The 56,834-nt window shown below is 43.2% G+C and carries 65 protein-coding genes (2 of these 65 only partly in view); 30 read left to right on the plus strand and 35 right to left on the minus strand.

The annotated features are described in order from the left end of the window. The 5 genes in view from EFE42_RS05570 to EFE42_RS05590 are tightly spaced (at most 14 nt apart) and all read left to right on the plus strand, a layout consistent with a single transcriptional unit that may run on beyond the window. Positions 1–298: the end of an Era-like GTP-binding protein gene (locus EFE42_RS05570; protein WP_072361427.1), read on the plus strand. The gene continues 338 nt to the left of window position 1, outside the view; the window shows 298 of its 636 coding nt (coding positions 339–636); the start codon falls outside the window, past its left edge; it ends in the stop codon at positions 296–298. Positions 299–303: 5 nt separating this feature from the next. Further along, positions 304–663, plus strand: coding sequence for a DUF2073 domain-containing protein (locus tag EFE42_RS05575; protein ID WP_123136395.1), 360 nt, complete (start codon positions 304–306; stop codon positions 661–663). A 14-nt stretch (positions 664–677) separates the two neighbouring features. Continuing rightward, a complete protein-coding gene (locus EFE42_RS05580) occupies positions 678–1,187 on the plus strand; it encodes a hypothetical protein (protein WP_123136311.1) in 510 nt (169 codons plus the stop codon). 5 nt (positions 1,188–1,192) lie between these two features. Further along, positions 1,193–1,795, plus strand: a complete 603-nt coding sequence (hxlB, locus tag EFE42_RS05585; protein ID WP_123136312.1) for a 6-phospho-3-hexuloisomerase — start codon at positions 1,193–1,195, stop codon at positions 1,793–1,795. Positions 1,796–1,798: 3 nt separating this feature from the next. After that, complete coding sequence (locus EFE42_RS05590; protein WP_123136313.1) at positions 1,799–2,905, plus strand: pyridoxal phosphate-dependent aminotransferase; 1,107 nt, start codon at positions 1,799–1,801, stop codon at positions 2,903–2,905. Position 2,906: 1 nt separating this feature from the next. Here EFE42_RS05590 and EFE42_RS05595 read toward each other — a convergent pair whose 3' ends face one another. Then, positions 2,907–3,857 carry an NOG1 family protein gene (locus tag EFE42_RS05595; RefSeq protein WP_199724091.1) on the minus strand — a complete coding sequence of 317 codons (951 nt, stop codon included), beginning with the start codon at positions 3,855–3,857 and terminating at the stop codon, positions 2,907–2,909. 117 nt (positions 3,858–3,974) lie between these two features. On the opposite strand from EFE42_RS05595, the gene EFE42_RS05600 reads away from it, so the two are divergent. Beyond that, entirely contained in the window at positions 3,975–4,850 is an 876-nt protein-coding gene (locus tag EFE42_RS05600) for a CBS domain-containing protein (RefSeq protein WP_123136314.1), read from the plus strand. A 4-nt stretch (positions 4,851–4,854) separates the two neighbouring features. Here EFE42_RS05600 and EFE42_RS05605 read toward each other — a convergent pair whose 3' ends face one another. Further along, entirely contained in the window at positions 4,855–5,148 is a 294-nt protein-coding gene (locus EFE42_RS05605) for a phosphoribosyl-ATP diphosphatase (protein WP_013038310.1), read from the minus strand. Positions 5,149–5,303: 155 nt separating this feature from the next. Here EFE42_RS05605 and EFE42_RS05610 point away from each other — a divergent pair, with 155 nt between their 5' ends. Next, the gene (locus EFE42_RS05610; protein ID WP_123136397.1) at positions 5,304–5,708 is read left to right on the plus strand and encodes a CBS domain-containing protein; all 405 of its coding nucleotides are present in this window, start codon (positions 5,304–5,306) and stop codon (positions 5,706–5,708) included. Between the two features lie 121 nt (positions 5,709–5,829). On the opposite strand, the gene EFE42_RS05615 is transcribed toward EFE42_RS05610, so the two are convergent. The 3 genes from EFE42_RS05615 to EFE42_RS05625 are packed head-to-tail and all read right to left on the minus strand — an operon-like array spanning position 5,830 to position 9,220. Then, complete coding sequence (locus tag EFE42_RS05615) at positions 5,830–7,116, minus strand: 3-isopropylmalate dehydratase large subunit (RefSeq protein ID WP_233564735.1); 1,287 nt, start codon at positions 7,114–7,116, stop codon at positions 5,830–5,832. 51 nt (positions 7,117–7,167) lie between these two features. Further along, complete coding sequence (locus tag EFE42_RS05620; protein WP_123136315.1) at positions 7,168–7,803, minus strand: YkgJ family cysteine cluster protein; 636 nt, start codon at positions 7,801–7,803, stop codon at positions 7,168–7,170. A gap of 7 nt (positions 7,804–7,810) precedes the next feature. Then, on the minus strand, positions 7,811–9,220 hold the full coding sequence (locus tag EFE42_RS05625; protein WP_123136316.1) for a DHH family phosphoesterase: 1,410 nt from the start codon (positions 9,218–9,220) through the stop codon (positions 7,811–7,813). A gap of 188 nt (positions 9,221–9,408) precedes the next feature. On the opposite strand from EFE42_RS05625, the gene EFE42_RS05630 reads away from it, so the two are divergent. The 7 genes from EFE42_RS05630 to EFE42_RS05660 all read left to right on the plus strand — a co-directional run bounded on the left by EFE42_RS05630 (position 9,409) and on the right by EFE42_RS05660 (position 14,293). Further along, positions 9,409–10,875, plus strand: a complete 1,467-nt coding sequence (locus EFE42_RS05630) for an NAD(P)H-hydrate dehydratase (RefSeq protein ID WP_123136317.1) — start codon at positions 9,409–9,411, stop codon at positions 10,873–10,875. An 11-nt stretch (positions 10,876–10,886) separates the two neighbouring features. After that, on the plus strand, positions 10,887–11,072 hold the full coding sequence (locus tag EFE42_RS05635) for a hypothetical protein (RefSeq protein WP_123136318.1): 186 nt from the start codon (positions 10,887–10,889) through the stop codon (positions 11,070–11,072). A gap of 13 nt (positions 11,073–11,085) precedes the next feature. Continuing rightward, a complete protein-coding gene (moaC, locus tag EFE42_RS05640) occupies positions 11,086–11,553 on the plus strand; it encodes a cyclic pyranopterin monophosphate synthase MoaC (RefSeq protein ID WP_123136319.1) in 468 nt (155 codons plus the stop codon). Between the two features lie 62 nt (positions 11,554–11,615). Next, the gene (locus EFE42_RS05645) at positions 11,616–12,464 is read left to right on the plus strand and encodes a ribose-phosphate diphosphokinase (protein WP_123136320.1); all 849 of its coding nucleotides are present in this window, start codon (positions 11,616–11,618) and stop codon (positions 12,462–12,464) included. A gap of 27 nt (positions 12,465–12,491) precedes the next feature. Continuing rightward, positions 12,492–12,872 (plus strand): hypothetical protein, encoded by a 381-nt coding sequence (locus EFE42_RS05650; RefSeq protein WP_123136321.1) that lies wholly within the window; start codon positions 12,492–12,494, stop codon positions 12,870–12,872. Then, the gene (locus EFE42_RS05655) at positions 12,844–13,524 is read left to right on the plus strand and encodes an endonuclease III domain-containing protein (RefSeq protein ID WP_233564736.1); all 681 of its coding nucleotides are present in this window, start codon (positions 12,844–12,846) and stop codon (positions 13,522–13,524) included. The genes EFE42_RS05650 and EFE42_RS05655 overlap by 29 nt, the downstream gene beginning before the upstream one ends. After that, positions 13,502–14,293, plus strand: coding sequence for a C15orf41 family protein (locus EFE42_RS05660; protein ID WP_123136322.1), 792 nt, complete (start codon positions 13,502–13,504; stop codon positions 14,291–14,293). Before EFE42_RS05655 ends, EFE42_RS05660 begins: the two co-directional genes overlap by 23 nt. Here EFE42_RS05660 and EFE42_RS05665 read toward each other — a convergent pair. The 3 genes from EFE42_RS05665 to EFE42_RS05675 are packed head-to-tail and all read right to left on the minus strand — an operon-like array spanning position 14,277 to position 17,211. Further along, a complete protein-coding gene (locus tag EFE42_RS05665; protein ID WP_123136323.1) occupies positions 14,277–14,513 on the minus strand; it encodes a hypothetical protein in 237 nt (78 codons plus the stop codon). The two genes, EFE42_RS05660 and EFE42_RS05665, sit on opposite strands and share 17 nt — an antisense overlap. Positions 14,514–14,564: 51 nt before the next feature. Beyond that, the gene (feoB, locus tag EFE42_RS05670) at positions 14,565–16,538 is read right to left on the minus strand and encodes a ferrous iron transport protein B (RefSeq protein WP_370448665.1); all 1,974 of its coding nucleotides are present in this window, start codon (positions 16,536–16,538) and stop codon (positions 14,565–14,567) included. Then, positions 16,522–17,211 (minus strand): metal-dependent transcriptional regulator, encoded by a 690-nt coding sequence (locus tag EFE42_RS05675; protein WP_123136324.1) that lies wholly within the window; start codon positions 17,209–17,211, stop codon positions 16,522–16,524. Before EFE42_RS05675 ends, feoB begins: the two co-directional genes overlap by 17 nt. Positions 17,212–17,376: 165 nt before the next feature. Between EFE42_RS05675 and EFE42_RS05680 the strand changes: the two genes are divergently transcribed. Then, positions 17,377–18,327, plus strand: a complete 951-nt coding sequence (locus EFE42_RS05680) for a deoxyhypusine synthase family protein (protein ID WP_123136325.1) — start codon at positions 17,377–17,379, stop codon at positions 18,325–18,327. A 13-nt stretch (positions 18,328–18,340) separates the two neighbouring features. Then, entirely contained in the window at positions 18,341–19,384 is a 1,044-nt protein-coding gene (locus EFE42_RS05685) for a decarboxylase (protein WP_123136326.1), read from the plus strand. A gap of 1 nt (position 19,385) precedes the next feature. On the opposite strand, the gene EFE42_RS05690 is transcribed toward EFE42_RS05685, so the two are convergent. Next, positions 19,386–19,928, minus strand: coding sequence for a pyruvoyl-dependent arginine decarboxylase (locus EFE42_RS05690; RefSeq protein ID WP_123136327.1), 543 nt, complete (start codon positions 19,926–19,928; stop codon positions 19,386–19,388). Between the two features lie 126 nt (positions 19,929–20,054). On the opposite strand from EFE42_RS05690, the gene lysS reads away from it, so the two are divergent. Both lysS and EFE42_RS05700 read left to right on the plus strand, forming a co-directional pair. Beyond that, complete coding sequence (gene lysS / locus EFE42_RS05695; protein WP_123136328.1) at positions 20,055–21,638, plus strand: lysine--tRNA ligase; 1,584 nt, start codon at positions 20,055–20,057, stop codon at positions 21,636–21,638. A gap of 1 nt (position 21,639) precedes the next feature. Continuing rightward, positions 21,640–22,290, plus strand: a complete 651-nt coding sequence (locus EFE42_RS05700; RefSeq protein ID WP_123136329.1) for a class I SAM-dependent methyltransferase — start codon at positions 21,640–21,642, stop codon at positions 22,288–22,290. Here the strand turns inward: EFE42_RS05700 and EFE42_RS05705 are convergent. The 5 genes from EFE42_RS05705 to EFE42_RS05725 all read right to left on the minus strand — a co-directional run bounded on the left by EFE42_RS05705 (position 22,249) and on the right by EFE42_RS05725 (position 26,643). After that, positions 22,249–22,497, minus strand: a complete 249-nt coding sequence (locus EFE42_RS05705) for a pro-sigmaK processing inhibitor BofA family protein (RefSeq protein ID WP_072361505.1) — start codon at positions 22,495–22,497, stop codon at positions 22,249–22,251. The two genes, EFE42_RS05700 and EFE42_RS05705, sit on opposite strands and share 42 nt — an antisense overlap. Positions 22,498–22,573: 76 nt before the next feature. Continuing rightward, entirely contained in the window at positions 22,574–23,011 is a 438-nt protein-coding gene (locus EFE42_RS05710) for a nucleoside 2-deoxyribosyltransferase (protein ID WP_123136330.1), read from the minus strand. Continuing rightward, complete coding sequence (locus EFE42_RS05715; protein WP_148039255.1) at positions 23,008–25,404, minus strand: DUF3656 domain-containing protein; 2,397 nt, start codon at positions 25,402–25,404, stop codon at positions 23,008–23,010. The genes EFE42_RS05710 and EFE42_RS05715 overlap by 4 nt, the downstream gene beginning before the upstream one ends. A 68-nt stretch (positions 25,405–25,472) precedes the next feature. After that, positions 25,473–25,715 (minus strand): hypothetical protein, encoded by a 243-nt coding sequence (locus tag EFE42_RS05720; protein ID WP_123136332.1) that lies wholly within the window; start codon positions 25,713–25,715, stop codon positions 25,473–25,475. After that, the gene (locus EFE42_RS05725) at positions 25,708–26,643 is read right to left on the minus strand and encodes a hypothetical protein (protein WP_158599196.1); all 936 of its coding nucleotides are present in this window, start codon (positions 26,641–26,643) and stop codon (positions 25,708–25,710) included. Before EFE42_RS05725 ends, EFE42_RS05720 begins: the two co-directional genes overlap by 8 nt. 724 nt (positions 26,644–27,367) lie before the next feature. On the opposite strand from EFE42_RS05725, the gene EFE42_RS05730 reads away from it, so the two are divergent. After that, complete coding sequence (locus EFE42_RS05730; RefSeq protein WP_123136334.1) at positions 27,368–28,426, plus strand: hypothetical protein; 1,059 nt, start codon at positions 27,368–27,370, stop codon at positions 28,424–28,426. A gap of 64 nt (positions 28,427–28,490) precedes the next feature. Beyond that, positions 28,491–28,904 carry a hypothetical protein gene (locus EFE42_RS05735; protein ID WP_123136335.1) on the plus strand — a complete coding sequence of 138 codons (414 nt, stop codon included), beginning with the start codon at positions 28,491–28,493 and terminating at the stop codon, positions 28,902–28,904. A 108-nt stretch (positions 28,905–29,012) separates the two neighbouring features. On the opposite strand, the gene EFE42_RS10985 is transcribed toward EFE42_RS05735, so the two are convergent. Next, positions 29,013–29,201, minus strand: a complete 189-nt coding sequence (locus tag EFE42_RS10985) for a U32 family peptidase (RefSeq protein WP_199724092.1) — start codon at positions 29,199–29,201, stop codon at positions 29,013–29,015. Between the two features lie 318 nt (positions 29,202–29,519). On the opposite strand from EFE42_RS10985, the gene EFE42_RS05745 reads away from it, so the two are divergent. The 3 genes from EFE42_RS05745 to EFE42_RS05760 all read left to right on the plus strand — a co-directional run bounded on the left by EFE42_RS05745 (position 29,520) and on the right by EFE42_RS05760 (position 32,580). Further along, the gene (locus tag EFE42_RS05745; RefSeq protein ID WP_148039257.1) at positions 29,520–30,173 is read left to right on the plus strand and encodes a hypothetical protein; all 654 of its coding nucleotides are present in this window, start codon (positions 29,520–29,522) and stop codon (positions 30,171–30,173) included. Between the two features lie 635 nt (positions 30,174–30,808). Then, positions 30,809–32,077, plus strand: a complete 1,269-nt coding sequence (locus EFE42_RS05755) for a M12 family metallo-peptidase (RefSeq protein ID WP_123136338.1) — start codon at positions 30,809–30,811, stop codon at positions 32,075–32,077. An 86-nt stretch (positions 32,078–32,163) separates the two neighbouring features. Next, the gene (locus EFE42_RS05760; RefSeq protein ID WP_123136339.1) at positions 32,164–32,580 is read left to right on the plus strand and encodes a hypothetical protein; all 417 of its coding nucleotides are present in this window, start codon (positions 32,164–32,166) and stop codon (positions 32,578–32,580) included. Between the two features lie 122 nt (positions 32,581–32,702). On the opposite strand, the gene EFE42_RS05765 is transcribed toward EFE42_RS05760, so the two are convergent. Together EFE42_RS05765 and hisF are read right to left on the minus strand one after the other, a co-directional pair. After that, positions 32,703–32,990: a MazG nucleotide pyrophosphohydrolase domain-containing protein gene (locus EFE42_RS05765; RefSeq protein WP_123136340.1), complete on the minus strand. Its 288-nt coding sequence runs from the start codon at positions 32,988–32,990 to the stop codon at positions 32,703–32,705. 10 nt (positions 32,991–33,000) lie between these two features. Continuing rightward, on the minus strand, positions 33,001–33,822 hold the full coding sequence (gene hisF, locus EFE42_RS05770) for an imidazole glycerol phosphate synthase subunit HisF (RefSeq protein WP_123136341.1): 822 nt from the start codon (positions 33,820–33,822) through the stop codon (positions 33,001–33,003). 159 nt (positions 33,823–33,981) lie between these two features. Between hisF and EFE42_RS05775 the strand changes: the two genes are divergently transcribed. Both EFE42_RS05775 and cbiQ read left to right on the plus strand, forming a co-directional pair. Continuing rightward, complete coding sequence (locus EFE42_RS05775; protein ID WP_123136342.1) at positions 33,982–34,824, plus strand: energy-coupling factor ABC transporter ATP-binding protein; 843 nt, start codon at positions 33,982–33,984, stop codon at positions 34,822–34,824. A 12-nt stretch (positions 34,825–34,836) separates the two neighbouring features. Continuing rightward, a complete protein-coding gene (gene cbiQ / locus EFE42_RS05780; RefSeq protein WP_123136343.1) occupies positions 34,837–35,643 on the plus strand; it encodes a cobalt ECF transporter T component CbiQ in 807 nt (268 codons plus the stop codon). 34 nt (positions 35,644–35,677) lie between these two features. Here the strand turns inward: cbiQ and EFE42_RS05785 are convergent, their stop codons facing one another. Further along, complete coding sequence (locus EFE42_RS05785) at positions 35,678–35,971, minus strand: PDGLE domain-containing protein (protein ID WP_233564737.1); 294 nt, start codon at positions 35,969–35,971, stop codon at positions 35,678–35,680. After that, on the minus strand, positions 35,968–36,618 hold the full coding sequence (gene cbiM, locus EFE42_RS05790; RefSeq protein WP_123136344.1) for a cobalt transporter CbiM: 651 nt from the start codon (positions 36,616–36,618) through the stop codon (positions 35,968–35,970). Before cbiM ends, EFE42_RS05785 begins: the two co-directional genes overlap by 4 nt. 226 nt (positions 36,619–36,844) lie before the next feature. Between cbiM and EFE42_RS05795 the strand changes: the two genes are divergently transcribed. Beyond that, positions 36,845–38,566: a hypothetical protein gene (locus EFE42_RS05795; protein WP_123136345.1), complete on the plus strand. Its 1,722-nt coding sequence runs from the start codon at positions 36,845–36,847 to the stop codon at positions 38,564–38,566. Between the two features lie 17 nt (positions 38,567–38,583). Here EFE42_RS05795 and EFE42_RS10400 read toward each other — a convergent pair whose 3' ends face one another. The 5 genes from EFE42_RS10400 to EFE42_RS05820 all read right to left on the minus strand — a co-directional run bounded on the left by EFE42_RS10400 (position 38,584) and on the right by EFE42_RS05820 (position 42,518). Continuing rightward, positions 38,584–38,769, minus strand: coding sequence for a hypothetical protein (locus EFE42_RS10400; protein WP_148039258.1), 186 nt, complete (start codon positions 38,767–38,769; stop codon positions 38,584–38,586). Positions 38,770–38,893: 124 nt separating this feature from the next. Then, a complete protein-coding gene (locus EFE42_RS05805; RefSeq protein WP_123136347.1) occupies positions 38,894–40,660 on the minus strand; it encodes a ribosome biogenesis/translation initiation ATPase RLI in 1,767 nt (588 codons plus the stop codon). Positions 40,661–40,690: 30 nt separating this feature from the next. Next, positions 40,691–41,077 carry a hypothetical protein gene (locus tag EFE42_RS05810; RefSeq protein WP_123136348.1) on the minus strand — a complete coding sequence of 129 codons (387 nt, stop codon included), beginning with the start codon at positions 41,075–41,077 and terminating at the stop codon, positions 40,691–40,693. Between the two features lie 84 nt (positions 41,078–41,161). Next, the gene (locus EFE42_RS05815) at positions 41,162–42,145 is read right to left on the minus strand and encodes an MBL fold metallo-hydrolase (protein ID WP_123136402.1); all 984 of its coding nucleotides are present in this window, start codon (positions 42,143–42,145) and stop codon (positions 41,162–41,164) included. 103 nt (positions 42,146–42,248) lie between these two features. Beyond that, on the minus strand, positions 42,249–42,518 hold the full coding sequence (locus EFE42_RS05820; RefSeq protein WP_123136349.1) for a co-chaperone YbbN: 270 nt from the start codon (positions 42,516–42,518) through the stop codon (positions 42,249–42,251). A 205-nt stretch (positions 42,519–42,723) separates the two neighbouring features. On the opposite strand from EFE42_RS05820, the gene EFE42_RS05825 reads away from it, so the two are divergent. Then, the gene (locus EFE42_RS05825; protein ID WP_123136350.1) at positions 42,724–43,206 is read left to right on the plus strand and encodes an acyltransferase; all 483 of its coding nucleotides are present in this window, start codon (positions 42,724–42,726) and stop codon (positions 43,204–43,206) included. Beyond that, on the plus strand, positions 43,199–43,828 hold the full coding sequence (locus EFE42_RS10990) for an acyltransferase family protein (protein ID WP_370448669.1): 630 nt from the start codon (positions 43,199–43,201) through the stop codon (positions 43,826–43,828). The genes EFE42_RS05825 and EFE42_RS10990 overlap by 8 nt, the downstream gene beginning before the upstream one ends. A gap of 150 nt (positions 43,829–43,978) precedes the next feature. On the opposite strand, the gene cofE is transcribed toward EFE42_RS10990, so the two are convergent. The 9 genes from cofE to EFE42_RS10755 all read right to left on the minus strand — a co-directional run bounded on the left by cofE (position 43,979) and on the right by EFE42_RS10755 (position 53,995). Then, entirely contained in the window at positions 43,979–44,776 is a 798-nt protein-coding gene (gene cofE, locus EFE42_RS05835) for a coenzyme F420-0:L-glutamate ligase (RefSeq protein WP_123136352.1), read from the minus strand. Next, on the minus strand, positions 44,760–46,004 hold the full coding sequence (thiC, locus tag EFE42_RS05840; protein WP_123136353.1) for a phosphomethylpyrimidine synthase ThiC: 1,245 nt from the start codon (positions 46,002–46,004) through the stop codon (positions 44,760–44,762). The genes cofE and thiC overlap by 17 nt, the downstream gene beginning before the upstream one ends. A gap of 21 nt (positions 46,005–46,025) precedes the next feature. After that, on the minus strand, positions 46,026–46,943 hold the full coding sequence (locus EFE42_RS05845; protein ID WP_233564738.1) for a methylenetetrahydrofolate reductase: 918 nt from the start codon (positions 46,941–46,943) through the stop codon (positions 46,026–46,028). 27 nt (positions 46,944–46,970) lie between these two features. After that, the gene (locus EFE42_RS05850; protein WP_123136354.1) at positions 46,971–47,582 is read right to left on the minus strand and encodes a methylenetetrahydrofolate reductase C-terminal domain-containing protein; all 612 of its coding nucleotides are present in this window, start codon (positions 47,580–47,582) and stop codon (positions 46,971–46,973) included. Between the two features lie 229 nt (positions 47,583–47,811). Beyond that, positions 47,812–49,737, minus strand: coding sequence for a hydantoinase/oxoprolinase N-terminal domain-containing protein (locus EFE42_RS05855; protein ID WP_123136355.1), 1,926 nt, complete (start codon positions 49,735–49,737; stop codon positions 47,812–47,814). Positions 49,738–50,292: 555 nt separating this feature from the next. Further along, a complete protein-coding gene (locus EFE42_RS05860; RefSeq protein WP_123136356.1) occupies positions 50,293–50,715 on the minus strand; it encodes a hypothetical protein in 423 nt (140 codons plus the stop codon). Between the two features lie 79 nt (positions 50,716–50,794). Further along, a complete protein-coding gene (locus EFE42_RS05865; RefSeq protein WP_123136357.1) occupies positions 50,795–51,793 on the minus strand; it encodes a C39 family peptidase in 999 nt (332 codons plus the stop codon). A 442-nt stretch (positions 51,794–52,235) separates the two neighbouring features. After that, on the minus strand, positions 52,236–52,823 hold the full coding sequence (locus tag EFE42_RS05870) for a hypothetical protein (RefSeq protein WP_123136358.1): 588 nt from the start codon (positions 52,821–52,823) through the stop codon (positions 52,236–52,238). Positions 52,824–52,840: 17 nt separating this feature from the next. Beyond that, positions 52,841–53,995: a hypothetical protein gene (locus tag EFE42_RS10755; protein WP_233564739.1), complete on the minus strand. Its 1,155-nt coding sequence runs from the start codon at positions 53,993–53,995 to the stop codon at positions 52,841–52,843. Between the two features lie 290 nt (positions 53,996–54,285). Here EFE42_RS10755 and EFE42_RS05880 point away from each other — a divergent pair, with 290 nt between their 5' ends. Continuing rightward, entirely contained in the window at positions 54,286–54,669 is a 384-nt protein-coding gene (locus tag EFE42_RS05880; protein WP_123136359.1) for a peptidase domain-containing protein, read from the plus strand. Then, on the plus strand, positions 54,575–55,015 hold the full coding sequence (locus EFE42_RS10880; protein WP_123136360.1) for a winged helix-turn-helix transcriptional regulator: 441 nt from the start codon (positions 54,575–54,577) through the stop codon (positions 55,013–55,015). The genes EFE42_RS05880 and EFE42_RS10880 overlap by 95 nt, the downstream gene beginning before the upstream one ends. Before the next feature lie 244 nt (positions 55,016–55,259). Here EFE42_RS10880 and folP read toward each other — a convergent pair whose 3' ends face one another. Both folP and EFE42_RS05895 read right to left on the minus strand, forming a co-directional pair. Then, on the minus strand, positions 55,260–56,492 hold the full coding sequence (gene folP, locus EFE42_RS05890; protein WP_123136361.1) for a dihydropteroate synthase: 1,233 nt from the start codon (positions 56,490–56,492) through the stop codon (positions 55,260–55,262). A 36-nt stretch (positions 56,493–56,528) separates the two neighbouring features. Beyond that, positions 56,529–56,834: the 3' end of a tetrahydrofolate dehydrogenase/cyclohydrolase catalytic domain-containing protein gene (locus EFE42_RS05895; RefSeq protein ID WP_123136362.1), read on the minus strand. Its footprint extends 555 nt past the window's final position; the window shows 306 of its 861 coding nt (coding positions 556–861); its start codon lies beyond the right edge, outside the window; the stop codon is at positions 56,529–56,531.

Raw genomic sequence — 56,834 nt, forward strand, 5'->3', positions numbered from 1 at the left:
AAAGGAAGCCACTGAAGGGGTTATTGAAGCGGTCAAATGGCTGGAAAACCTTGACGGTATAATCCTTGTAATGGATGCAACCGAAGACCCGTTTACCCAGGTAAATGTCACGGTCATCGGAAATATGGAAGCTCGTGGTCTTCCGCTCTTAATCGCTGCCAACAAGATTGATCGTGAAGATTCATCGCCTTCAACAATTAGGGAAGCGTTCCCCCAGCATCCACTCGTTGCCATATCTGCCCTTGAAGGAAAGAACATTGATACTCTTTATGAGGAAATTGCAAAAAGATTCGGGTGATTGAAATGCAGGGAATTCAAATGGATTTACTTTCAGAGGATCGGCTTGCAAGGATGAAACCTGTGGAAAAGGTTCGTTTCATTATTGATGAAGTGAAAAATGGCAAAATCCTTGTACTCGAAAGGGGACTCAGTCCTGAAGAGGAAGCCAACCTTATCGAGATGACAATGACACATATTGCACCTGATGAATTCTCAGGTATCGAAATGGAGACGTATCCAGCCCATGAAACAAAGTCATTTTTGGGAAAACTTTTCAACAAGGGCCCAAAAGGCAGACTGACCCTTATTGGTCCGGCCGATCAGCTCAAGACCCTCAAGAAAGACAGGGATATGATTACAGCATTGGTATCCTCAAACAGATAAGTGTTGTTTAACCTATGGAATCCATAGAAAGAGACATTAAGGAAAATACCAGCAACCAGTCCCTTTCATCTTATGAAATGGGAAGAGACGATGTCAATGTCATTTGCACCTATGGGAAAATATCGGCGTGGTTTGGCAGGCAAACTCCTGAAGTCGTAGTTGGAAGAATCCTTATTTCTATTTCCCGGATTGATAAATCCGCTGTCCATGAAGTGGAAATTGTTTGTCCTTTTGAGAAAATAACAGAATATGAAAGTCATGGATATGTATTGGTATCCTATGCTAAATGTGAAGGTGGTTACAGGGCTACATTCCACATCCCCTTCTATAACAAAAAGGCCCTTTTCTTTTTTGCAGAGCATATCGTCAGAAAATTGCAGCAGAGAGATGTGAAAATTGATATATACTGGTATGGGGATGATTCAGACATTACCCGATTAACCGAGCATCTCAAAGAAATTGATGACTGGAAAGTAAAAAACATAAATTACAAGGATAGCAGTAAAGAAAAACAGGAGAAATAAAGAGAATGAATACCTGTAATGAATGTGAACACCTCACATTATCCATGGAATTGATGGCCGATCACATAAAGAACATAGCACAGAGGCTTGACACGGAAAGTATTAAGAAAACTATTGATTATATAATGGATGCAGGTTCCATTTTTATAATGGGAGCGGGAAGATCAGGCCTTGTCGGGAAAGCTTTTGCTATGCGCCTCATGCACCTGGGATTTACAAGTTATGTAGTAGGAGAATCTACAACCCCATCTGTGCACAAAAACGATGTGATAATTGCCATTTCCGGATCAGGTGAAACGCGTTCAGTTTCCGACCTGGGAAGGATTGCAAAAGATATCGGAGCAACCCTGATAACAGTAACCTCCAACAAAGATTCCACACTTGGCCATATATCAGATGCAACCCTGGAAATACAGGGACGCAGCAAGGATGACGCCGGTGGTTATCTTGAAAGACATATGAGAGGAGAATATTCCCACCTCACACCCCTGGGCACTTCCTTTGAAATTTCCTCCCTTGTCTTCCTTGATGCTCTTGTCGCAGAACTCATCTTTATCACAGGTGCATCAGAAGCGGACCTTAAATCGCGCCACGCCAAACTGGAGTGAAACATGTTTGCCGGGAAATTCTCGCAGAGGGTACAGGACATCGACATATCCGGCATCCGCAAGATATTCGAAGCGGCCGGCTCGGATGCCATCAATCTTGGATTGGGGCAGCCGGATTTTGACACACCCGAACATGTAAAAAAGGGTGCTATAGATGCCATAAATGAAGGATTTACAGGCTATACCGTGGGACCCGGCATCATAGAACTCAGGGAGGCGTTGAGCAAAAAGTTCCGGGAAGAAAATGCAATTGCCACCACACCGGATGATATAATCATAACATCCGGTGCCTCAGAGGCCCTGGAAATAGCACTTGCATCACTGGTAAACCCGGGGGGTGAAGTTCTTCTTGCAGATCCGGGTTTCGTATCATACGCATCTCTTGCAGGAATTATGGGAGGAAAAGGAATCGGTGTGTCCCTGTCCGATGACCTGAGAATGCAACCCGAAGACGTGATGGAAAAGATTACGTCAAAAACCAAAGCTTTTATCGTGAATTCCCCTTCCAATCCCACAGGGGCCGTCCAGACGAAAAAAGATATGAAAGGATTTGCCGAGATTGCAGATGACTATGACCTTACACTGATTTCTGATGAGGTCTATGAGCATTTTATCTATGAAGGAGAACATGTCAGCCCCGCCCAATATTCAGACAATGTAATTACCGTGAATGCAACATCAAAAACCTATTCGATGACCGGCTGGAGACTGGGATACGTAACCGCTTCTTCAGAATACATCCAGCAAATGTTAAAAGTTCATCAATATGTACAGGCGTGTGCATGTTCCATTTCCCAGAGGGCTGCCCTTGCTGCCATTCAGGGACCACTTGACCCGGTTGTGCAGATGCGCGAAGAATTTAAAAAACGCAGGGATGTGCTCATAGAAGGGCTCAATGGGATGGGTATCAAATGCCACAAGCCCGCAGGTGCATTTTATGCATTCCCCGAGGTCGAACCTGAATATGCCCGGCAACTTATCGCAAACGGAGTAGTGGTCGTGCCGGGTGAAGCATTCGGTGAAGGGGGAACAGGACATATGCGCATATCATACGCCACCTCAATGCAAAACATAAAAAGAGCAATGGAAATTATGAAGGAAACACTTTAAATCATTCTTCCAGGCGCTCGAGTAACAATGAAAGCGCCTCGTCTATTCCTTCACCGGAGAGAGTAGACATTTCAATATCCACTTTAACCGTGTTGTTTTCACAAAGGTCCAGTTTATTTGCAGCGACCAGCACAGGCAATCCAAAATTATCCCGTACATCATCAAGCAATTTTACCTGCTGGGATATTTCATAGCCACACGTTTCGCTGGGATCAAGGATAAAAATTACCACTGCATCAAGATATTTCAGAGCAGTAATAGCCTGCATCTCCACTTCGTTGCGATCCGACATCGGGCGATCGAGCAGACCGGGAGTATCGATTACCTGATAACGGTTATATCCGCGCATAAAGTGACCGATCGTAACACCCTTGGTTGTAAAGGGGTATGAAGCAACCTCTGGTCTTGCATCGGTGACAGCAGCCACAAAACTCGACTTGCCCACATTAGGATAACCTGCCACCACGATGGTGGGTTCTTCCCTCACATCCGGCAGTTTACGGAGCTTGTTGCGGGCTTCGTTCAGATACAAAAGATCCTTCTTGATGGATGAAATAACGGAAGCCATCCTGCCAAACGCTTCTTTTCTCACCTGTGGTGATGAAGGGGTACCCCTCATTTTCTGGACATATTCCCGGGAAAGGTCATGGATTTTATAAGAGGCCCAGTCAAGCCTGGACAGGGATTGCCTCATCCTGTCAACATCCACAAGTATCTGTGCCAGTTCATAATAAAAAGGTGGTATGGTTTCAAAACTGGGGAATCTCCTCACAATGTTGGAGAGATTATCTGTCAGGATATTGCCTGCAGTAAGTACCATTGATTCATCTGCTTTCAGAGCAGCCTCCCTACCTCCTCTCTCCTTACCTGCATTTGCACGACTGGCCCGCCTGAAAGCCTTGTCCACAAGTTCATCTTCTGTAGGTACTGTACTAATCTTCTCAAATATCATGATACGATTACCTTCCGATTGCGACAAACACAAGTAAGATATATAGTCTTTATTCTGCAAAAACACTATTTATAAATACAGCTTTTGATTATTTCTTACTATAAAACGGTGGTCATCATGGAACTTACTCCAATCCAGAAAGAAATACTAATTGCATTGATAAATTTACAGCGCCAGAAAGATTCGGCCGTTAAAGGGGAAGAGATCGCCTATCTGATTGACCGCAATCCAGGGACAGTCCGCAACCAGATGCAGTCCCTGAAAATGCTGGGACTTGTAGAAGGAGTCCCCGGTCCCAAGGGAGGATACCGTGCAACGGGTACCGCCTATGAAGCCCTTTGTGTCACATCCATGGAACATGAAGCAAATGTGCCCATTTATCGTAACGGGGAACTTGTACAGGGAGCTACAGCTGCGGAGATCATATTCACAACAGTCAGGCATCCAGACCTTTGCAATGGCAGGATCAAAGTAATAGGCAATGTCCGCAGTTTCCTCGAAGGAGACCAGGTACAGGTCGGCCCAACCCCTGTAAACAGGCTGACAGTTCGCGGGGAAATCGTAGGCAGGGATGATACCGAAAATTCCCTTCTATTCTCAATAAACGAAATGGTTTCACTACCCAAAAAATCCGTCAAACATTACATAACTCACCAGCCAATTTATGTAAGTGTTAATTCAACCATCCAGGAAGCTGCCAGAATACTGGTAAGCAACAATATACATGGTGCGCCCGTGGAAGATAACGGCAAGATGGTCGGGATTGTGACATTCACAGATATAGGAGAAGCTCTTGCGAGCGGAAAAATGACCCTCAAAGTTAAAGATATTATGACAAAGGACCTTATCACCATTAACGGGAATTCTTCCCTCAGTGATGCAGTCCAGATGTTCAACAAGCACGATATCGGAAGACTTGTGGTGACACTCAGCGACGAGCCGGCAGGACTGTTATCAAAAACCGATGTACTGCACGAACTTGCCGTTTACTAAATTATCAGTGACGTCTGCCTTTCATCTCAGCAGATATCTCATCCAGGGTAATGTTGTTGGCTGAAAGCATAACCAGCATGTGGAAAAATAAATCGCAGGATTCCTCAATGATCCTGTCTTTTTGTCCATTTTTTGCGGCAAGGATTACTTCTGTGGATTCTTCGCCTATCTTTTCCAGAATCTTATCCATTCCTTTATTGTGCTTCAAAAGAGAGCATACATAAGAACCTTCAACTGCGTTTTCTTTGCGATCTTCTATAACATCATATACATCTTCTAGAACTGAAATTGAACTCATTGGTAATCACTCCCTGAAGAAAGGAATACAGGTTTTCCAAAGGATATATGATTTTATATGATTTTCCCTTCTTCAATGACCAATGCCTATATATGCCTGCAAAAAATAAATTAAATGAGGAAGAGGTAAATGATACCTTTCCAAGGAGTCGGAAAATGATAGGGGAAAATATGCAGGTAAAAGATGCAATGAGCAGAGGAGTGGTTACAGTGCCAATGGATGCAACCGCAGCAGAGGTAGCAGAAACAATGGCAAATCGTGATGTTTCTGCTGTTGTAGCAGTTGACGAAAATGGTGAAACCTTTGGATTTGTTTCCGAAATGGATATTCTCTCCAGACTCGGAGACAAAAACTGGGAAATTGCCTCAATAGAAGATTTGATGGCATCATCTGTTGAAACCGTGAATCCTAGTACGAAACTAAAGGATGCGGCAAAGCAGATGGCTGAAAAGCACATACATCGCCTGATAGTAATGTCAGAGGATCAAGTTGGTGCATCATACAGGCCAATCGGGATACTGAGTCCGGTAGATGTAATAAAATATCTTGTCCAAAAATAAATAGGATGACGTTGGAAGAAAAACCAATATGATGGGATACCTTTAAGCTTTTCAGCCAACGTCTTGTCATTCAATTAACATCGATAAATATATTTTTTGTGGTCTCCCGTCTACTGCTTACTTATATTTTTCTGGGATCGGTAATTTCACCTGTCAGTGCAGCAGCTGCAGCTGTCGCAGGGGAGCCCAGATAAACAAAGGATTCAGCGCTTCCTTCCCTGCCACGGAAATTCCTGTTGGAGGTTGCCAGACCGACTTCACCGTCACCCAGAAGGCCAAACGAGCCCCCCATGCACGGCCCACAACATGCAGATTCCACAATGGCACCGGCTTCCATGAACTGTTCTATATAGCCGGCCCTGAGGGCTTTCATGTATTCAGTCCTTGAAGCAGGGATAACCAGCAGCCTGACACCCTCTGCAACGGGTTCATCACCCATCATATTGGCAACAATTTCAAGATCCTCGAACCTGCCGTTGGTACAGGAACCCACAAATACCTGATCCACTTTTGTTCCTTCTACTTCTGAAACGGGCTTTACATTGTCAACATTATGAGGACAGGCAAGTTGTGGTTCCAGGTTCGATACATCGTAGTGACGGACGTCCAGATAGTCTGCACCGTCATCAGAAGTCCAATAGGGATCAAGTTTATAGTCAGGAATCCTTTCCTGCAGGTATTTTTCGGTAACAATATCCGGTTCAATGATACCTGCCTTTCCTCCCATCTCTATGGCCATGTTGGACATGGTCATCCTTTCAGAGATAGAAAGGGAATGTACTGTAGAGCCTGCATATTCCGCAGCCATGTATCTTGCACCTTCAACACCCACATCTCCTATCAGGTGAAGGATGAGGTCCTTCGAATAAACCCTCTCGGGCAGTTTTCCTTCAACCTCAAAACGGATGGTCGGGGGAACGCGGAACCAGAGTTTGCCTGAAGCAAGTACCGCTGCCATATCCGTAGAGCCCACACCTGTGGAAAAAGCACCCAGGGAACCATAAGCACATGTATGTGAATCTGAACCCACTACAAGGTCACCGGGTTTCACATGTCCCTTTTCGGGCACCACCTGATGGCAGACCCCTTCATAAACGTCATAATTGAGAATATTCTGTTCCTGTGCAAACTCACGTAGCATAATGTGATTCTTTGCTGCATGGAGAGAATCAGCCGGAACCTGATGATCAAACAGGATTACAATCTTGCTGGGATCCCACACTTTTTTCTCTTCCTTGCCTTCCATGATTTTATAGAAACCATCAACAGCCAGTGGACCGGTGATGTCATGGGTCATTGCAAGGTCAATATTTGCAAGGACGAATTCCCCGGCTTTGACTTCCTTGCCCGAGGCACGGGAAAATATCTTTTCTGAAATAGTCATTGGATGAGAGTCATTGGCAGACATGATAACCAGCAAAAATAATGTGTGATATAATAAATAAACCAATCGATAGAATCATTTGTCATCGAGTATCCATTTACCCCTGCTATCATGTACAATCAACTTATAATCAGAAGCAGATTGGGAAGCCAGAAATAATGGACCCTCCTTAAAATGCCTGTATGTCATAATGGTATCCCGAAGTTCAATAATATAGCGTTGTAACACTTCATTTGCAAGCCTGTGTGCATGATAAAACGGCAAAATCCTGCCCTGACCAACGCATTCAGAAATTTCCAGTTTGCCTTCTGCGATATAGAAAGGATAGGTCCTGCAGAGAAGGGGCCTGAATGGATATATGGTACATCCGGCCTCACTCAAGAAAACACACTCTCCGTTTGTTTTCCTTTTAAGCCTCCAGCCGAATGTATGTACATTGCCCTCAGTATCTGCCAGAAACATATCCTCTTCTGCTACCGTCGGTTCAATCGCATTTATATTGCCGCTTTTTTTCAAATTATCAATATCAAAATAGGTCAGCAGTACGCTGTTATCTCCTGTGGAAAACTTGCAGCATCTACCACATCCACTGCATCTGAAACCGGTACGGACTATTTCCACGGCAAGATCATGAAGGGATATGGAAATAGACTCCAATAACTGTTTTTCCAAATCCTTTAAAATAAGTGAACGATATTCTTTTTCTTTCATTCAGATCTTATTCATCTACTTCCTCTACCCCGACGGCCTTGAGGAATTTCTTAACGACTGCCTCATCCACAAGTTTTAGTAAAGTCTGACGGTCTTTTATGTCACTGAAAACACCCAGAGCAATCTGTGCACCTGCAGCTGTGGAGTGGCCACCGGCAGAGCCCTCACCAAAGGCCTTTTTCAGTATGGCACCCAGATTGACACGGATATCATTGCTGCGTCCTGAGACATAGATAACTTCATCACTTACACCAAAAACTATTGTGGTAAATATACCCTCAAGATTGAGTAAATAATCGGCTGCCTGAGGAAGGGTATCCCTGTCCCGGATGTTTCCCACATTGGAAAGCAGGTAGCTACCAAAGACCTGCCGATTCTTGATAGCCTGGCCGAGTACATCGAGGGTTTCGATAGACATTGACGGTCTTTCAAGCTGATCCAGAACTTCATGGTCGGCCATCGGATAAAGAAAAGAAGCAGCTGAAAGATCATTGGGATCGGTGTTGCGTTTAAAATCCAGCGTATCGGTACGAATGCCATACAGCAGAGCTGTGGCGATTTCACTGCTGATATCTATATTCAATTCCTGCAGGTACTTGGTCATTATAGTAGCCGAAGCCCCCACATTGGGGCGAACATCAATAAAATCAGCATCTATTTCAGCATCACCCACAGGATGGTGGTCTATTACCACACCAATATGTGTTCCTTCTGGAAGCATATTGTTTGACCCTGGCACCGCACAATCGACAAGGACAATCTCATCAAATTCAGATATATCCCGACCTTCCATATGCTCAAGATTGATACCCAGCAGGTTTACAAATGCCTTGTTCTCCTGATGGCCTATTTCACCATTATAGAGAATCGTGGGATGCAGGCCATAATTTTCGGCCATGAGTTTAAGGGCCAGGGCACCTGCTATAGCATCAGGATCCGGGTTGTCATGAACCACTACAGCAAGGGTTTTACCAGTATTTTTGCTGAACCACTGGGAAAGCTGGTTCCCGATTCGCACAGATTCAGCACGTTCAAGGGACCTTGTAAGGGATTTTGATACTATCCGGGATGGCATGAACACAAAATCCGCACCGATTTCTTCCATTTCCTGCAGATTAATTACATCTGATGCCCTTGCAACACAGTATAAAGAAGGACGGAAATGTTTTTTCACATTCCTGAGAGCCTGTTTATTGGCCTCGTTGTCTGAACTGACAATCAATACACCGGAGAGTTTTTTAGTCTGAAGGCCACGTAGAGTTTCAATCTCAGAAATATCACCCACTATCGCCTCATAGGCTTCCTCACGCAGAGTTTCAACTTTTTGTGGGTCCTTATCTACTATGATAAGGTCTTTTCCTAATTCCCTCAATGCCTTTGCTGTGGCAAAACCAATACTCCCACTTCCGAGTATCAGATAGGTAGGTTTAAAACGTGTCCTTTCAGGTTCATTTTCTTTTGGTGTGGCGGGAATGAGAATATACCTCCCTGTAGAAGATGGAATATCCCAAACTATTAAGACATTTTCGTTTCAAAATGGTGAATAAAAGGTAAAACAGCAGAAATTTCATTAACTCAGAAGAATAATAAATAACAGGGGAAAGAATGCAATCAATTACACCTAACAGAATGAAAGCCATAGACACAAACTGCACACATCTGGGATTGAAAGGAATACAGCTTATGGAAAATGCAGGAGCTGCAATTGCACGTAAAGTGTTATCCCTGGATGTTCACAACAATGTATTGATCGTAGCAGGAAGGGGAAATAATGGCGGCGATGCATTTGTTGCCGCCCGTCATTTAAGTTATTATGATAATATTAGAGTAAGGGTGATCCTGGCGGGGAAAGCAAGCGGCATAAGAACAAAGGACGCATTGGAAAATTTCAATTTATTGAAACATTGTGGTATAAAGGGCCTGGCTGAAATTACGGATTCCACACAATCCGATGTTTTCCAATGGTTCAAAGAAGCGGATGTCATTGTAGATGGTCTGCTTGGCACGGGCATCCGGGGGCATGTCAGGGAACCTGAATCTACATTGATAGATGCCATAAATACCGGCAACTCCTATGTGGTTGCAGTAGACTCCCCCTCAGGTCTCGATCCTGCTACTGGAGAGAGGGAGAATACTGTCATGGCAGATACAACCCTGACATTCCACAGAATGAAAACCGGACTCGAAAACCAGGGTGAATTTACAGGAGATGTCGAAGTTGTCAATATCGGTGTTTGCAGGGACGCAGAAGATGCTGTAAACAGGGGGGACCTGGAACCTCTGCTCAAACGTCGTATTGATTCACATAAAGGACAGTCCGGCAGGGTACTTATTATCGGGGGAGGGGGATATTCCGGAGCGCCGGCCCTTTCAGCAATGGCTGCCCTGCGCAGCGGTGCAGACATCGTGACCGTTGCCTGCCCTGCAAATGTGTCAGATACAATTGCCTCATTTTCCCCCAATCTCATTGTCAGAAAATTATCCTCCGACATCCTGCAGACAAACGATATTGAAATCTTAAAAGACCTTATTCATGCACACGATGTGGTGGTTATTGGAATGGGAGTGGGTAATGAAGAAACAATAAGACAGACAATACACCAAATCCTTCCCCTCTGCAAAAAAGTTGTTGTGGACGCAGATGCTCTTAATGAATTACAACTACCCTCTCCAGAAAATTGTGAAATGATACTGACCCCCCATCCAGGGGAATTCGCTAAACTCACAGGAAAGGAAGTTGGAAAAGAATTGCTTGCAAGAGCCAAAATGTTACAGGATTTTTCCCAAGAAAACAAAGTTGTAACCATCCTAAAGGGAAAAACCGATATAATTTCTGACGGCAGATACATAAGACAAAACAATAGCGGAAATGCCGGCATGTCCGTTGGCGGTACAGGAGATGTACTCGCGGGAATAGTGGGTGCCCTGTTCTGTCGCACGGATGCATTTAATGCCGCTTGCTGTGGGGCATTTGTTAATGGGGAGGCAGGAGATGTGGCTTTTGCAAAAGAGGGGCATGGATTACTGGCAACCGATGTGATCGAACATATTACAGACATTATGAGACAATAAAAGGTGATTAAATGACACATACAAAAGACAGGAATGTTGTAGTGGATATTGAAAGGAACAGACTGAGAGTTATAATCAGCCACGGGGAAGACGAGGAAATTATCAAATTAAGTGTTAGTGAAGCCCGGACACTGCACCAAGCCCTCGGGGAAAAACTTGAGGATTATGAGCAGCGCCAGAACCTCAGAATAGACTAAACGGGGCGAATCCGTGAGAGAATTCACTCACATCAAAGATGGCCATGTCCATATGGTCGACGTATCCGAAAAAAGCGAGGTCAAACGCACTGCTCTTGCCCGGGGTAGTATATTCCTTTGTGAAGAAACTATTGGAGAAATCCAAAAGGGAGATGTCGAGAAGGGCAATGTACTGGCCACCGCCCGTATTGCCGCCATAATGGCTGTCAAAAAGACTCCGGAACTTATTCCGATGTGCCACCAGATCCCGATAACCGGTATAGACATGGATTTTGAGATATGCAAAGACAGGATTACTGTTGACCTATCCGTCAAATCCAGAGGCCAGACCGGGGTGGAAATGGAGGCAATTACAGGCGTAAGCTGTGCCCTCCTTGCAATATGGGACATGGTCAAGGCACTTGAGAAGGATGAAGCCGGAAACTATCCCCATACCCGGATCACTGATATTGAGGTAATCCGTAAAGTGAAAGAAAGCTGATACCCAATTCTTATAAGTCACCAATACATTCATAGCCATTATCAAAAAAGCGAGGGAATGATGTGAAAATAATAGCCGGACCAGCTTCCCAATTGCTTGCCTCTAAAGTGGCACAGCAACTCAATACGCCTCCCACAATATGTGATTATAAAAGATTCCCTGACGGGGAACTGTATACCCGCATCCGGGATGACAGTATCGATGATGTTACTATCATACAGAGTACGCCTACAGATGGCGATTATATAGCCCTGCTGCAATTAATAGATGCTTGTGAGGAAGCACCGACCATCAACGTGGTGATACCCTATATGGGATATGCCAGACAGGACAAAGTCTTCAACCAGGGAGAACCCGTCAGTGCGCGCGCAATTGCCAGAACCATAAACGCCGACAGGGTATTCACGGTAAACATACATGAGAAAAGCATACTTGAACATTTCAATGCCGATTCCTTTGACCTTGACGCTTCACACTTAATCGGAAATCATATACGTTCTATGAACCTGACAGATCCGCTAATAATCTCCCCGGATGCCGGTGCCCTCGAAATTGCAAAAAGTGCATCTGCAGATATAGGCATTCCCTATGAGCAACTTGAAAAAACAAGGCACAGCGGAGAAAGTGTAACGATTGCTGAAAAAGAGATTGATGTGAGCGGAAGGGATCTGATACTACTGGACGACATGATTGCAACCGGTGGTACCATGGCAGAATCCATCCGGATGCTCAAAGAGCAAGGTGCTGCAGACATATATGTTGCCTGTATACACCCGGTACTTGCACGCAATGCTGTGGTGCGTCTTTACAATGCTGGTGTCAAGGAGATTATATCCACTGATACCCTTGAAAAACCACAGAGCAGCATCTCGGTAGCCCCCCTGATAGCCGATACCCTTAAAAGCCTCTAATATTCACCTATATGAGGAGTGTTATGAATGTCTTTACCGGAAATATGTCCCCTCGATGGGACGCAGGTGTGCAAGAAAAGAAAGTGTCACCTCTACCATGTGGATTGGCGTACCGGTGATGAAAACTGTTCCGTTGGGTATAATCAGACCACAAAAATGAGAAAGAGTTCCGAATCTGTAGTGGATGAATATGCTCAACGTGTGAAGGAAAAACTAAAGAACAGGACAGAACCACCGGTAGATTCCAGAGAACCCACAGAGGAAATCCCACACCCAAAGGGCGACAAGGCTCCCACGAAAGAAAAAACCAGTGAGATATCCACAGAAGGAAAAAGGAAAAGTATAGACAAAGCAATGGAACTTGACCTTCCAGATGATTATGAAGAAGAGTTCTGGTCCGACAGATAAAGCAGAAAATATGCATGCAGAGATGCTGCAATCTGTTTATAACATACTCATACGGGAATTTGGTTCACAGCATTGGTGGCCTGCTGAGACCCCTTTTGAAGTTATCGTGGGAGCAATACTTACACAGCAGACAAAATGGACTAATGTGGAAAAAGCTATCGATAACCTCAAACAGAAAAATATGCTTGAGGCCGACAAACTGGCAGGGATGGATCTGCAGGAACTTGAAGAAGATGTAAAATGTACCGGATTTTACAGGCAAAAGGCCAGCAGATTACAGGGAATATCCAGCTATTTTGATCATCACGGAGAAGAAGTACTTTTCTCCCTTCCAGCAGAAAAACTACGCAGGCGTTTACTTGAATTAAAGGGTATCGGACCTGAAACCGCAGATAGCATCCTGTTATATGCTGCCGGAAAACCCTGTTTTGTAATTGATGCATATACAACCAGAATAATGCGATGCATAGGAGTTGAGGGTAATTACCACCAGCTGCAGGAAATGTTTGTGAAAAATATTCCAGATGATGTAGAAATGTATAAGGAATACCACGCCCTGATAGTGGAGTATGCGAAAAATTACTGTGTAACCAGGCAGTGCGACAAATGTCTCCTGCAGGGGAACAAGGATGGACAAAACAGAATACAATGAGATACACCGAAGCGTCAGGGAGGCTTCAGACTTCGAAAAACTGGCCCTGGATTACTGCCAGCCCGTAGGCGTAGTCGCTTCCATCCTGCACCAGAAAATTATCGATCATGTAAAGAAAAATTACTATATTATCCAGAATAAAAGTGCTTTACTGCTCAAAAAATGGAAAAGAGGCAGCAGTATAATTCAACTTTCAGAAGAATACAAATTCCCTCCTGCACTTATAGCCACAACACTGCTAAAAGAGTTGGGCATGTCCAAGAAATATGTATTCAACCACCTCGATGAAATAGAAGACAGCCGGCTGGCAGCTGAAATAAAGGAAGCCCTTGAAACAGATCTCTATTTTTCACCTGAAGCCCACTCTTTCCAGGCCAGGAAAGGAATATTAGGGGAAATGATCGTAGCCAGGTGGCTTGAATACAGAAATATCGAATATCTGACAGAAGAAGAATTGAGAAAGCAAAGTGCAGAAAAGACACCTGATTTTCTCCTTCCAAGTCCTGTTGAGATCCGGGGCCAACAGGTAAACTGGGTCGAAAGCAAAGCCGTATTTGGTAACGAGGCCGAACACCAGGCCTATCTCAAAAAGCAGTATTCCCGCTATGAAGAATTGTACGGCAGTGGAATGGTGATCTACTGGTACGGTTACGTGGACGGAATCAGCCTGGAAGGCCATATAATAAGTGACTACAGGATAGATGATGAGTTTGATCCTGACATCCTGCGAGATATAGTAGAATTACTCAATCTCACGCCTGACTGGTAAAATTACATTCCTTCATGGCTCTCAGTGGCAAATCGGTGACTGTATCACTAAAATCTTCTTTTAATAAAACACCTTCCTCTACGAGACTGGCATGTGTGCCCATGGTTTCGAGCAATGAATCCACCTCTTCTCCTACAGGTTCTCTCATATTGTTCATTTCAAAAATATCTTGTAAAACAGATATTGCATTTCTTTTGCGGGAATCAGTGATGCGTGTCATTAAGGTTAACACCGTTGATTGTTTTTAAAAATCTGTCGATTTTTACCTGTTTTACAGGAGCATTCCAATCTGGTAGATTACTGCACCCACTGTGAATGCAAGGAGTATCGTAAATGTGGAAATCATAACAGTATCCCTTGTGCCCAGCTCATGTCTCAGTATTGCAATGGTTGCAACACATGGAATATATATTGTTGTAATTACAGCAAACACATACATCTGCAGAGGCGTCAATACCATTGCAAAATTAGAAGTACCAGCAAGCACCGCCAGAATCTCAAGCGCCATTTCTTTGCGCAGGATACCGAATACAAGTGCTGTAGCAGCAAAAGCAGGCAGACCCAGAATCCCTACAGATATAGGAGATACGGCATTCTCAAAAATATCCAGAATGCCCAGAGTATCCAGCCCACCCAGTAATGCACTCCCCACTATCAGTAGAGGGAAAGCGATATAGACAAACTCACGTATCCTAAGCCAGGTTTTTTTAAGAATGGATACAACGTCAGGATGTCTCAACGGACCCATTTCCATAATAAAACCGGTCCGCTCCCCGGGAAGACCCCTGCCCAGTATCCAGCCGGTAATGAAAATTATGAAAATCTCCAGCACATAGATTGATACCGCAGCCCAATAACCTACAAAGGTACCTACAAGTCCCAGAATAATAACAGTCCTTGCAGAACAGGGGATAAGGGATATGAGAACCGAAGCGATACGCCTCTCCCTCAATGTATTCAATGCACGGGTAGCCATGATTGCCGGTACATTACAACCCAGCCCCAGTATCAGAGGAATCACTGCCCTGCCATGCAAACCCATCCTGTGAGTGAGATTATCCAGAAGAAAGGCTGCACGGGTCAGGTATCCCGAATCCTCGAAAATGGAGAGGATAATATAAAAAATCCCTATGTAGGGAATTGCAATGGCAAACCCGGCCTCTATGCCCATCAGGGAGTAAAGAATTACATTGCGCACAAGAGGGTTGCTTGTTGCAAGCTCCGTTTCAACCGGAGCTATCAGGTAGGTTTCGAAAAGATGGACGATTCCCTCTTCCAGGAATCCTCCAACCCTGAAAACCAGAAGGAAAGTAAGTAAAAGGGCTGCTGCAAGACCCACGACACCCACATATTCAGATGTGAGCATATCATCAATACGATGTTTTAGAGAAGTGTCCTTTTCTACAATTGACTGGACCGAGTCTGTAATCTGGCCGGCTTCCCCATAGAGGTCCCTTGCCAGGGTATCTGAAATAGCCATATTGTGGGCATCTTCGATCTCTGAAGCCATTTCTGAAGCCTTTGATAAAAGCAGGTCTGCCTCATGGGGTCTGCAGCACATGCGTACAAAATCAGTGTCATTTTCAAGAGCTCGCAATCTTATTACAGAGGCAGTATCCGGAAAATCCGCACCAAGATCCTTGATAGCGTTAGTTATATGATGATCATAATGAACACGGATTCGCCCTGCTGTTGAAAGGGATGGATCAACTGCTTCTTTCAGGACCTCATCAAGCCCGATTCCCTTGGTAGCAACAGTAGGTACAACCGGCACACCCAGAATCCGGGACAATTGGACAGCATCAATATCAATTCCCATTTCCCTAGCGGCATCCAGCTGATTGAGGGCAATTACCACAGGTACACCGAGTTCCAGTATCTGGAGGGTAAGATACAGGTTACGTTCCAGTCTTGTTGCATCCACCACATTTACGATCACATCGGGATATTCACGCAGCAGGTATTCCTTTGAGACCCGTTCATCCTCTGTGGAAGTACCCAGTGAATAAATACCCGGCAAATCCACAATATCTATTTTCTTCTGGCCAACCTTTACAGTCCCGCGTGTCATTTCCACAGTGGTTCCCGGATAATTGGAAACCATGACACCCACACCGGTGACCCTGGAAAAAAAAGCACTTTTACCTACACTGGGATTGCCAACAAAGGCAATTGTCATGTCATGATCGCCGTCATGCATGCGTTTTTCGGCTGCCCCGCAGCAAGAATCAGGAATGACTACCACGTCTCCGCTGTCTGTGGTCGTTTTCTGCAGGTTTTACAAAGATTTTTTCCGCCACTTCATTTCCCAGGGCTATTTCCGTACCCTTGGTGATTATAGAAATGCATCCCTGTTTCTGTTTTCTTTTGATTTCAATATCCTCACCTGCAACCATCCCCAGGGACGTAAGCCTATCCTTGGTCTCTTTTGGCAGGGCAACCATTACCACTTTTCCTTTAGCCTTTTCATTCATTTCTATAAGAGAAATATAATGATCCCTGCTCAAACTACATTTAGAAAGCAGAGTGGTTTCAGAAATATCACAGAGACCTTTTTCTGCCAGGTAAGAGCACATTCTTTCAAGTACAACATCTGACATGACATGTTCGAGCGCACAGGCTTCCTGGTCCGCTACTTCTTCATTTATATCAAGTACCCTGATGAAAAAGTTCCTGAGCACCAGATGTTTTCGCTGGAGATTGTTGGCCTGCATAATTCCGGATTCGGTCAATTCAACCCCGCGATAAGGAGCATGAGTCACAAGGCCTTCATCCGAGAGGCGCTGTATCATTTCAGTAACTGTTGCAGGAGCGATTTCAAGTTCCTTTGCTATATCCTTGTTCTTGGCCGGGGAACTGGTGCGGTTGATCAAACCCTGTATGGTTTCCAGATATTCTTCGGTTCTCTCGATATGCATGAATGATCCACTCCTGGAGGAAAATTAGAATACATATTATATTAGGTTATGCGAAAGTGAAGTAGAGAATCTATAAATATATATTTAACCCCCCGTACACAAATGCCGAACAACTTTTTAAGTGAATAAGGACATGAATTGTTTCCTAAAAAGTCGTGATATACAATGGTTCAGGTAAAGGATCTCCACTGGAAAAAAGACATGAGGGTATCAGAACTCGTTAATTCCTATGAGAATGTAGGTTTTCAGAGTGTAGAACTGCATCGGGCATCCGAAGTAATAGTCAAGATGAAAAAGGATTCAGCAAAGGTATTCCTTACATTTACCTCTAACATGGTTACTTCCGGGTTGAGAGGATTTTTTGCTCAGCTCATTGAATTGGGAATTGCAGATGTACTTGTTACAACAGTCGGGGGCCTTGAAGAAGATATAATGAAGGCTACAGGGGAAGTTTTTTCCATCGGCAATTTCAATACCGACGATGTGGAACTCCATGAGAGAGGAATTAACAGAGTCGGGAACCTCCTGATCCAGAATCAAAGTTACATGAATTTCGAGGATATGATCATGGATATTCTCAGGAAACTCTACGCAAAACAAAAACGATGGTCTGTATCAGAGATGCTGCGGGAAATCGGCCTGCTTTTGGATGACCAAAACTCAATCCTGTACCAGGCAGCAAAGCATGATGTGCCTGTTTTCTGTCCCGCCATAACCGATGGTGCCTTCGGATTTCACCTGTATCTTTTCCAGCAGGAAAACCCGGATTTCATAGTTGATGTCGTGAAAGATTTCGGCAACATTCTCCTTACCACCAGTTATGATGACAGGAAGGGAGTAATCGCCCTGGGTGGTTCAATATCCAAACACCATGCAATACTGGCTACATTGCTCAACGGAGGGGCGGAATACGCTATATACATGACCACGGCCCACCGCACTTCCGGCAGCATGTCCGGTGCCAATACAAGTGAAGCAAAATCCTGGGGCAAGGTAAAGGATGAAAGTGATATTGCCACAGTTATCGGTGATGTCAGCATAACCTTCCCTATGGCTATGACTCGGGCACTGGATGAACTGTACGAAGAAGGATTACTGAATATAGAAAATAAATAAAGAGATTTATAAAATGACTGTCCCTGAACCCAAATTTATTCTTTCAAAAAATGTGATTATGCAGCAGTACAGTCTGGTGGAAGATATTGCTGACATTGTCTCATATAGTTCCAAGACGAACCCAAAAATCACTCCCGTACTTGAAGATATGACGAATTGTCTTTTCAGTGTCCATATGGAGAACGAACTGAAACATATACGAGACCTATCCCGGGCGGTATTTCTGGCACAGGGGTGGAGCAGTGCCCAGGCAAAGGACCTCTACGACATGGGCATCCGGAATTTCATCCTGGACAATGAGCACGACCTGGACGTCCTGCTTGAAACCCTTAAGGACACAAACCACAAGGTCAACCTTATGCTCAGGCTCAAACTGAGGGAAAATTCCATCCGTACCGAACGCTATTTTGTCTTTGGTATGCCTTCTGCGACCATAAACCGGCGCATTGGCGAACTGGTGGACAGCCCTAATGTCGGTAAACTCGGCATACATTTCCACAGGAAGACCCAGAACGTGAGCGAATGGAAACTGCAGCGGGATATCGAAGATGTAATCAGTCCTGAAACACTGGACGCCATAGATATTCTCAATATCGGGGGAGGTTTGCCTTCAGTTTATGCCAACAGCAATGCCGATGTCATCGGAGGCATTTTCAAAAGAATTACAAATTTCAGGAAATGGTTGCATGACAGGGATATATCCCTCATGGTTGAACCCGGAAGATTTATCGCCGCGCCTGCCGGCAAACTGGTAACCCGTGTGATGGCGGTGTATGAGGATAATATTATCGTGAATGCTTCCGTATACAACAGTGATATGGATGCAATCCTGGTACCTGTAAAACTGCGTGTGGAGAATGAGGTCAGCAGCAATGAAGGAGAAGCCTATGTGATCAAGGGATGTACGCCCTGTTCAATGGATTTGTTCAGGTACCGTGTTTATCTCGAGAAAAGACCTCAAATTGGCGATCCGATTACGTTCATAAACTCCGGAGCCTATAATTTCAGGTCAGATTTCTGCGATCTGGAAGAAATCACCACAGAACTTACTGATTGACTTACTCCACAAATACCATAGCAGCCACAACGGTTGTCCAGAGGCCGCTCCTGTCGCCTTTGGCGGTCTGGCAGAAATGAGAAGTATTAATAATATGGCCACTGGCACGATAGAGCTGTTCCCTTTCCTGCCAGGCAGAATCTGCATCAAACTCAATACCCAGAGTGGTTGCGAGCATTGTGGCAGCAATATCCTCTGCATACATCCCTGCGGTATCCTCATCTTCCCCGAAGGAATGGTGTTCTGAAATGTATCCGTAATTATCCTCATTCACAGGTACCGCCGTTCCTACTGCCGAAGCTATCAGACGATGGGCCTCATTGGTCTGATTGCGAGCAAGTACGGAATAGACGATCTCCCCTGGACTGAGATATTCAAGACCCTCCTCCTTTGGAATAATCCTGCAACCGGGGGGGAGGATACTGGAAACACTCACAAGATTATATTTTTCAATACCCGCATCCCTTAAAGCAAGTTCAAAGGAAGCCAGTTTATCCCGATGGACACCTGTTCCCTTTGTGAGGAACGCCCTGGAAGGAATCATGGCTGTCCGATAGAGCCTGATTGATAAATAAATTTCGATACCTACAGATATTGATTTAAAACATGACACCTTTAGAAAGGCACATAATCATAGAAATTTTGAATAAAATCATTATCGGTGAACATAATGGCAGAAATTACACACTGGGCAGATGTTGTTGCTGAAGAAACCCTTGAAAGGGGAAACACACACCTCGTCGCCACCGGTATCACCCCCTCCGGCCATATCCATGTCGGGAACATGCGGGAGGTTGTGACAGCCGATGCCGCATATCGCGCATTACTGGACAAGGATGCAAACGCAGAACTGATCTACATTGCAGACACCTACGATCCTCTGAGAAAGGTCTATCCTTTTTTGGATGAGAGTTATGAGGAACATGTGGGCAAACCTCTCTCCGAGATCCCATGTCCCTGTGGGGAATGCAAGAATTATGCAGACCATTTCCTGCAGCCTTTCCTGGATTCTCTGCACCGGCTGGGAATCAAACCTGAAGTATATCTGGCAGATGAACTGTACAAATCCGCCAGGTATAACGAAGCCATTAAAACTGCCCTGAAAAAGAGGGATGAGATTGCAGCAATCCTGAAAGAGGTTTCCGGAAAGGAACCTACTGATGACTGGAATCCCTTCAACCCGATCTGCATGGAGTGTGGAAAGATCAATACCACAAAGGTTACGGGTTTCGATGAAAAGGAAGAGACCGTGGATTATACATGCTCCTGCGGCCACAGCGGCACTGTATCCATGCAGGGTGGCGGAAAACTTACCTGGCGTGTGGACTGGCCTGCTCGCTGGCAGATCCTCGGCGTGACTGTGGAACCTTTCGGCAAGGACCACGCCTCAAGGGGCGGTTCCTATGACACCGGCAAACGTATCGCCCGGGAAATTTTTGACTGCGAACCCCCACATCCCATCGTCTATGAATGGATCATGCTGGGCAAGGAAGGAGCAATGTCTTCTTCCACCGGCGTGGTCGTATCCATTGCGGACATGCTCAAGGTTGTACCCCCCGAGGTCCTGAGATATCTGATCATCCGAACCAAACCCGAAAAACACATCCGTTTTGACCCTGCACAGCCGCTGCTAACTCTTGTGGACCAGTATGAGAAACTCCATCATACAGGAGGCAACTCCGAATATGACAGGCGTGTAAAGGAACTTTCCCATGCAAGCAGCCTGTGCCATACGGACATCCCGTTCAAGCACATGACAACCATCCACCAGGTAGCTCACGGGGATTTTGACAGTATATTGAAAATCGTAGAGCGAGCGGGTTACGATACCAAAAATACGGAATGTATAAAGCAGCTCGCCGATAATGTGGGCAACTGGCTTGATATGTATGCACCTCCCTTCGCAAAATTCAGTGTTCAGGAAAAACTGCCCGAACTTGCAGCCACCCTTTCCGACAAACAACGAGCATTCCTGACAACCCTTGCCGATGCCCTGGAAGAAAGTGGAGAACTTGATGGTTCTGATTATCACAACCTTGTCTATTCCGCAAAGGAAGAAGAAGGCAGGCTGCACAGGGAGATGGAAAAAGTAATGGATGAGGAATTTACCATCGGCCCGAAGGATCTGTTCAAAGCCCTCTACATCTCCCTGCTGGGCCAGGCTTCCGGTCCGAAAGCCGGGTGGTTTTTGTCCTCACTGAAAAAGGAATTCCTGATCAGTCGATTCAGGGAAGCCGCCGCTTACAGGCCCTGATATGGCCTGTGAACACTTCAGCGCCTGGGATGAGGAGTACCGTCATGTCCGGTGGGCAGGACCTCTGGATATATCCTCCCTGCAGGAGGAACTTGAAGGAGGCGAACTTATTCTGGATGCCGGCTGCGGCCACGGCAGGTATGCCATCCCCCTCTCCAAGGAATATACAACGGCGGGATGTGATATCTCTCAGCGTGGCCTTTTGAGATTGCGGGAAAAGGCAGAATTGCCGGTATGCAGGGCAAGCATTACAGACCTTCCTTTCCCAGAGGCTTCTTTTGATGTGGTACTGTGCCAAGGAGTACTCCAGCACCTGTTTGAGGCGGAAAGAAAACAGGCCGCAGACCAGATGATGAATGTACTGAAACCGGGAGGGAAACTTATCTTCGAGGCTTTTGGCAGGGAGGACATGCGCTATGGAGGGGATGCCGTGGAGCAGCATACATTCCGACGCAAAAACGGAATCATCTACCACTATTTCACCATGGAAGAATTAGAGGGCCTTTTTAGCAAACTGGATATCACTAAAAAAGAAAACAGACTGAAAAAAAAGATATTCAGAGGCGAAGAATACATCCGCCATTCGATTTTCCTGGTAGCCCGCAAATCTTCAGAAGAAGATTCCCAGATGGTTGAGCAGGATAACCAGTAAGGCCCCGATGGGCCCTCCAATAGCACATGTCAGGATTACCACGGCCGAGTAAGCTATACCCAATCCGAAAACAATGTTCGCTCCCACGATTATAGCAAGGCCGAGAATGGTGTTTACTATGAGCCCTTTAACGGTCTTGAGAACCTTATAGATCATAAGGGCTACAATAATCGCTACAAGAACGAGAATTATTTCTGATCCTACCATACACGAAAATATGCAGCATAATTATATATTTGTTTCCGATGCAGGCCCTTAAAACCCCCACCTGCAGATTAGATCATTACGTCTGCAGATCTTCACCATTCACAAAGTCCAAAAACGACGGGATGAGGGCTTCGAGATCTTTTTCTTCACGGTAGGCATCCAGGAGGATCAGATGGTTGGTGTTTCCCAGCAGCATTGCAGAAACTGTTGAACCCTCACGGTAAACACATTGCACCGGAATACCGAGGTTCAGGGCAGAACATACCTCATATCCAACACCCGTGGAGGCAAGAGAGACCTCCGCAACCATGCAGTCACAGCCATCAAGCAGATGCATGTCCCTTTCAAAAATTTCGGCTTCAGACATACCTGCTTCATTTTCTTCAACGTGTGGGTCCGCCACATGCAGACTGGCCACATCGTGCCCTTGACTTTCTACAATCTGTACCATTTGCTGATAAACCGGGAGGTTTTGCCTGCCTCCCCTGATAGAACCTGACAGGAATACTTTCATAGTACACCCCGATAGAAGTGACCAGTGGTATATTTTTTGCCTGCACGCATTTTCTTTGTACCCGCCCTGCCATCCAGATACTGCCTGTACAGTCCAACCAGGCTGCCGATATCACCCGGTGATTCCCAGCGGGCTTCAATACGTATAGCAGAAACCCCTGTGGCAATCACATCCTCCAGATAATCAAGCATGCTCAATCCCCGGGAGTTAAGCAGGTGCATCCGGCAGTGTTCATCCGTTTTCAGGGGGAAAGAATAACCTTTCCTGTCGACCAGGACACTTGTCGCCTCGTGACAGGAATCCGAACATCCTGAAGTGTGCGAAAGGGGACAATATTCTGAGACCATTACCTCGAAGTTGCCTTCCACGATGCATTCCAGACCGATGCAACCATCAGCGATCTTACCGAGTTCATCCAGCGTCAGTTCTGCAGATGCAGTGACCCCCCGGGCCCCGAGATTTTTCAGGAATATACAGGAATGGTGGTTGAAAATATTCAGCGGGGTGTCAGTGACAAAAGGAATTTGCCTTTCCGATAATATCTTGACCATCCCCATGTTGGCCACAAGCAGCCCACTGCATTCCCGTGCTTCTTCCAGCAACCAGAAAAGATCTTTCATATCCCCGTTTTTAATGATTCGCGGGGTGGAAAGATAAAGAGATGTTCCGTAACTCTGGCATTGTTTCTTAACTATAGCAATTTCATCAACCGAAGGCATGTGCAATCCTGCGAAATATATCACATCTGCACCTGCAGCCACAGCAGCCTCCGCATCTTCAACCGAAGATACAGCCACACACAGCAACGGGTTTGTATTGGACGCAGCACTACTATCCACCGACTCAAGGGAAGGTTTGCTGCATTCCCGATAATATAGTTCGGTTCGTTTTTTTTGCAGAAGGTCCACGGCATCGTTGCGCAGATCATTCAGTACACCAACAGGAACAAAAATCCCTTCATCCATTTCTATAGATATAGAGGCAGGGTCAAAAACTGTATTTCCCAGTTTTGCCAGCTGTTTGCCCAACTGTTTTTCAGAGGCCGCTTTTCCTTTGGCCGCCTCGACAACATAGTCAGAATGCAGGGATACGGTATTGCAATCCCTATCATCCACTGACAGACTGAGAGGCAAATCCAATCGTGCCTCCAGACGCATACTGACCGGAATTTTACGTTGTGGTGCAGCAGAAGTATAGGTCTGTTGCAACTGTTTTATCTGGCAGCTGTCCAGAGTACGGTAAAGGACATCCCCTTCCCCCAGGCGTCCGGAGAAAGGGATCTCTATCGTATCCCCGCCCGAGACACTCTTTTCCTGCCTGCCTGTCCGATAGATCACACCTATCTTCTCACCGTCACCTGCTTGTGAAACAATCCCGTCGCCTACGGCCAGGTCTTCCTCAAGAAAAACTACAGCACGATCCATATACCTGCCAATTCCCACAACTGTCCCAATAGGAATGCCCTGATTACCCGGTGAGACGGTACCCATCATGTCCCGGGTACCTCCTTCAAGATAGGCTGAGGTGAACCCCCGGTTAAAGAGCTGTTCAAGATAACGTATCTCTGATTCGGCCACATGGAACTTTGTGGGGTCTGCAAAACAACGATCGATAAGCTTGCGATAGATGGAGACCACACCCCCCACATATTCGGGTCTTTTCATCCTGCCCTCTATCTTGAAAGAATCCACACCCGCTGCTACCAGCTCCGGAATCAGACGGGCTGCACACAGGTCTTTGGGACTTAAGAGGTAGCCTGCTGCAACAATTTCGCCGTCACAACTAAGCGAATACTGCCTGCGACAGGGTTGGGCGCAGTAGCCTCTATTGCCGCTCCTTCCCCCAATAATACTACTCATAAGACACTGCCCGGAATACGAGATACAGAGGGCTCCGTGCACGAAGACCTCAAGTTCCATATCCGTGTTATCATTCAGGTCAGCAATCTCTCCCAGACTCATCTCGCGGGAGAGGACCACACGCTTTACGCCATATTGTCCCAGCAATTTCACTGACTCAGTGTTGTGTACTGTCATCTGGGTACTGGCATGAACGGGCAGTTGGGTGAGGTGACTACGGCAGGCGGCAAGCAGGCCGATATCCTGTACGATGACAGCATCCACTCCCCTATTGCATAATTCAGCCAAAAAATCCATGGCCTGCGGGAATTCATTTTCTTTTATCAGGGTATTTACGGTCACATAGACCCTGACCCCGTAAAGATGGGCATAATCAATCGCTTCCCCGAGATTGTGATCCGGGAAATTGTCTGCATACCCCCGTGCACTGAAGGCCGAACCTCCGAAATAGACTGCATCAGCCCCGTTCTGGACCGCAGCCACCAGGGAATCATAGTCACCTGCAGGAGCAAGAAGTTCCGGTTTTTTGTTCATTGTCTGGTGTGCATATGGACGGGCGTTATATAAAAGCTGCCGGCTAAAAAAAGAAAAAGGAAAACAGTTCAATTCTGCTTCCTGACAAAATAGTGTATCACAATATACAGGGATACCAGCAGGACAACCAGGTTGTAAGCGGCCCTGAATATCGGCACATACTGGTATTCAAACCACGTACCGATAATATTTTCCAGGGCAAAATAGAGCCTGAATACCGATATCAGAATCAAAAACATCAGTATTGCAAAACTCGCCTGCCTGAAATAGTACACCAGGTCTTTCCTGTTATCAGTAATTTCCTCACTCATCCTTATTCCTCCTTGCCACGAAATACACCATACAAAGCATCATTAAAGCACCAAAAACCCCCGGCCCCGGAGTACCCATCGGCTCTTCCATTGGTACATCAGCGGCCTCTTCTTCCACGGGAGCCTCATTGAATCCCTCCACAACAAAATCCCCGGAATCGATATCCTTTGTCTGCAACCGTTTGTCCTTATCGATCTCCTTCTCAGGATTCAGCTGGACATAATCCACTCCCTGCCTGACAATCGTGTTGTCCTCCCAGAGAATTACCTCCACTGCATAGTTGTAATTGTCAGGGACGCTGAGATTGACCGATCGGATCACAGTTTCATCCGGTTCGAACATCCCGGTATCAACCCATGCCTTATCGACTACCAGGCCGGCATCCATTTCCCTGGCTTTGACCAGCATCCGATAATTTTTGTTTTCACCAATCCCCTCATTTGTGAGATAGACATCATTCTGGATTAGCACCTTGTTTTCAGCAACTTCACGTACCATGAAATCCATTCCGCTTATTTCAACACCCGGAGTCTCCAGGCCACCCTGCAAATCCTCGATATTATTGAGGGTGATCTGCCTGCCTGTTTTCCGGGAGCCGTCTTCAAAAACGAGTGCAACCACACGGTAACCATCTTTTTTAGGCAGGTTCAATGGTACAGTAACCTCTCTTGTGGATTCAGCAGGAATGTTTCCGATGATGGATTCTTTTTCTATTTCAAGCAATCCTGTACGGGTATTATAAGCTTTCAGGGTTAGTGTAGTGTTATCCTTGCTGGCAGTTTCCCCATAATTTTCAATATACATCGTGGCATTGAGATGGACAAAAGCACTCCTGACATCCTTTGCCATAATGTCAATATTGATTATTTGCAACTGGCTATCCTCTTCAAAAGAACGAAGACAGCCACTTGTTGATACAAGGGACACTATTAGCAAGAACAAACACAACAAGTTAAACGATCTTTTTATTTTATTCACAAAGACACCCTGAGTGTAGAAGGGATATCTTATATATAAGACTTCTCAAAAAAGAAACGCGTTAGGTAAACAAAATATGAGTGATCAAGAAATAGAAGAAGAAGAAGAAGAAAGAGGAGGAAAATCTACAGGTCGATCACCTTTATCTGTCCTGTTGGTATATATCTATTCCAGAACGAGACAAATGTTCACAGTCAATTAACTTGCCAATACCTGATGGTGTGATCAGTACATCTATCAGATGGGCATATTCTATTTCATGGTGAAATTGCTGAACGCGCCCATAGAACCTAAATTTATAGCAACATAACATAAATAATATATATTAGTTGATTGACCCGGGCATTAGTCGGAACACCTAAAATCAAAGATGTTCGCATACAAATTACTAAGAATTAAAAATAATTTATGCACTACAAAATAAATTTTTGTGAATCTGTTATTATAACTATTACAGATCATACAGTTGGATGATATGGCCACAATAGATATATAATGTAACAAAGAATTTTGCAATGACACATTATCATAATGTGAAAAGGGGTCCAAACTGAATTTGCAGAGTCGGCTTGGACCCCAAAACGCCCTGAGGCAAGATTGTTGTTGGCTTTGATACCGTTTAAGGTTTGCGGATCTTGCCTCAGGAGTAATTTGAAGTGAGGTAAAGAAAGAAATGAAAATAAATATGAAATCCGGGATCGGTTCACTACTTGCAGCAATATTGCTTGTGAGTGTGATGGCCATTCCAGCAATGAGTTCAAACAACAGCCAAGCAATTGAGAAGGAAAATGACATTGTTTATACTGAAGCAGAATTACAGTCTTTATACAATAAATATGATATCACGGAAAATGATCTCAAATTTGCAAAAGGTGAGTTGCCTAATTTTTTGGAAGGAACGATTCTGTGCAGTGATAAAAAAGTAGTCGTTACTGAAGACGGAAAACCTCTTGAGAATATGAAGCAAGGCATAGATTACGATATTATATTAACGGAACCTGAAATGCTTGGCATCATTGAAAAAGCGAAAAAAGGCTATATTGAAAAATATGGTGTTGATCCAGAGAATCCAAAGATAGATATTGTGAATGATATAGCAATTCCAACTGAAGAAGTGGAAATGCTTGTCAAAAATTATTCTATTGAACTAACTGGTCCTCCCATATCATCAATCATTGAAGAAAAAATGCTACGTGTATCTTTTAATCCCAAAGCAGTAGATGACAAGATATATGTGCATATATATCCAGCAGCAGACAATAATCATGAACCAAGTCAATCTTACTATTCTGACACCATAGACGCAACTGAGAGATTTGAAGACATTGGAATTAATGTGTACAGAGTGTGGCATTACAACTGGTGGGATGCAAGTGATATTTCTCCAACAGATAGTTCATCGGCTGCTCTTTCCGATTTAAGACAGGATTGTGCATATATCAGAGACAGTTCCAACGATATTGTTCTTGGATGGGTGGATTACCTTGATAATAATGGCAGAGCATACATAGATGGGCCATACAGTGTTTGTGCAGTATCCGCTTCAGGAGTGGATTGGCCTCATGACAGCATCGTGCAGCATGAAATTTCACACAACTTTGGAGCTTTAGATCAAGGTTGGTATGTTTATGAACACCCCGAATGTACAATGAACTATATGTGGGCATATTCTGGGACGAACATTTGGTGTTCAGATTGTGAAGATGACGTTCAGTACGGAATAGACCATTAAATAAAGCATCATTAGGCTCTGTAGATAATCTACAGGGTCTTATGATAATTTTAGAAGATCAATTATGCCAACCCAAAAAAAAATAATAGCAGCATTTGGTTTGATTTGCCTAATTTTGCTCCTGATAGCTACCATTTCACCATTGATATTTATAAAAACAGAGCCATTTTATATGGTCGAGAACCATGACGAATATCCTCACAATGTAACTATAACGGTAACAGGCTATAACGGAGAATACTCGGAAATAACAAACTACCAACTTAACCCCGGACAATCTGTTAGTGGTGAAAAACCAGACTATCTTTTGCTGAAATGGTCAATTCCATTTATCTCCACCGGAGACTACAGGTATTATGTCGAAGCTGAAAACATGTCTGCAACCTATAATTCAACTCCGCATCTCGTAAACGTCGTGATTTTTGAACTTGTCAATGAAAGCGGGAAGTTGAATATCTCAGTCATGGAGTCTTCATAATTACATATGTTTCAGTATGATATCACAGATTAAAAATACAAAGCCCCTATCAAGTATCGGATAGTGTTTTGTGAAGGGGCCCATGCACAAAAACCTCGAGATCAATATTTATTTTCTCTTCAGCGAAGCTATTTCTTCCAAACTCATCTCCCACAAGAGAACCACACGTTTTACGCCATATTGTTCCAGCAATTTCACTGACTCAGTGTTGTGTACTGTCATCTGGGTACTGGCATGAACCGGCAATTGCGGGAGATGGCTACGGCAGGAGGAAAGGCAAATGGGTATTGGAATCAATTAAAAGGAATCATATTAAACATATAAACACTTGCCAGGTATATCAAACACTCTATGCCATACAAATGATAGATTCTACAAAGTCACTTTTTATTATTGTGGATCATACAGTTGGATGATATGGTCACAATCGTTATATAGAGTGAGAAACATTTTTGCAATGTCACACTGCCATAATGTGAAAAGGGATCCAAACTGAATTTGCAGAGTCGGCTTGGACCCCAAAACGCCCTGAGGCATGATCATTGTTGGCTTTGATACAGTTAAAGGTTTGCGGGTCTTGCCTCAGGAGTAAATTGAAATGAGGTAAAGAAAGAAATGAACAAAACAATAAATCGAACAATGGTAGTAACACTGGTTATCATGTTGATGCTACTATTTGCAGGGGTGGGAAGTGCAAACTCAGATTCTGCCTCTATAACAGAGAAAGAAAGACTTGAACTTGCAAATAAATTGTGGGGTACAGATATTACATATGGAGAGTATATTGAACAGTTGTTCCCTGAAGCTTATGATAAATCTCCAGATGCAACAACAAAGTCATATTATGACATGGAAGTATCTTGGATAAATCCTGCTGCAGAAGGGCCTGATTCTAAACAAACATTCACAGCTACCACTGGACAAACACGAAGTGTTTACTTTGGGGTCGCGAATTCTGAGTTGGACTATGATGGTTCAGAAATTACGTACAAAACCTGGCAACGAATGGTGTTACCTACCCCATATACAAAGATACCAAGTATGTCTGTTCTCACACATTTATGGCGTGATGATGGGGAAGAAGAGATCGTTGGTATTGAACTTGAGTCCGAAAACAATGTTTACGAACTCGAAGCCGAGGATACTTATGATTATTCATCTTCAGCATATTATCGTGTAATTGGTCAGTATTCTGGAGTTTATCCATCAGGTGTTACACCACCAAGTTTCAATGGAATAAGTTCCACTGACTGGGAATACGTAAGTTGAAAATAATTTCTGAGGTAGACGATTCCTTCTTTTTAATTTTTTATAATCCACCATGAAATGCATATAATGTTATATTGGAGGGAATATGGCTTCATTTATAATTGGATTTGATATGACTCTATTAGTTATCGAGATTTTTATTTTTGTATTGTTGGTATACATGATCAAAAAATATGAGCGTACTAAAGAAAGATATTTATCTTTGCTTAATTGGTTAATGGTGGTAGTGATATATTTGGCTATAACAGGCATAGTGTCATCAATATTCAAGTGAAAATGTATTATTAATAACAATATAAATAAAAATAAAACGGTTCTGTAGAAATCCTCTTTTAAACATATAAACACTTGCCAAGTATGTCAAACACTCTATGCTATACAAATGATATATTCTACAAAGTCATTTTTTATTATTGTGGATCATACAGTTGGATGATATGGTCACAATAGTTATATAGAGTGAGAAACAATTTTGCAATGTCACATTATCATAATGTGAAAAGGGGTCCAAACTGAATTTGCAGAGTCGGCTTGGACCCCAAAACGCCCTGAGGCAAGATTGTTGTTGGCTTTGGTACCGTTTAAGGTTTGCGGATCTTGCCTCATGAGTAAATTGAAATGAGGTAAAGAAAGAAATGAAATCAAAAATAAGCATGTTGGTTTTAGCAATAATGCTTTTTAGTTTAGTTACTACATCCGTGAGTGCATCAAATATAGATAAGAAGTCTGAGATTTTCACTGTGGTTGATATCCAAAGTGAACTCGCTACCCAGAGCAAAGAATTATCATTCGACAATATGTTCGATAATTATGATACCGTGATAACAAATCCAAAGTTATTCCGCGAAGACGTATCTGATGGCCAAGTGACACTTAATGTACAAGGCCAAAAGTTCGATATAAATCTTGAAAAAATCGGTATTGTAGACGATAATGCAAAGATCATAACAGGTGAAGGCAACAATGTCTCTGTTTTAGATATTCCTAAAATATCTACATATGAAGGATCTGTTGTTGGAGAAAAAAACAGTAGTGTCATATTCACAGTAGCAGATGATGTTCTAATTGGAGACATATATCTTAAGAATGAAACCTACTCTATTGAACAAACAACTATGCTACATAACGAAAAAGTAGTACATGTAATCACTTCGTCAAAAGATGAAAAAAAAGATCGAATAATAAAGGAATACAATACTGATAACAGTATTGTCGATAATCCAAGAGAATCAAATTTATCGGCAAATATTGTGTTAGACATCTCTTCTTTGCTGCGTGGAACCAATATAGATATAATGGCATCCTATGATTCCGATTTCAACTCAGAGTATTCCAACCCAACAGCCGAAATTCAAAACATCTTATCTGGTGTTGACTCATATGCTTTTTCAGATGCAAATGTAGATCTTAATATTAAAACATATAGATACTACACAAATATCCCTGAAGGAACTAATAATGAAATTTACGATAATTTTAAGGATGTTGCTGAAGATGACAGAGATTCCACAAGCAGTGATCTAGCCTTCTTGTTTAGTGGAAAAGAAATGGCTGATGAAGGGATCGGAACCGGTGCTGTATATACAGGCAGTTCAGGTCAAGCATATGCAGTTGCTCAGATGGTTTCAGCAGGTACGTTCTCTAGTTATCAAGCTTCGTCTACAGGTAAGCGAGTTCTTACAGCACATGAACTTGGCCATAATTTTGGCGCAACCCATAACGAAGCCTATACTTGGGGTAATTGGCCAAGTTACTACACTTGTATGAGAAGTCCTTTTGAAGGAACCTCTTACCCAAACTACATGCAAATTGAATTCTCCAACCTTAATGACCATGGAGATTCTAGTCACAACAACATCTTACATGTAGTATCAAATAAAGGCACTATTGCAGGCTTCCAATAAACAATAGCCAAATATATATTATTTCAAGTCAAGCGGAAGAGTTTGTCTTGAAATAGTATTTTTTGAAAGGTTAGGAGGAAGAACATATGAATGAAAAATTCGCTTATACATTTATAGCCATCTGTGTACTAGCATCGATAGCTTTCTTCATTGTATTTTCATTATCAGATCAAACAGATACTACAAAAAATGAAAATGGTACCCTGAGATATTTCATACGCAACTCAGATAATACAGCTCATTCAGTAACAGTAGAAATACTCGACTCACAAAATATTTCCAGATTTAATAAAACATACAATATATCTCCAAATGAAACATTGAAACCTACTCCCATTAGTCTGAAAAAAGACACTTACTTATATGAAATTACTTTAGACAACAACATAACAAAGAGACAAATTACAGGAGAGTATCCAGAAGATCTGGACTTAGAGTTATTGATTATTGAAGTAAATAAAAATCCTAAAGAACCATTAATACTCCATCATGCCATTGAGTGAATCAAACTATCCAGAATGGATGAATGACGGATAAATCATTCCTCCGTTCGAACTGATACAGCTAGATCTTCACAAAAACACAGAGACTAACAAACAAATTTGTTTTTATATGAATGAATATGTCAATCCGTGCAGATGCACGGATTCCTCCCACATGTGGGACAACTCTGTGGATATTTCTCCCTGAAGACCTCCTCCAGGTCTATCCCGTAGAGATTTGCCAGTGCCCCTATCCACGCAAAACAGTCAGCCAGTTCCTCCCGGATATTCTCCCGGTCATCCCGCCGGATTGCCTCGGCCAACTCACCCACTTCTTCCACCAGCCAGAGGGTGGTCGCTGTTTTTCCCCGCCTTTTGTCGTTTTCCAGATAGAGGTCACGCATCAGTTGCTGGAAGGTTGCGATTTGCATCGGAACCACCTCAGGGGCGTACAGGCACGTTTTTCTCACGCAGGTGTTTTTTCACATCGTTTACCGTATATTCCCCGAAGTGGAAAATACTGGCAGCCAGCCCTGCATCAGCTTTGCCTTTTACAAACCCTTCCTGCATGTGTTCAGGGCCTCCCACACCACCGGAAGCAATAATCGGGATTTCCAGCTCCTCGGACAATTTGCGGGTTATCGGCAGGTCAAAACCATCATAGGTGCCATCACGGTCCATGCTGGTCAGCAGGATTTCGCCTGCACCCAGCTCTTCCACCTTTTTGGCCCACTGTACAGCATCGATTCCGGTACGTTTGCGTCCGCCGTAGACCACGACTTCATACCAGACTTTACTGCCATCCCCCAGTTCGATCAGGGTCTTGTCAGGATTATTCTCAATATCGCTATTGCGCTTACAATCAATAGCAACAACGATACACTGGGAGCCGAAAATCTGCGCACCTTCCCTCACAAGTTCCGGGTTCTTGACCGCCGCGGTGTTAATGGAAACCTTATCCGCACCCGCACGCAGGATTTCCCGGATACGCTCCACCGAACCAATTCCTCCACCAACTGTCAGGGGAATGAAAACCTCGTTAGCCGTGCGCTGGATCACATCGATCATGGTATCCCTGCCTTCATGGGATGCCGTAATATCCAGGAAAACCAGTTCATCAGCGCCCTGTTCATTGTAGCGTTTTGCCAGTTCCACCGGATCACCGGCTTTCCTGAGGTCAAGGAATTCCACACCTTTGACCACGGTCCCGCCGGCTTCATCCAGGGTTACATCAAGACACGGGATGATTCGTTTTGTGAGCATGTAAATGACAATGAAGTATTAATATATTAAATATTACCGGGAGAGGGTTTCTGTAAATCAGATCATCTGCAAATTTCGTTCTGAAACAATGCGTGTTATCTATTTTTGTATGTTTCACAATCAGTAACATATATATTCAGCGTGTATGATTTTACACACATGAATCAACCAACTCCTGTGATCGAAACAAAGAGTCTTTCTTTCCGGTATTCGCACAGTGATCAAAAAGCTCTCGATGGCATTGATTTCAAAGCTTACCAGGGAGATAAAATAGCAGTACTCGGAGCAAACGGTGCAGGAAAATCGACCCTTTTCAAACATCTTAATGGAATACTTAAACCCATTGCAGGAAGTGTATATGTAAAAGGGCTCCCGATCAAAAAAGATAATATATTGGACGTACGGCATACTGTAGGAATTGTTTTCCAGAATCCTGATGACCAGATAATCTCGCCTACTGTAAAGGAAGATGTTGCCTTTGGACCGATGAATTTGGGATTACCATTGGAGGAAGTTGAAGAAAGAGTCAAAAAAGCCCTTGAAATCGTGAATTTATCGGGACTTGAAAAAAGAGTCCCCCATCATCTCAGCGGGGGACAGAAAAAACTGGTTTCTATTGCGGGAATTCTTGCAATCCAGCCTGAAGTAGTGATACTTGATGAGCCAACCGCCGGGCTGGACCCCGTAAGCGCAGATAATGTACTTGACATTATTGAAAGGATGAACAGAGATCTCAATATTACCGTGATAATATCCACTCATGAAGTGGATATCGTACCCTCTTTTGCTGAGAGGGTCGTGGTACTTCACCATGGTAAAATTGAAGCTGAAGGAACTCCTATGGAAATATTTGACAACGGGATTTTGCTTAAAAAGGCACAACTGCGCATGCCCCGAATAGCTGAAGTTTTTAGCCTTTTGCAGGAAGAAGGGGTTGAAATAAAAATCCAGTCCACAGCCTTTGAAGCCAAAGAAGAGTTGCTTAAAGTTATCAAAAGATAAAGGTCTGTTTGTATGGATATTACGCTTACGGATATAGAAAGGCAGACATATAAACAAACACCAATCCACAATTTGGACGGCAGAACAAAGCTGGCAATATCAATAATTATAATAATTTACAGTGTATGGTTATCTCCTCTTGAGTCCTCCAACCTTTACAAGTTAGGGACACTGGAATTATATCTAATTATCCTGATGGTATTGGCTCGATTGAATCCGGTTTATGTACTTTTCCGACTACTCGTCACCCTGCCATTTGGAACAAGTATTATTGTCCTACAGCCTTTTGTAAGACATTCGTTTTTGGACCAGGCCACCTATTGTCCTGTCGATCTGCCATTCGGGCTTGCTGTCACTTATGAAGGACTTCTTTTTGGTGGTTTGTTGTTTGCGAAGTTTCTCGTCTGTGTGTCCGCAATCATTCTTTTGTCATCGACCACACGAATGAATGAGATGGTTGCAGCAGCCAGAAGACTGGGAATTCCCGCCGAATTTACACTCCTGCTTACGATGATGGTAAGATACCTGTTTCTTTTCTGGATTTTCCTCAAAAGAATTCGTACCGCACAGAAAGTCAGGTTGTTTCACATATGGAACCGGAAAGTACCTAGAAAATGGATTCTCCGACAGGTTGCATATACAATAAGTTCCCTTTTCATACGTTCTTATGAACAGGGAGAAAGGACATACATCAGCATGCTGTGCAGGGGATACAAGGGAGATAGTGTGTACCTGCGTAAGGAAAAACTGCGTGTTCAGGATTATACGTTTGTGGCGATTGCTGCCGGTTTGCTTATTGTAATGCAGTTATATGTGTAAAATAAAAGAAAAAAAGTAGTTGGAAAGCTGAATTTTATATCTTTGCAGCTTTTCCGATACCGTATGCAATCAGAAGCATTGCAACGCTACCCACTGTTATGGCCACAATTTCCCCGGATTTGCCCATTCCTTCAATTGAATAGTCGGGCATTGGGAACTGGATGGCAGGTTCTGATTCTTCAAGCACTGCAAATTTAGATTCCTCGATTACATTTTTTGCGGAACTTTCAAGACCGTCCGGAGCAGGGGACGCAAGGAAAGGCGCTGCAACCGAAATGGTAATTGCAATTGCAAGCCCGATTAAAAGAAACTTCATGTTATTGTTCATGCTTCCACTCCACGACTATCCTTAACTGTATCCGACAACAAATCCGGCCTGGATCTTGCAATTGCCGCCAGTGCGATGGTTGTTATCAATCCCTCAGCGACAATACCTATTATGAAGTGGAAGGTCCCCATTGCTATTAAACCCGGTACAAGAGGGAACGTACCTGCCAGCCACATTTCAAACGCCACTGCCAGTGAGGCTATGAAAAGGCCAAGCCACGCACCCACATAAGCAGCAATGCTCATGCTTACACGTTTCTTCAGACCTACAAATGTATAATAACCGATAAACCCGGAAATCAACCCCATGTTGATGATGTTTGCACCCATTACAGTAATTCCCCCATCACCAAACACGAATCCCTGGACAATCAGGACAAGGGTCAGTACGAGTAATCCTGCCCACGGGCTACCCAGTACGATAGCTACAAGCGTTGCGCCAACCATGTGACCACTGGTTCCCATTCCAATAGGGATGTTCAGAGCCTGGATTGCAAATATTCCCGCAGCAAGAGCTGCAAGAATGGGTATTTTCGTGTCATCCATTTCTTTTCTCGACCATCGCAAAGACATTATTATGAAAGGGATAGCGATAGCCCAATAGACAATAGCCTGACTTAATGGCATAAATGAATCTGGTATGTGCATATTTCCTCCGTTTAACACAGGATCTACATTTTGACGTATATAGTGTTAATATTTTGAACAATAGTATTACATGAAATATGTTCTTAAAATAAATAATTATCGCAAAAGTGACCCTGTAGAAACATCCAGGGATACACTATGAACGAATGCCTCAACAATTACAACCACCATGAAGACCGTGGGATATAACAACTTTTATAGACAATGCAGCATATATGTGAAGAAGATGCCTTCAAGGTATATTCCCGCAATATTAATCCTGTTACTACTATGCAATCCTGCTTTTGCATATGACCACCAGTATGAGGATATCTGGGTCAATCAGGGTTCCTATTCCCTGGGAGAAGGGGAAAGGGCATTCATTGATAGTTATACCATAAAACCCTACAATATTGAAAATGGAAACGCAGAATTACTTCTCTATCTCAATGATAACTATATTGGACATTTCCATGTTGATGACAGCGCCAACAACGAATATGTCTATGAAAATACACTAAGGGTCAATGTCACAGAAATAAACAAGGGACAAGTTACTTTTGATGCTGCATTCCACGAGTATGAGAAAGTATGGATACTGAGAGAAAGTTACAGGCTTGATACAGGAAACAATGTATCCTATGAAAATACAGATGTAAAGCTTCAAGCAATCGATGAAGCCACAAAAACTGCATATCTTGACATAAAGCATAATAACAAAAATCAAGAGCAGGAATTCAAACGCGGGGACGTCCTGAAATACAACAGGGAAATTATGCTCAGGGTCTCCTATGTCGATAGTACATCAGCAGTGGTTGAGTTCTACACCCCCGGCAAAGCCTCTGTTCAACTAAACCTTACAGGTATCAGGGATACATACAGGTGCAACAATCAGATCCATGCAACAACATCTATTCAAAACACAGGAGAGTTGACCCTACGTGGAATTTCCCTTGATACAAAAACTTCTGTTGGAGATATAGTAATCCAGAAAAATGTGTCTCAGACTCTCAAACCCGGGAAAAACTTCACCACTGACCTGATTATCCGAATACCCGAACAACCTCGCAAGATGAATTCCGAAATTGAACTTAACCTAAAAGGTTTTGATTATCTGGGCAACGAGTATGATGATTCCGCAAAAGCCACAATAACCATACTGCCCTTCATATCCATCAATAAGGAAATTGTGGAAAAAAACCTAGACGCTACTTCCAACTTATCGGTAAACCTCACAATCCATAATTATGCTTCTTCTAAAAAGATAGTACATCTTCAGGACGAACTCCCGTCCTCTTTCTTGTTAATGGACAATCCCAGTCCAAAATGGGATATAGTAATCCCTTCCAACAGCAATGAAACAATCAATTATACCGCTATGCCCACTGAGGCAGGAAGATATGAAATCAAGCCTGCAACTGCCAGTTTTGAATATAAGGGCAATTCATATGAAGTGACCTCTGACGGAAACTTCCCGGTAGTAGTCGAAGGTACCAAACTGGAAATAGACAGGAAACTAAACAAGACTACTCCGAAAATCGGGGAACATGTCAGAGTATCCCTGACAGCATCCAACACAGGAACCATAACCTCGAATGTGGAAATAGGGGAAAGTGTTCCTGATGATGTGGATGTTATTGGAGGAGAATTGTCCTGGATTGGCAAACTGAAGCCCCTGGAAGAAAAAACAATTGAATACACCATCAAGACACCTGATGCCCCTGCAGTTCATTTATCTCCGACTGTGCTTGAATATGAAAGTGAGGACGGGACTGCCGGGCAGGTAAAAACCGATACTTACACAATAAACATACAGGATGGCAATGCAGACGGCCATACGAAAGATTCAAACCAGCCAGCAGGAGAAAACATGGGAGCAACAATGCTCATTGGCATCTATGCTGTACTGCTCATGGTAATTGTAACCGGGCCCCTGATCGCATACTTATATATAAATAAAAAACGTTGATTGAAATTAAAGAGGATTTAAATGGACATAATAGCCTTCTCAATATCAATTGCCTTCTTTCTGATATTATCCGTTGCTGTATTGTTCATATTTTTCAGGTATTCGTCCTTTTTTGCAATACTGCTGCTCACAATACCCGTTATGCTTGCAACAATTGTTGCACCTGAACCCACAGGGGCCTTCCTGTCCATACAGCATTTCATGCTTGATGGTGGAAATGTCCCAATAAATAACTACCATGTCCTGTTTATAGTATGGACTACACTGACGGGAATAATTATCTACAGTGAGTTTCTCACCTGGTACCTTGCAAAAAGAGGATGAAAATTATTCATCCAGATTGTGATAATAGTATTCGCCCTTGGATTTTTGCAACCTGTCTAGGTGTGAATCCTTTTTATTGACCCTGGGCCGGGACGTATCTTCATCACGGCGAAAAGTTATGTCCAGATTGGAGAGGAACTTATTCATTCCTTTCTGCATACCGGTCGGGGAATGAGCTTCACCATATACAGCCGGCTCACCTTCAAAAACGATCAATCTTTCACTGAGCATATCGATCATGTAGATATCATGATCTACAACCATGGCGGTTTTCTTATTGTTCTCAGCAAAACGCTTGATGGTCTTGGTGGCTTGGGAGCGCTGTTCGACATCTAGATGAGCACTGGGTTCATCAAGAATATACATATCTGCATCCCTGGTCAAACAGGCTGCTATTGCAACCCTCTGTAGTTCACCACCACTGAGATCGGCCAGGAAGCGGTCATAGAGCCTTTCAAGCTGGAGAGGTTTGGCAATCTCAGCCTCATAGTAACTGGTATCAACCTTTGAGGAGATTCCCCTGAGGAAATATTTAACCGGTAGATTCTGGTCAACCACGATATACTGGGGCTTATAGGAAATAGATATGTCAAAGTCCATCTCTTTTTCATCCGGTTCTTCCTCGCCAGCAAGGACCTTTACGAAAGTGGACTTACCAATTCCATTGGGACCCACAATCCCAAGCACTTCGCCGTTTCTAAGGGAACCTTCAGCTGCTTTGAGGCTGAACTTATCATAGTTCTTGGAAAAGCCCTCATATTCCACAAGTGTGCCAACTTCTTTTTCAGCTCTTGGGGGATGAACTTCAAAATTTATACTGTCCGGCCTGACACGCACATTCTCCTCGGGAAGATAGCCTTTGAGATACTGATTGATGGCAATACGCACTCCCTTGGGATGAGTAATCACACCATAGCCGGAAGGCATACCGTAAGCAACATGTACCACATCAGAGAGCATGTCCAGAATTGCCAGATCGTGTTCTACAACAAGTACGGCCTTGTCCTGTGAAATTTCCTGAATTAACTGGGACACTTTTATACGCTGGTAAATGTCAAGATAGGGGCTGATCTCATCAAAAAAGTAGAAATCGGCGTCTTTGGCAGCACAGGCAGCAATCGCTACTCTCTGGAGTTCCCCTCCACTCAAGTCCCCGATATTGCGATCCATTATATGAGATAAACCGAGCTTATTCACAAGGTCATCCAGCCTACCGCATTCATCTGTTTTTTCAAGCAATTCACGGGTTTTGCCGTTGAAAGCTTTGGGGATCATATCGACATACTGGGGTTTCTGGGAAACTTTTATAGTGCCTGCTGCAACCTTGCTGAAATATTCATACATAGAGGTTCCTGAATAATATTCAAGCACCTTATCCCAGCTTCCTTCCTCACCACCAAAATTGGGGATCATGTTTCCTGAAAGAATCTGCACACAGGTACTTTTACCGATACCATTGGGCCCCAGAATACCGGTTACCCTGCCGGTTTCAACTGAAGGCAGACCGTAGAGCGCAAAACCATTGGTACCGTAACGATGGATTGGTTTATCCAGTTCCTCGGGCAGGCCAATAATCATAATGGCATCAAAGGGACATTTATTGACGCATATACCACAGCCCACACACATCTCTTCTGAAATTATGGGTTTCCCGTCTTCTCCAAAAATGATGGTTTCGTCGCCTGTCCTGACGCGGGGACAATATTTCTCACACTCGTGGCTGCATCTTCTGGGCTGACATCTATCTTTATTCAGTACTGCAATTCGCATATCAAAATACCTGCCAGATAAGGGTGGGTATCAGTTCAAAAGTAATGTCCATGTGACAAGGCAAAAATCAATAACTATAAACTCTACATAAAACCAATCTTTCATACCAAATTCCTTGGTATCGATATTGATCTTTGGGAAAATCAAGCGCTGGGCATAAAAGGCAAGTATTGCAACAATTACAAGGATGGCATACCATTTTGTTTCCGCTCCTATTCCCAGCACATTGAATGCTATGATACCTGCGAAAATTCCTATAAAAGCAGCAACTGCAGTCTTCACGATACCCTCAACATGAGCTGCTCTCTTCTCCTCGGGGGTCATGACCTTCGTAGCTTTGGTCACTTCTGCAGCAGAAGCCTTTTCCCCTTCAGCAGGCTTATTTTCCTTTTTTGATTTATTCGATTTATTTTTCAAGGGGCATCTTCTCCTGAATGAATATTATAAATGAACATACAACACAATAACCAATATAAACGTTTATTCATAGGTGATCACCTATTACATAAATTCATTGCTGACAACATTATTGATATCCGCAAGGCAAACGGCATCATAACCCAATGAATTCAGATGACAAGCAAATCTTGAGGGACGATGTCCCCCCGGATGATAGACAACCACAAATTCAGGATCGATATCCAGAACCATTCTTTCCAGGCCCGAAGCATCCAGATGATCGCTGATATTAATGGAAGGAAACCGGTGATCCCTGCGTCCTGTAATCATGTATTTGGACATATAAAGGGGGAGGTCTTCGAGTTTGCCTGGAGAAACAACATTGACTTCGGCTCTTTCATCCATCGAAACAAGTTCACCTGCATCCTCAAGCAGGTTTTGTGTAAGTTCCTGCGACCTATCATCCATCCCTATTGGTCCCTCATAACCGGATTGCCTGATAAGTCTTACAACCCTTTGCGCCTTCCCGAAGGGATACGCACCAAATGCTACATCTTGAGGGGATTCAAGAGCCGCATAAAACCCTTCCATATCATCCTCAAAATAACAGGAAAGGTCAGCAGGGTCTCCATAATTTGCCTCGGTTATGAGTACATCGCAAGAGGGAAGATTTGAGGCATCTTTCACATCACCTGTTGCAAGAATACGCATCCCATTTTCATTCTCCCATCCAAAGGCCACAGAACCATCGGTGTGATGGGTTGGATAGGTTCGTATTTTTACGCCCCTATGGTCAATAAGCCCATTTTCCTCTGCCAAGTTGCCTTTAAAATCACGACTATGCCGTACCTCCAGGGCATTCATTGTCTTTTCCGTGCATATTGAGCACTCAGACAGCATTGCTGAACTGCCATGATGGTCAGAATGGGCATGGGTTATCAAATAAGCATCCGGCTGCGGATATTTTGCCGCAACCCTTGTAGAATCAATAAAAAAAGAGCGCAAACTTCCTTCTTCACTTCTGAATTTTACAGCCAGGTGGGGCTTGAGACCTCCGCGGGCGTTTTTTTGCCTGTACGGCATCATACCCATCCTGACCAGACGCTGCACTTGTTATACCTCAGGTGAGAAGAGGATTACAAGTTATATACCCTTTCCGAAAAAGGAAGAAAAAGGAAAGAGGGGTGTATCAGAATAATTTCTTGAGTTCGCCACTCAGTATATCGGCACTGGTTACACCGGTATACCTTTTAATTTCCGAACCGTCTTTTTCGATGATCAGGGTAGGTACCGCATGAATACCATATTTTCCGGCAAGGTCGGGACTCTGGTCCACATCAACTTCCTTAATATCGACCTTGTCGCCGAGTTCCTGCTCCAGGTTCTCAAGAATTGGTTTCTGCATCTTGCATGGGCCACACCAGGTGGCGCTGAAATCATATAATACAACATTACTCATCCGATATCACCTTGAATATTACAAAATATATCTACAACAGTATCTTTGAAATGCTTTACCGTGTGTTGCGCGGTATTGCACTAACCATACACAATCATGGTGTTATCTTATATAAACTTGCTGGTTTACCGCACATATAAAAAATCAAGTCAAAAACAAATCCATATGTAAAAATTTAAATAAAGCATTGTAATTTAGCGATGTTATGCTCCATTCAAACTATAAATCTTATTTTCCAGAAATAAATTATTTAAGGGGGTTTGCAATATTAGCTGTTATTGCCATACATGTCTCTGCTTCGTTTACTAAAATGGAAGATATTGATTCGCTGGCTTTAAGCTATATGACAATCGATGCATTTACACATTTTGCAGTCCCAGCGTTTGTGTTTGTATCAGGATTTGTATTATACAACAAATATCCTCAAAAAACTGAATGGAAAGCATTTTACAGGAAAAGATTGAATTCAATTGTACCCCAATACTTTTTCGTATCTTCTTTCTATATGATTGCCCTTTTTTTCGGAGCTAAATTCTTGAATAAGCCTATCAATATGGATTTAATCAGCGTATTGTATAGATATTTAACTGGTGGAGCATTTTATCATCTCTGGTTTTTTGTTTTGATCATACAAATATATCTGGTATATCCTTTTATACAATATATATATATATATATATATATATAATTGCACAAAAAAATATTATATACCCCTCACATTGATATTAACATACATCATGAGCATATTATATTCCATATTTATGGATGGTCACGAAGTGCTTGGCCAAATAACACTTTTTAGCGGATATATGTTTTATTTTGTATTAGGGATGTACATTAGAGATAATTATAAACTCTTGAACTCTAGATGTTATACTCGCCAAGGATTTGCTTGCAGTTTAGTATTGCTATTTATAGGAACAATTTTTTACATCAACGAGTTTGCAATAAATTATTTTTCATATGAGTTAGTCAAAGAAAATGTATTATTGGAACATTTTTGGACATTTATAAGCCCATTATATTTTGCCACTATTACACTAATTTTCCTTTATATATCTGTGAATCTAAAAAATGATTTACAATCAACATTGATTGGAAAAATTGGTTCATATTCATTTGCGATCTATTTAGTACATGCAGCAATTCTTTACATTCTAAACCTCGGGCTAAGTGTCGTAGAGTTTGATATGAATAACGTATTTTACTTCCCTGCATTATTTATACTAACATCATCTATAAGTATAGTAATTATAAAAATCGTCACATATATACCCTACAATAAATATCTAATTGGGAATATCAGGTAAAAGGCCAATTAATTATTATTTTTTGTTCATTTATCTTACATAATTACTAGACAAAAGGATTGGATTTCTATCTGTATATATAAGTATCTTAGATATTTTCGATGGAATCCACTTTGTCGACAAATAAGGCATTTTTTGGACAAAGTGAGATCAGGGTTTCGATGTACCGTTCAAACGAATGTTGCTGTAATACATACATTCTTCTCTGGAAAACAGGGGCATGGGCACATCTTCATCCACCAGCCTGACAGGTGCATTCCTCACAATTACACAGGGAACACTTTCTCCACCCTCACCCATTACAAGCTGGCAGGCAGACATAATATTATCCGCCACAGCCTTATGAGTGATATGAAGGATATTTCCAAACAGATCACTTTCCCCCCTGGCATCCTCAACCGGAATCAGGCCGGAGGTCCCAAGCGCCACACCCACACAACCCAGTCGCAGGGGCTGGGTTCGACTGTCACCCACAATTACACCGATATCACATCCAAACATTTTCCGAAGTCCTTTCCTGATGACTGAAGCACTTTTATCAGCATCCTCGGGAAGCAGGACAACGTGGCCAGCGGGGGCATTGGAACCATCAATTCCTGCGTTGGGAGAAAGATTTCCTTTAGTAATAGTCAATGCTGCACCGGGCACCCCTCCGAATACCTCATCACATTCCTGCAACACCAATTCCATTTCCCGCGGATCAAGACTGTAGCGGTGGGCCAGTTTTAGTGCTTGTTGTGTGGGACTTATGTCTGAAAGGTTCACTATCCTTCCTTCAGCTGTAGCTACTGCAGATTCGGCCAGCACTACCACGTCACCATTTTCCAGAGTAACGGATTGTTCTGCAAAAGCTTTTGAAAGTACTTCTACAACATTGTCCCCGGAATTAATAATGGGGGTTTTTACACCTATGAGCTGCATTGAAGAAGATTTATTCGCCTTCTGCAAGATATTCCCCCATTATCTGGATGGCACAGTATTCCCCGCACATGGAACACGGGCCCTCCATCGGGCAAAAATCCCTTGGACGATCCGGGTCAAAAGCAAGTTCCATCTGCCCTTCCCAATCAAAACTGGCACGTCTTTTTGCAAGCAGACGATCTTTTTCTGCCATACCATATTTCATCGAGTCACCTATATGGGCAGCTATCTTGAAAGCAACCAGTCCCTCTCTTACCTGGTCCGGGGTTGGCAGGGAAAGATGCTCGGAAGGAGTTATGTAACAGAGGTAGTCAGCACCTGCACCGCTTGCCATACTTGCCCCTACAGCACCTGCGACATGATCATACCCCAGGGCAATATCCGTAGGCAGAGGACCTGCCACAAAAAGGGGATGGCAGGATTTGGAACGATAGGTCCCAACATATTCAGGAATGGAAGCGGCTGCCACATGTCCACCCATCCCTTCTATGATTACCTGTACGCCGTATTCATTGGCACGTTTTGCAAGGGCTGCATTGTTTTCCATCTCCATAAGCTGGGCCGGATCCGGCCTGTCATGGATACAACCACTTCTCATAGTGTTACCCAATGACAGCACTACATCATTATCCCGGAGAATTTCCATGACCTCATCGAAGTTTTCAAGAAATGGGTTTTCACAGCCACTGCCAAGCATGAAGACACTGGTAAATGAGCCACCTTTGGATACCATACCCATCAGCCTGCCAGAACCTTTCACTTCTTCAAGCATTTGTTTTTCAACACAGTGCAATACAACGGAGCTGATACCTTCAGCTACCTGGGATCTGAGATAGGACAGTATGTCATCGGAAGTAACATTTTTCAGTCCGCATTCCACAACTGCCTGATAGACAGGAACCGTGGTAAGGGGTAGGGTGGTATTTTCAATAATTTTTTTACGAATCTGCGGGATGTCTCCTCCCATTGAAAGATCGGTTATGGTATCGGCACCGTATTTTTCTGCAATCAGGGCTTTTTCAATCTCTGAGGAGGGATCAATGCTCGCAGCGGAACTGCCGAGATTTACATTGATTTTGGTGGTAGCCCCTTTCCCAATTGCAACCGGAGGATTGCCCTGTCTTGTCATGATTACAAGGCTGCCCTCCTTGACGCGGGATAGTACCGTGTCAGGGTCCATATTTTCCTGTACTGCGACCTGCTGCATCTCAGCGGTCAATTCACCGTTTTTGGCATGATCAATCTGTGTAAGCATAATAATCCCTTGGAGGGGTAGTCAGTTCTTTTCATGTAAACCGGCCATTTCAAAGAGGGCCGTTATGTGCCTGTAATGGCCAATTGGCATGAGATGTATGCCCCTGCACACCTTTTTTAATTCACGAACTTGTTCAGCACATATCAGAAGGCCTTCTTCTGCAGGGTCAGTTGAGGATTCCATGCGTGCTATCAGTTCATCCCCTACCTGGATACCCGGAATCTTCTCATTCATGAAACGGGCCATATGAGCGGATTTGAGAGGAATGAGCCCCGCAAGCACCGGGATTTCCAGATGGGAAATACTTTCCATGAAGGTCTCAAAATGGCCGATGTCATAGACAGCCTGGGTCTGGAAAAAATCAATTCCCATACGTGCTTTTTTTTCAAGTTTCATTAGCTGTAGCGGCTGATCAGGTTCGGTATTGCATACCGCCCCTTTTGTAAAAGAGGGAGACGATTCCAGGGGATTACCTGCAATATCGAATCCTTCCTCCAGTCGATTCATTGCCCCGAGCAGTTGTACCGAATCAAGATCATACACCGGTTTTGCACCGGGATTATCCCCTTTTGTCGGGTAATCCCCGGACATTATACAGACATTTTCCATACCCATTGCATAAGCCCCAAGCAGGTCGGACTGGAGAGCCAGACGATTACGATCCCTGCATGTAAACTGCATAATAATGTCCAATCCCTGCTCCTTTAACATGTGACCCATTGCCAGGGGGGACATGCGCATAACCGCACGCTGGTTGTCGGTAATGTTGAATGCATCCACGTAATCCCTTACCAGTCCTGCTTCCTCAAAGGCCGAGGAAACGTCCACTCCCTTGGGCGGCGATATCTCTGAGGTGATTACAAATTCATCGGACAGCAGTTTTTCCTTGAAGGCAGATGGCATGGCAGGATAATATGTAGCATTGGTTTTTAAACTCATCGAAGCAGGAAAAGGAAATAGTAATACTCAACCATCATATTCCTTGGGCTCGAAAATCCTTTCCAGCAGGTCCAGCCGGCCGATCTCCTTAAGCCTTAAATAGATGAGTTCCCAGGCACAATCCCTGTCCGGGTCAACCTCGCATTTACCTTCCATCGCACCACCGCAGGGCCCGTTCAGAAGACCCTTGGGACAGCGGGCCGTCGGGCATATGCCGCCAAAAAAATCTGCAATGCAGCTGCCACACATGGCACACAGGTCTTTTCTGACATGGCCTTCTGAATAACCGCCCAGTGAATCGGTGTTTGTTGCCGGTTGGACCGGAACGTCCACAAGAGAGGAAACCACTGAAAGACCGCTGCCACAGGACATTACTATAATGGTGTCGGCTTTCTCTATCGCAGGATCAGTCTCCAGCAAACGCTCCCTTGATTTAATGCTGCAGGCAGCCTTTGCAACCCCTCCACCAATTACTTCTTTTCCTGCATCCCGTAGTTTGCGGCACATAGCCTCCACTTCAGGTTCCCCACCCACATGTAACTTGGTGGCACAGACTCCGCAGCCCAGCACAAATATCTTGCCGGAATCATCGAGGTTTTCCAGGATTTCTTCAAAGGGTTTGGAAGAGGAGATTATCATAGGTATCCATTCTGCAAAAGGAAAAGATGGTATTAAAGTTTACCAGTACATTCGAATAAATAATCATAGCTATTATTTTGTGATGATGTGCCTCTTGTGTTTTCCGCATCTTCTGCAGACATAATGTTTCTCTGCAACACTGGAAGAGAAATCAGAATAGCCTCCGGCATTTTTCCATTCATGGATACCAATAAAGCAAAGGAGTTTGGATAATTGCATCCCAATATCCTTATTTTTCTATCTCAGGCATTCCTATACCCACAAAGGTCAGCTTGGTCTCAATCGGCAAACCACTGCCTTCATGGAGTTTGATTTCCTGCTTGCTGACTTCCACTTTAACATCTCCGCGATCCAGACCGGCTTCTTTCATGTATTCAAGCACCATTTCCCTGCCGAGTTTTTCAGCTGCTTCAAGTGCATCCGGATATCCCGGGAATTTTTGCCTGCCACGCGGGGAGAACATCATTATACCTGTTTTGTTACCCTTGGAAACCGTACGAATCAGAATCTCCACACGTTTGATACCTTTACCCACAAGTGCCCCCACAGCATTACCAACTTCCGCATGTTCAGGGAGGATTATGTCAGCATCCAGCAACTCATTCACTTCATTAACATAGGCACTTACAGGTCCACCCAGAAGTATGACCGGAACATCGACTTTGAAATGACTGAAAAACTCTTTCTGGTTTGCAATGATTGTCTCAATTTCCTCTTTATCCACCTTTCGGAGAAGATAGGCCATTATGTATAATGCCATATTATGGGTAAATTTGGATTTTACAGCCTCGGAAAACTTGCTTTTTTCCAGAAAAGTCAACCTGCCCAGTGTGTTTGCACCTATACGGGATGCTTCCGCATTCCAGGCATCATATTCCCCGAGTACATGTAATGCGTCCGTAGGAGTGAAACCGATGGCCTGCACCAGTCTTTTCTGGATCAGCCTGTCCAAAAGCAGAGGAGAAGGCAATCTGTCAATGAAGATCTCAGTTACAGAGACGGGTTCTTCACCTATATTATCCAGAATCTCCTGCTCAAGCTTACTGATGTTTGGAACCTCTTTACCCGTTTTAACAAAAAATTTGGTGGGCTGGATATTCTCACACATCTGCATTTTGGAAGGAGTACGTGAAAGTTTGAGCTTGTCAATAATCGATGGCCATTTCGAAGCTGCTACACATAGAGGCATGACCCTGCGAGGGCCAATGTTTATTTTCTGGGCTTTGATCCATACGTGACTATCTCCACCCATAGCTGAGGTTTCCATGCGTAGGGCCTGCACCTTGGTCTGCCAGCCTCCCACTACTGCGCCCCTATCGGTAATCTCGGGCAACCCGTCAGTTACCATCGCCACATCGGTACTGGTACCACCGACATCAATAGCAAGACAGGTCGGAGAATCCGATAAGTAGGAAGCACCGACAAGACTTGCGGCCGGGCCGGAGAATATGGATTCAATCGGTTTTTCCTTGGCCTCATCAATACCCACAACTGAACCATCGCATTTGAGCATCAGAAGACGAGCATTAATGTTACGTCTTTCCATTTCACCAATAACTGTTTCAATGAACTGGCTTGTTATAGGTATCAACTGGGCATTGAGATAAGCAGTAACTCCTCTTTCATAGGCCCCCAGTGCCTGGGACAGCTCATGCCCACAGACCACCGGCATTCCGGTAATTTCTTTTACGATCTCTTTTGCACGCAATTCATGGTTTGGGTTACGTACACTAAAGTAGGAAGAAATGGCAAAAGCCGAAACACTTTCCTTCATTTTTGTCACATAATCCCTGATGGCCTGCTCATCCAGAGGACTTAATTCCTCACCATAAGAGCCGTGTCCCCCTTTAATTACAACGGAATTATCAATGGAATGTCCTTCAGGAATCGAATAATCCCCGATCATCAACAATGCCACGGGGTAACCGGTTTTTTCCAGAATAGTGTTCGTGGACAGGGTTGTGGAGACAGATACTAATTTTACCTTTGTGAGATACTCCTGATCCAATCCGTCAAGCGAATTTCTTATTCCTTCAAGAAGGTCCGGATAAGTGGTAAGAGCTTTATTAGAGTCGATAACTGCTCCGTCCGAATCCCTGATTATAACCGAATCCGTATATGTGCCACCTGCATCAATCCCCATACTGTATTGCATAATAAGTTGCCTCCAATTAATCAGTTCATTAATAAGATATCATCCATCGATATAATTAATTTAACCCACAGGACAAAATAACTCCTGCAATCAAAATTCCGGTTTTTACGTACGGGCATGCAGCAAGTTCCTGGTACATATCGCACGGTATTGTATTAACCATACAAAATCATGGTATTATGGTATATATAACATTTGGAACGTGAAGGTATAAAAAGGAGCGTTATGTAATGATACTAAAAATCGAGAGGTTTTCAAGGTAGATGTATCATGAATAACAACATTCAAGACCATAGTAATCTTGCAAAGCAGCCTTTAGCATATTACCTATAGCCGGCAATCCTCTTGAATTATTTTAAACTTTAACAGTTTCTCCATATTTCTATTAAATTTATTTGGTGATTGATTGTTTTGTAGAGCCGAAATGGCAATAGAAAATGTCTTTCAAATCAGATATATCATTTTTGTGACAAATATTTACCAACAATACATATTTCAATCTGATATGCAAAAAATATTAACTTTGTTTTTTAACTAAGCATGCTAATGGGTTCTTCATTTTCCACTTTCAAGTACATCCATCACGCATTTCTCAATTTGTGTAGTATTGGAATTGTAGTACACTCCGTTAATTTGAACAATATCGTCACCTACAATAGTAACTGTTGATATTCGTTGTCCCCCTTCATAAAAATTGAGGGCATACAAATATCCGCCAAGATCTTTTTGCTCCTCCATTTTTATGAATGGAAAACCGGAAATACAATTCACCAGATTGGTTATTTCGCTTCCATCTTTTATATCAATCGAATCCCCGCTTAATCCGTTTATGATCGATATTTTAGTTACATCTGCATAACTAACGTTCAGTATTTCAGATCGTATGTCTTTTTCAGGTTCATCTGTGGTAAATTCAGTGAAACCCACTAAACCGATTATGACAATAAATAGCATTACCACGTGTATTATTTTGACCAATTCTATCTCGCTCCACTACCTTTCCATAAAAATAAAAAGTTAGAGAACCTGCTTTGCAACAGATTCTCTAATATTTTTATTAATCAATATACACCATATCGTCAATATAACCATCCACAGCCACATTGACGTTATTTCCACCCCATCCATTATTAACTATCATGTACTTGTAGTTGATAAGTTCGACATATCCGTGTGCTATAATCCAGTGTTCCTCATATGTTGGATGATTGTCCGTATCAACAATTACAGGTTTATCTGAATTGATAAGAGACTTTAGATCACTAAAACTAAAAGAATATCTAGAATCTGCGCTGTAATCATCCAGATTCCGATCATCTAAGTAATCATTCAATCCATTCTTAACTGTTGAAGTATCCGTACCTTGGTTTGGAATATAGCCATCATTAATTATGAGGCTCAGTAAATCACCTTGGTTTTCATTGGATGAATCAACAAAGTCATCGTCATGTTGATCATCAAAATATATTAGCGTGATACCAGCAGCTATAGGTCCACAGAATATGTTGTCATCTTCCCATGTTCTCAATGAATCGTCCAACGATCCACTTCCTATAGATCGTCTACTCATCCTATTGTTTAAGGCTTTCAGATCAGCAAGTTTCTTATCTTTATCTACACTCACAACTGCATAAACATACTCAGGAGTTACTGCTTTATCTACGGCATTTCTCATTCCTATCTGGAATAACTCTCCTTGCTTATCTTCCATGTAGGCAAGGGGACCATTGTAGGCATATGTTTTATCACTGTCACTAAACGGAGATTTGCCTTCTAATGAAAATTCAGGAACAGAAAGGTCATTTACATTAATTATAATGTAGCCACCATTCTTCATTGAAAACGACACTGCTTCCAACTCACCATTCAGATTATTCAGTGGAATGGGGCTAATTAATTCCTTTGATTCACCCATAATATTCAGGAATAGTTCACCATATTCTTTTTCTGTACTAAAGTCATTTTCCTGCCCCACGGCAGCCGGTACAATTACCATGATTGCAACAAACATTGCAATTAGTGTTAGCGTTGCAATTCTCATTTCTTTTGTTCTCATTTCTTTACCTCTTTGATCTACTAAACCACAGAGACAAAGCTAGGCTTATATACTACAGAAAACAAATTCGAACCCTGCCTCTGGGCACGGGGTTTCAGCTATTCCGTCAAGACTGGCTGAACCCCACTAACATCTTTTTATGATGTTGCATTATGTTCTAACTATGCCACATAATAAATAATTTCTGACCATATCATCAAACTGTTTTCTTTCAGTTTGAATATATGGACACAAACCTTATATCCCAATTTTGACAGTATCCACTTCTTGCTGAAGAAACCGTCTCCTCTTTCAACCTAAAATATCACTTTTTTGTCAGGAAAAACCATTTGACAGTGTTAAATAATTCACATTAATTTCTACGATTTCATACTTTTTTGCCTTATTTTTCATGTAATCTACGGAGAACTGCCATGGCACTGTTAACTTAACTTAACTTAACTTAACTACTCTTCGAAATAACCTCCCAGATGTACAATCCCCCCAATATAGGCCCCATCACAAACAAAAAAGATAACATCAGAACAGCAATGAGTTCACTATTAACGCCATGAGAGACAACTAACTCATTGTAAACAAGCACTAAACCATTTATTGCAGAAAAAAACAAAATTATTTTCAGATTCCTAGTATTGTTGCATCCGATAGAACGAGCATAAATGTAGAAACTTACAGGCATTGCTACCAGAAGCACTGTAAGAAGCATGAATGCAATTCCTTGTAAAAAGTTAAATTCATTCTCAACTCCTAAATTGAGCTTTGAGTGCGAAATAATTGCCAAAAACGCAATTACACATGAACAGATGATCAAAGGCAGACCAGCAACATTCCTGCTATTAAATACTTTAAACACAATCAAGGACATTGGAAGCATGTAGATAACACCTACGATCAGGTGATAGATATCTAAAATAGGTTCAGGCAAGTACATGTTGACTAAAGTCATTCCGAAAACTGACCATCCTAGCCAAATCCATCCAATAAATAAAAGAGATGCCTCCCAAGGCACCTTCTTAAATTTCAATTCCATTTAGAAATACCTCTACCTTACATTATGTAATCGTAAAGGCCGTGAGCATACTTGGCACTTTCTTGAACGCATTGTGCAGTATAGTAAGCTACGTATATATCTGTTTGCCAGTTTGGATTGGTATTCATCTCATTTTTGATATAGTCATAATACTGGGCACTATGATCAGCATTATCCTCTACTGCCTGTTCTGGATCATTCACACTAATAGCTTGAGTATTAAACTCTACGTAATCTTTATATTCATATCCCGAAGCCCACTGATCATAGACATAATCCTCATAGGTTATGTGAATAACCGCATTGAACAGGGCATCACTAAACGTCCCAAGATAATCTGTAGCTCCTTTACTATGGAACGGAATACCAGGGTCTGTCAAATAATGACTTGAGTATCCAAATCTCTCATGAGCAGTTGCTTGATCATCATTATTTATCGCAAAAATAGCACTGGCTGCAAACTCATCACATCTCCCTGGTGCGCCTCCGACACCCCAATAAGCATCTTCGTAATGATTGTAGTACCTATAAATATAAGGATCAAAGCCACTATTGTCCGGGTCGTCAGCTGCATTTTTCGCATAATTACTATAAGCAGACCCATCACAAGCATAGTAAGCATAATCTTTATGTGGAGTGGAAGTCCACTTAATTTCTTTAGCGCTCCCGGGTTTATTTATATCACCACCACCTTCCGGGCTATTAATTCCGATTTCACTAAGGTTAACACTCGATTCAAAACGTTTCTCCATAATCTTATTCACATCACGTAGCACAAGATTATCAGCAACTACAAACTCATCCGGATATCTATTCCAGATATCCTGCAGATCAGCTTTTAACTGCTCTTTCTTCTTTTCATCGAGATTAGATTCATCAATCGCAGTCAGATAAACAATCTGACTCTCTTTATCAGTCGCAGCAAAGGCGATATCACTGTAAGGGGATGCCTTCACTACATCCGGTAAAGAGTTCTGCAATGCCAAGTAATCATCAACTTCTTTCATTCCTTCCTCTCCCAGTTCAGCCTCTAAAGCCTCCATTTTTAACTGGGCAGGATCTTTTACCGGAGTGCTGTTTTGTTCATCTGTTGAAGCCACTGTTGATGGTATTAAGCACAGGCACAATACCATAGCAATACATGCTATCAAAAGGCTATCTCTTTTCTTCATCGTTTATTTACCTCTTTGATCTATTTATTCCAAGGCAAAGCTACGCCTACACAGTGTAAACTAAAGCATAGCCCTGCCCCCAAGGGCATGGGGTGTAGCCATACTACATGATGAAGCTGACCCCACTCCCGAACATCATTGCGATGTTGCAATATACCCTAGATGAGAGCTAGTATAAGTATTTTCTAGACACATCATCCAACTGATTTCTTTCAGTTGGACGGTTTGTCCATAAAATTTATAAGCTCCTTTTTCACATGAATTTTTGCTAATATCATAGGAGTAAATTCATGATTAAGAAAATAGGATTTTTGCTGATGGTAATGATAGTTTCCATATCATTAACCGGGGCTACGGCCAGCCAGGATGACGGATACACTAGTGTTCCTGCTAAATCTGACGGTACTATTACACCCAGATGGGTTAGCGATACCATTGCACAGGGAGAAACAAACTGGCATGGTGAGTACATTGATTATTACACAACTTCACGTCACATAGATCTTAACTGGGGTGACACAAGCGATTCACTCAGGCTGAAAGTATATTCCCCGAGTAACGAGTTGGTTGCCACCTACTATGACAGTTCCGACGGAGTCATTGACGGAAGAATTAACATGGATCTTAGGAATCCAAGCGGAATTGAGCAAGGCCTCTGGTGGTCCGAGGTTTAACCATAAAATAACCCTGTTGAAAACAACAAAATCCGTACTGTTTTTTAAGAATTCGTACCAATATACAGATGCAGAAAAGAAAATAGTCTTCTGCCTCCGTAATGATACACGCAAATCCATTTTGCATTCCATTCTTAGGAAGCCGGGAATAACAAATAAGGATATCACTGAAGCTTTTCATCTGGATAAAAGCACTGTACGCTGGCATATTAATGAACTGCACAATGAAGAACTTGTACATTTCAATAGCGATGGGAAATACAAAAGATGTTTTATTAATCCGGCGATAGAAGCAGATGTGGAAAGAGTCATATCGGAATCCGGACCTGCCATTTCAGCTAATTAATCATCAGATTTCGACCTCAACATATAATTCAATATCGTCAAACTGAAAGTGAACGGTTGAATACATAAGAAAGTACTATTTCTTACAGGAAAGATATGACAGAAATCAGCAGGTGTGCCAGACATCCTGCTTAGAAGCCGATTACCAAGAAAGTATCTTCAATAAAAAACCGGCAAAACTCACTCCGCCAGCATGACAAAGAATCTCATTAAAGGGTTTAGATGATAGGATCATCTTGATACCTTCAGATCTTTTTCATATAACGGTATTCAACATCAGATTCCTGTTTCAGTGCATCTTTGATGAGTTTTGATATCAACGGAAGGTTTCGTGCCTGGCATTCCAGCTTATCGGCAAGTCTCCTGACCTGAAGCAATGTGCCCATTACAATTACATCGGTTCTCTCGATCTCATGGGAAACAGCATCACGTTCAAGCGCTGCATCCCCGCCGCGTGACAGGGTCTCCTGCTTGATGATCAGAGCCTCGGTAGTGGTAATGTTACTGATACGCAGCACACGGTTCACGGCCTTATTCTTCATAATTGTGGAACCCGTTTCGGTAACACCGATATTTTTCATCATATGAGCTGCATCATTGGGGTTTGTGATGTCAAGCACACTGACCTCAAAACCCTTTTCCTCGACGACCGGCTGTCTACCCCTTATCGCCTCCGCTATTCGCACAGCATCCGTTGTCTCAGCCACGTCGTGGGTGCGTATAATGTGCGCCCCTTTGTGCACAGCAATCGCGGTTGCTGCCAGGCTTCCATATAATCTTTCAGCAGCGGGCTTGTTCAGGACCTCGCCTATGAAGGATTTACGGGAAAGGGCTGCAAGAAGCGGTTTACCAAAGGTCTGCAGACGTTCAAAACGGTCAAAGGTCTCAAAATCGTATATAGGATCTTTTTCGGGAATCCATTTACCAATAGCAGGATCCAGAATTAATCTGTCTGTATCAATACCCTTCCCTTCACACAGCTCAATGATTGCCTCCAGGGAATCCATAACTGCATCCATCCCAAGCACATCACCGGGCATTTTCCGGGAGGCCATTACAACAGCAGGACATGCATGGTCTGCCACCACATCCACCATGTTTTCATCTGTCATTAAACCGGAAACATCATTTACAATGTCAGCGCCCCTGTCAAGACACTGGTCGGCAATATCCGCAAACACGGTATCCACTGAAAGAACAGCATCCACATTTCCTGCAAGAGTGTCTATTGCAGGAAGTAACCGCTCCCGTTCCATTTCCTTGCTTATGGGTTCGGCAAGGGGCCAGGTGGAGCGGCCGCCTATGTCAAGCACGGTTGCACCTTCCTCCACCATTGCAGAAGCAGCATCAATCAGGGAATTTTCCCTGACAACAGACCCCTTGTAAAAGGATTCATGACTGAGATTCAATACACCCATCAATCTTACAGGGTGGTTGTCTCCTACATTTAGTCCGCATATGTCAACATCGACGACCATTGAAACTACCAGCTGATTTTATATTTAACAGGATAATTACTCAATTTCCTTTGCAGCAAAGGTCACATGGGTCAGAAGCGTGGCTATTGTCATGGGTCCCACGCCGCCTGGCACCGGTGTAACAAGTGAGGCTTTATTCACAACATTCTCAAAGTCCACATCACCATATATCTTGCCTTCTTCTTCGGTGATTCCCACATCAAAAATAACAGCTCCTTTTTTGACCATATCTTCTTTGATGAGATGCTTGACACCGGCTGCAACTACAAGTATATCGGCACCGGTGGTGTAACTTTTAAGGTCTTTGGTATAAACATGGCATACCGACACTGTAGCATTGCG

The organism is Methanohalophilus sp. RSK (assembly GCF_003722075.1).
GTDB lineage: Archaea > Halobacteriota > Methanosarcinia > Methanosarcinales > Methanosarcinaceae > Methanohalophilus.

Excerpts from the sequence above, each read along its gene's own strand:
- EFE42_RS05575 (WP_123136395.1), top strand. The coding sequence starts at position 304 with ATGCAGGGAATTCAAATGGATTTACTTTCAGAGGATCGGCTTGCAAGG.
- EFE42_RS05580 (WP_123136311.1), top strand. The coding sequence starts at position 678 with ATGGAATCCATAGAAAGAGACATTAAGGAAAATACCAGCAACCAGTCC.
- hxlB (WP_123136312.1), top strand. The coding sequence starts at position 1,193 with ATGAATACCTGTAATGAATGTGAACACCTCACATTATCCATGGAATTG.
- EFE42_RS05590 (WP_123136313.1), top strand. The coding sequence starts at position 1,799 with ATGTTTGCCGGGAAATTCTCGCAGAGGGTACAGGACATCGACATATCC.
- EFE42_RS05595 (WP_199724091.1), bottom strand. The coding sequence starts at position 3,857 with ATGATATTTGAGAAGATTAGTACAGTACCTACAGAAGATGAACTTGTG.
- EFE42_RS05600 (WP_123136314.1), top strand. The coding sequence starts at position 3,975 with ATGGAACTTACTCCAATCCAGAAAGAAATACTAATTGCATTGATAAAT.
- EFE42_RS05605 (WP_013038310.1), bottom strand. The coding sequence starts at position 5,148 with ATGAGTTCAATTTCAGTTCTAGAAGATGTATATGATGTTATAGAAGAT.
- EFE42_RS05610 (WP_123136397.1), top strand. The coding sequence starts at position 5,304 with ATGATAGGGGAAAATATGCAGGTAAAAGATGCAATGAGCAGAGGAGTG.
- EFE42_RS05615 (WP_233564735.1), bottom strand. The coding sequence starts at position 7,116 with ATGTCTGCCAATGACTCTCATCCAATGACTATTTCAGAAAAGATATTT.
- EFE42_RS05620 (WP_123136315.1), bottom strand. The coding sequence starts at position 7,803 with ATGAAAGAAAAAGAATATCGTTCACTTATTTTAAAGGATTTGGAAAAA.
- EFE42_RS05630 (WP_123136317.1), top strand. The coding sequence starts at position 9,409 with ATGCAATCAATTACACCTAACAGAATGAAAGCCATAGACACAAACTGC.
- EFE42_RS05635 (WP_123136318.1), top strand. The coding sequence starts at position 10,887 with ATGACACATACAAAAGACAGGAATGTTGTAGTGGATATTGAAAGGAAC.
- EFE42_RS05650 (WP_123136321.1), top strand. The coding sequence starts at position 12,492 with ATGTCTTTACCGGAAATATGTCCCCTCGATGGGACGCAGGTGTGCAAG.
- EFE42_RS05655 (WP_233564736.1), top strand. The coding sequence starts at position 12,844 with ATGAAGAAGAGTTCTGGTCCGACAGATAAAGCAGAAAATATGCATGCA.
- EFE42_RS05660 (WP_123136322.1), top strand. The coding sequence starts at position 13,502 with ATGGACAAAACAGAATACAATGAGATACACCGAAGCGTCAGGGAGGCT.
- EFE42_RS05665 (WP_123136323.1), bottom strand. The coding sequence starts at position 14,513 with ATGACACGCATCACTGATTCCCGCAAAAGAAATGCAATATCTGTTTTA.
- EFE42_RS05675 (WP_123136324.1), bottom strand. The coding sequence starts at position 17,211 with ATGCATATCGAGAGAACCGAAGAATATCTGGAAACCATACAGGGTTTG.
- EFE42_RS05680 (WP_123136325.1), top strand. The coding sequence starts at position 17,377 with ATGGTTCAGGTAAAGGATCTCCACTGGAAAAAAGACATGAGGGTATCA.
- EFE42_RS05685 (WP_123136326.1), top strand. The coding sequence starts at position 18,341 with ATGACTGTCCCTGAACCCAAATTTATTCTTTCAAAAAATGTGATTATG.
- EFE42_RS05690 (WP_123136327.1), bottom strand. The coding sequence starts at position 19,928 with ATGATTCCTTCCAGGGCGTTCCTCACAAAGGGAACAGGTGTCCATCGG.
- lysS (WP_123136328.1), top strand. The coding sequence starts at position 20,055 with ATGGCAGAAATTACACACTGGGCAGATGTTGTTGCTGAAGAAACCCTT.
- EFE42_RS05700 (WP_123136329.1), top strand. The coding sequence starts at position 21,640 with ATGGCCTGTGAACACTTCAGCGCCTGGGATGAGGAGTACCGTCATGTC.
- EFE42_RS05705 (WP_072361505.1), bottom strand. The coding sequence starts at position 22,497 with ATGGTAGGATCAGAAATAATTCTCGTTCTTGTAGCGATTATTGTAGCC.
- EFE42_RS05710 (WP_123136330.1), bottom strand. The coding sequence starts at position 23,011 with ATGAAAGTATTCCTGTCAGGTTCTATCAGGGGAGGCAGGCAAAACCTC.
- EFE42_RS05715 (WP_148039255.1), bottom strand. The coding sequence starts at position 25,404 with ATGAACAAAAAACCGGAACTTCTTGCTCCTGCAGGTGACTATGATTCC.
- EFE42_RS05720 (WP_123136332.1), bottom strand. The coding sequence starts at position 25,715 with ATGAGTGAGGAAATTACTGATAACAGGAAAGACCTGGTGTACTATTTC.
- EFE42_RS05730 (WP_123136334.1), top strand. The coding sequence starts at position 27,368 with ATGAAAATAAATATGAAATCCGGGATCGGTTCACTACTTGCAGCAATA.
- EFE42_RS05735 (WP_123136335.1), top strand. The coding sequence starts at position 28,491 with ATGCCAACCCAAAAAAAAATAATAGCAGCATTTGGTTTGATTTGCCTA.
- EFE42_RS05745 (WP_148039257.1), top strand. The coding sequence starts at position 29,520 with ATGAACAAAACAATAAATCGAACAATGGTAGTAACACTGGTTATCATG.
- EFE42_RS05755 (WP_123136338.1), top strand. The coding sequence starts at position 30,809 with ATGAAATCAAAAATAAGCATGTTGGTTTTAGCAATAATGCTTTTTAGT.
- EFE42_RS05760 (WP_123136339.1), top strand. The coding sequence starts at position 32,164 with ATGAATGAAAAATTCGCTTATACATTTATAGCCATCTGTGTACTAGCA.
- EFE42_RS05765 (WP_123136340.1), bottom strand. The coding sequence starts at position 32,990 with ATGCAAATCGCAACCTTCCAGCAACTGATGCGTGACCTCTATCTGGAA.
- hisF (WP_123136341.1), bottom strand. The coding sequence starts at position 33,822 with ATGCTCACAAAACGAATCATCCCGTGTCTTGATGTAACCCTGGATGAA.
- EFE42_RS05775 (WP_123136342.1), top strand. The coding sequence starts at position 33,982 with ATGAATCAACCAACTCCTGTGATCGAAACAAAGAGTCTTTCTTTCCGG.
- cbiQ (WP_123136343.1), top strand. The coding sequence starts at position 34,837 with ATGGATATTACGCTTACGGATATAGAAAGGCAGACATATAAACAAACA.
- EFE42_RS05785 (WP_233564737.1), bottom strand. The coding sequence starts at position 35,971 with ATGAACAATAACATGAAGTTTCTTTTAATCGGGCTTGCAATTGCAATT.
- cbiM (WP_123136344.1), bottom strand. The coding sequence starts at position 36,618 with ATGCACATACCAGATTCATTTATGCCATTAAGTCAGGCTATTGTCTAT.
- EFE42_RS05795 (WP_123136345.1), top strand. The coding sequence starts at position 36,845 with ATGCCTTCAAGGTATATTCCCGCAATATTAATCCTGTTACTACTATGC.
- EFE42_RS10400 (WP_148039258.1), bottom strand. The coding sequence starts at position 38,769 with ATGAAATGCTGTATGGACAGGAAGGCCCCTGTGGGTTCAGGTGCAACA.
- EFE42_RS05805 (WP_123136347.1), bottom strand. The coding sequence starts at position 40,660 with ATGCGAATTGCAGTACTGAATAAAGATAGATGTCAGCCCAGAAGATGC.
- EFE42_RS05815 (WP_123136402.1), bottom strand. The coding sequence starts at position 42,145 with ATGATGCCGTACAGGCAAAAAAACGCCCGCGGAGGTCTCAAGCCCCAC.
- EFE42_RS05820 (WP_123136349.1), bottom strand. The coding sequence starts at position 42,518 with ATGAGTAATGTTGTATTATATGATTTCAGCGCCACCTGGTGTGGCCCA.
- EFE42_RS05825 (WP_123136350.1), top strand. The coding sequence starts at position 42,724 with ATGCTCCATTCAAACTATAAATCTTATTTTCCAGAAATAAATTATTTA.
- thiC (WP_123136353.1), bottom strand. The coding sequence starts at position 46,004 with ATGCTTACACAGATTGATCATGCCAAAAACGGTGAATTGACCGCTGAG.
- EFE42_RS05845 (WP_233564738.1), bottom strand. The coding sequence starts at position 46,943 with ATGAGTTTAAAAACCAATGCTACATATTATCCTGCCATGCCATCTGCC.
- EFE42_RS05850 (WP_123136354.1), bottom strand. The coding sequence starts at position 47,582 with ATGATAATCTCCTCTTCCAAACCCTTTGAAGAAATCCTGGAAAACCTC.
- EFE42_RS05855 (WP_123136355.1), bottom strand. The coding sequence starts at position 49,737 with ATGCAATACAGTATGGGGATTGATGCAGGTGGCACATATACGGATTCG.
- EFE42_RS05865 (WP_123136357.1), bottom strand. The coding sequence starts at position 51,793 with ATGAGAACAAAAGAAATGAGAATTGCAACGCTAACACTAATTGCAATG.
- EFE42_RS05870 (WP_123136358.1), bottom strand. The coding sequence starts at position 52,823 with ATGGAATTGAAATTTAAGAAGGTGCCTTGGGAGGCATCTCTTTTATTT.
- EFE42_RS10755 (WP_233564739.1), bottom strand. The coding sequence starts at position 53,995 with ATGAAGAAAAGAGATAGCCTTTTGATAGCATGTATTGCTATGGTATTG.
- EFE42_RS05880 (WP_123136359.1), top strand. The coding sequence starts at position 54,286 with ATGATTAAGAAAATAGGATTTTTGCTGATGGTAATGATAGTTTCCATA.
- EFE42_RS10880 (WP_123136360.1), top strand. The coding sequence starts at position 54,575 with ATGACAGTTCCGACGGAGTCATTGACGGAAGAATTAACATGGATCTTA.
- folP (WP_123136361.1), bottom strand. The coding sequence starts at position 56,492 with ATGGTCGTCGATGTTGACATATGCGGACTAAATGTAGGAGACAACCAC.